Raw genomic sequence first — 57671 nt, forward strand, 5'->3', positions numbered from 1 at the left:
ACCGCCGGCCGTGACGATCTTGCCTTCAGCAGCAATCACTTCGGTACCCGGGCCAACCGGTACAGTGACACCCGGTTGCACATCGGGGTTGCCGGCCTTGCCTATCGCGGCAATACGCCCGTGCTTGACGCCGATGTCGGCCTTGACGATGCCCCAGTGATCGATGATCAACGCGTTGGTCAGCACCAGGTCCATGGCCTCAGCCGCCAGCATCTGGCCCTGCCCCATGCCGTCACGGATGACCTTGCCACCGCCAAACTTGACCTCTTCACCATACACCGTGAAGTCCTTCTCGACCTCGACCCAAAGCGCGGTATCGGCCAGGCGCACGCGGTCGCCGACGGTAGGGCCGAACATGTCGGCATAGGCGCGACGGGAAATACGGCTCATACCCTGCCCTCCAGTGCGCCCATCACCTTGCCCTGGAAACCATACACCTCACGCTTGCCGGCATAGGCCACCAGTTGCACGGTGCGGGCCTGGCCCGGTTCGAAGCGCACGGCGGTGCCGGCCGGGATGTCCAGGCGAAAGCCCAGGGTGGGCGCACGTTCGAACACCAGTGCGTCGTTGACTTCGTAGAAGTGATAGTGCGAGCCGACCTGCACCGGTCGGTCGCCATGGTTGGCCACACGGACGCTCACCGTCGCGCGGCCGCTGTTGAGTTCGATGTCGCCGGCGGCGACCTGGATTTCACCTGGGATCATGCGGGGCTCCTGGCCGGGTTCAGACGATGGGGTCATGCACGGTCACCAGCTTGGTGCCATCCGGGAAGGTCGCCTCGACCTGCACGTCGTGGATCATTTCGGCGATGCCTGGCATGACCTGCTCACGGTTCAGCACTTCGCGGCCCAGGCTCATCAGCTCGGCCACCGTGCGGCCATCACGGGCGCCTTCGAGCACGGCGGCACTGATCAGCGCCACCGCTTCCGGGTAGTTGAGTTTCAGGCCGCGGGCCAGGCGCCGCTCCGCCAGCAGCGCGGCGGTGAACAGCAGCAGTTTGTCTTTCTCTCTCGGGGTCAGCTCCATGGCGCTTCTCTCAGGTAGCCCAGATACGCGGCGGGCAGGCAGGCAGGCCGATAACGGCCGGGCGCAGGACATGCCACAGGCGTTGCAAGGTGTGTTGCAGGTGTTGGTTGTCGTGGTCGAGCAGGCGGATCACCAGCAGCGACCCAAGCAAGGTCGCCCCAGCGGGGTTGTCCAGTTCGTCGAGCAAGGCCCGGACGTGCTCCAGCAGTGCGGGGTCGGCCGGAGTGGCGCAGAAGGTGGCCAGCAGCGGGTGGCCGGCGAGCTTGTCCAGTTGCCCGCCTTCGATGCGCAGCCGTTCGTACAGGCCGGGGTCGTCGGGCATTTCGATGTGCAAGCGGCTGTCGAGGGCGCCGTGATCGAAGCGTTCGTTCATGACCGGGCGGCCCAGGCACAAGGTTTCCCAGGCCAGCAACCGGGCGCCCGGCGCCAGGGTGAAACGGCTGTCGAGGCTGGCGCGGGCACCGGCGAAGAAGATGCTGTCCTGGGGCAACCATTCCAGGGTGCTGTTGGCGCCCAGGTGAAAGCGCTGGGCCAAGCGCGCGGTCGGGCCGATGCTGCGGTAGAACTTGCTGGCGCCAGGCATGGTCAGCAACGCATGGCTGCAAGGCTCAAGGTGGATATCCAACTCCAGCCGGTCGCCGGCGACGATGCCACCAGGCGGGTGCAGCACATACACATGGCACGGCGCCCCCTCAGGATAGAAAGGCCGCTGCACCAAAAGAGGTCCGAAATGCCGCCGCGCACCAAGGCGGGTCACATCGTCGCGTCGGCTAAAACGCAACTGCAGGTAGGCGCTCCAGCCCGCATCGTCTTGCTGTTGTTCGATCTGCTCCGCGAGCGACATCCTGCGGCCCCTGAAATCCGTGACCTGACGGCCGTTTAGAGGGTCAGGCAGGCGGCACTGAAGCGCTGCCAGCCTGACCACTCGATCAAATTCTCAGGCTGGATATAGCAGGTTGCGGGCCAACTACGCAGGTGAACGAAGATGAAACCGTCAGCGCAGCCGCTCTGGCATCGGGCACACGGGGCTACGGCGCACAAAGCGGGGGCGCGCGCAGGCCCTGTTTCGGTGCCGGGCCAGCGGTTTCAGTAGTCGAAGCGGTCTACGGCCCGCCGGCGCTCGTTGTCATCGCGGCGGTCGTAACTGGCGGTGGTCTGGATATTGGCATGGTGCGCGAGCTTCTGGGCAATCGACAGGTCGTGCTCTTCGATCACCCGGGTGATGAACGCACGGCGAAAATCATGAGGCATGATCTTCACGCCAACCTGCGCACCCCGCTGGCGGGCAATGTAATAGATCGCATGCTTGGTGATGCGTGCGCGGGTAATGTGATTGCCGCGGCGAATGCGGTTGAACAGAAATGGGTCGTCGGGTGCGCCCTCCGGCAAGTCGTCGCGGCGCAGGTCCAGCCACGCCTGCAGCTTTTCGAACGCCCAAGGTGGCGCGTACTTGATCAACTGCCGGTTGCCCTTGCCCAGCACCTGCAGGCTGCGGGCTTCGAAGTCTACCTGGCTCAGGTCGATGTCCACCGACTCCGACTTGCGCATACCGGTGCCATACAGCAAGGCGATGATCGCCGCGTCGCGCACGCCTTGCGGCCGGGGATCGGCGGCGCACACCTCCATCAACTCGCGGATCAAGCTTCGGCGCAGGTTGCGCCCCGGTGGCAGGCGGCTGCCGGTGGCGGGCTTGACCTCGCGGATCCTCAGCAACTGTTCGTGGTCGATCAGGCCCTGGCGCCACGCCTCGTTCATCACCCCGCGTATTGCATTCACATACAGCGACGAACTGTTGGGGGCATAGCCATCTTCACGCAACGCAGCCACCAGGGCGATCACGTGGCCAGGGTCGAGCCGGTGCCACGGCACATCGACGATATTGCAGTCGGCAAAGCCCAGCCGGTCAGCGGCGTCCTGAAGGATGTAGCGCATGGTTTGCTGGCTGGAGGGGGCCAGGCGGGCCATGTACTGCAGCAGGGGGTTTTTCGAGAAATCGGTCACAACGTGAATCCTGTAGCGACGCTTGGACCGGTACGGGGACAGGCACAGCGCTAAGCGAGTCGGTGCATGGCCATCACCTTGATATTCAAGGAGATGTGCGAAGGTTCGGGGCGTGATCTTACCCCAATTGACAGCCGCTGAATGAAAGAAGGACTGCCGGCAAGTGTGGTGTTTCATTGGTACTTCTGAAACACCACACTAGTTAATAGCCGTCTGCCACCATCCGGGAAACATCTGCTGCACCCGCGCCTCGGCAAAGCGTTCGTCGATCAGCACCAGCACGCCTTGGTCCTGATCCCCGCGTATGACCCTGCCCGCCGCCTGAATGACCTTGCGCACGCCTGGGTACAGATAGGCATAGTCAAAACCGGCGCCAAACTGGCGCCCCAGGCGCTGCTTGAACTGCTCGTTGACGGGGTTGACCTGGGGCAGGCCGAGTGTGGCGACAAACGCCCCGATCAACCGTGTGCCGGGTAAATCCACACCTTCCCCAAACGCCCCGCCCAGCACCGCAAAGCCAACGCCGCAGCCGTCCAGCACAAAACGATCGAGAAATGCCTGACGCGCCGCTTCGTCCATGCCCGCCGCTTGGGCCCAGTGGGGGATGTGGCCGTAACGCTCAGCCAACAAAGCGACCACTTGTTGCAAGTACTCGAAGCTGCTGAAAAACGCCAGGTAGTTGCCGGGCTTGCGCTGATACTGCTCGGCGATCAGTTCGACAATCGGTGCCAGCGAGGCGTGGCGCTCACGATAACGGGTCGACACCTGGCTGGCGATGCGCACTTCGAGCTGCTCGGCGCGGAACGGCGCCGCCACTTCCAGCCAGGCCGTGTCGGCCGGCATGCCGAGCAGGTCACTGTAGAAATGCCGTGGACTCAGCGTGGCGGAAAACAGCGTTACGCTGCGCGCCGCCTGCATGCGAGGCGCCAACAGCCGCGCCGGGGTGATATTGCGCAGACACAGGGTCGCCAGCCGCCGCTTGCGCAGGCTGTCGCGCACGGTGATGTCGAAGATGAAATGCTCGTCGAACAGTTCAGCGACACGACTGAATTGCAGCGCCTGGTAGAAAAACTGCAGCACCTGCGCATCCACCTCGCCAGGTGCCTGATTCAAGCGCTCCTGAATCAGCCCGATGCATTGCTGCAAGGCACGCAAGAAGGCATCCGGCAACTGCTCGCTGGCCTGATACGGCGCCCGCTGCTCTTTGTACAACGCGTTCCACTGCCGGTTGAGGCGGTCCAGCGCACTGCTCAACCCTTGTGGCTTGCTCTGGCGCAAGGCAAGCAACTGGCCTTGATCCAGGCTGGCGCTGTACATGCCGCGACCGCGCTCGACCAGGTTGTGCGCTTCGTCCACCAGCACCGCCACCCGCCATTGGTTGGCCTGGGCCAGACTGAACAGCAAGGCATGGGCATCGAAGTAATAGTTGTAATCGGCCACCACCAGGTCCACCCAGCGGGCCATTTCCTGGCCTAAGTAGTACGGGCATACCTGATGCGCCAAGGCCACTTCGCGCAGCTGGGCACGGTCCAGCAAGGGTAACCCTGCCGCCGCCTCGCGGGCAGCGGGCAGGCGGTCGTAGAAACCCTGCGCCAAGGGGCAGGACTCGCCATGGCAGGCCTTGTCGGGGTGCTCGCAGGCCTTGTCACGGGCAATCAGCTCCAGGGTGCGCAAGGCCGGTTGCGGTGTGGCATCGGTAATCTGGCGCATGGCATCGAGGGCCAGCGCCCGGCCCGGTGTCTTGGCGGTGAGGAAGAACACTTTGTCGAGTTGCTGCGGCACCATCGCCTTGAGCAACGGGAACAAGGTACCCAGCGTCTTGCCGATGCCGGTACTGGCCTGCGCCATCAGGCAGCGGCCTGTGCTCACCGCCTTGTACAGGGTCTCGGCCAACTGGCGCTGGCCCTGGCGGAACTGTGTATAGGGGAAGCCCAGGGCCTGCAGACCGCGGTCGCGCTCGGCCAGGCGCTGTTGCTGATGCTCGGCCCAGCGCAGAAAGCGCCGGCACTGGGTCTCGAAGAAGGCTTGCAGCTCGGCAGCACTGTGGTGCTCGCTGATCAGCGTCTGGCCGTCACTGTCCACGTCCAGGTACACCAAAGCCACATCGATTTCCGGCAATTGCCGCGCCTGGCACATCAGCCAGGCATAGACCTTGGCCTGCGCCCAGTGCAGCTGACGATGGTTGGCCGGCTGGCGCGCGAGGTCGCCGCGGTAGGTCTTGATCTCTTCCAGGCGATTGCAGCTGGGGTCGTAACCGTCGGCGCGGCCTCGCACCCTGAGGCTTTCGAACTGGCCTTCGAGGGCAACTTCCGACTCATAGTCGGCGGCGCGCCGCGCCACCACCCGCCGATGCCCTTCCATACCCTCCTGGGCGGTGGGCGATGGGGTAAAGCGCAGGTCCAGGTCGCCGACCTTGGCACTGAACTCGCACAAGGCGCGCACGGCTACGCTGTAGCTCACGCCGCCTCGCTCCAGCGCACATGGCACACCGCAACGGGCAGGCCCTGCGCACGGCAGAACTCCAGCCAGCGTAACTGGTTGTCTTGCAGGCGGTCGCCCGGCCCCTTGACCTCGACCATGCGATAACCACCCTGGTCGGGCCAGAACTGGATCAGGTCGGGCATGCCGGCGCGGTTGTTGCGGATGTCCTGCAACAGCCGCAGGAAGCATTGCTTCAGATGGGCGGGCGGCAGGCAGGCCAGCGCCTGTTCAAGCAAGGTTTCGCTGAGCATGGGCCAGAACACGAACGGCGACTGCAGGCCTTGCTTGGCGGCATAGCAGTCGAGAATGGCCTGGCGATGGCTGCCATCGTCCAACCGCCCCAGGCAACGCTCGAACTGGGCACTGCGCCGTTGCTGGAAGTCGCTGTCGTGCAAGTCCTGGGGGGCGGCCTGAAACGGGTTGAAGAACGCGCCCGGTACCGGCGCGAAAATCGCTTCCCAGCACAACAGGCCGAACAGGCTGTTGAACAACGTGTTTTCCACGTAATGAACCTGCCCTCCGGCCTCGGCCAAGTGTTGGCGCACGGCCTCCTCGACGCCCAAGGCGGCGTGCTCGCGGGGCAGCTCCAGTTCGATCAGTTGCAGTTGCGCTGCGCGCTGGCGCCGTTGCGGCGGCCCGCCGAGCTTGCGCGCCAGGCGCGGCAGCATGCGTTCGAGCGCCTGCACCTCCAGCGCGTTGGCCGGGGCCGCAGCCAGTTGCAGGGCAAGCGCATGTGCCTGTGGCCACTGTTCGCTGCGCTCCAGCACGCGTACCTGGCGGATACGCGCCTGGGCATGGCTGCACTGGCCATACACGGCCATGGCTTGGTCCCAGTCACCCTGCCGTTCGCATTGCTGGCCCAGGGCGAACAGCAGGCGGGCATGGCGCCGGGCCAACCACGGGTTGTCACTGTGCAGCCCTGTCATCGCGCCGAGGATCGACAGCGGCTCGTCACCTTGCTCCAGCCGCTCGGCGCACTGGTGCAAAGCCATGGCCAGGTCGACCTCGGCGCGATGGCGCAGGGCCCGCGAATCGCTGCTGAAAGGCACGCGCTCGTAGCGCAACAGGCCAAGGTCGGCGAGCACGAAGTCCGACCAGTCCTGGTACAGGTTGCCGAAGAACAACAGGCGCATGCGGTCACACAACGGTTGCAGGCACCACTGGAAGATGCGCACGTCGCTGTCGGCAAACCACTGCGTCAACGGCCGGGGCGCGAGCCCCAGGGGTTGCAGCTGTGCGAGCAGGTCGTGCTTGGCGGCCCGTGGGCGGCTCAACTGCCCGGCGAAGCACTGCGCCAGCTCGTCCTTGCGCAGCATGGTGAACAGCTGTTCCAGCGCCAATTGTGCAGGCTCCCGCACCCATCCCAAGGCCTGCAGCGGCTGCAAGGCCTGCTCGGTATCGCCGACTTCGGCGTACACAAGCTTGTCACTGCGAAACAGCTCGCCCTTGCGCATAACCATACGCACCATCAGGGCCTGGGCGCGGCTGTCCAATTGGGCAAAGGCCTGGATGAACGCCAGCTCCTGCTCGTCGAGCAGGTCGTCATAGCGCTGTTCGACCCATGACAGCACCTGGCGGAAGTTGTGCAGGTAATAGAACGGGTCGTCGACGGAATGGGCAATCACGGGGCGAGGTCGGGCAGTGGAGAAAGGATACTGGTTATACATACAGATAGACGGACCTGGCAATAGCCGTAGGTCCGTTCTGTTGTATGGGGGGCGGGCTTGCGTCGCGAAAGGCCGCCCCACAGGGATCTGCGCGCGCCGGATCGATTACTCGGTCACACCTGCTAGTGTCCCCGACTCGACCTTGGCACTGCCGATCGGCGCCTTCAGCAGCAGGAAGTAAGCCACCGCCGAGCACAGCGCCACGATCGCGCTGATCATGAACGCCGTGTTGAACGAGCCCGAGTACTGAATGCTGAAGCCGGTGACGATCGGTGCCACGGAGCCTGCAATGTAGCCGCCGAAGTTCTGGATCGAGCCGAAGGACGCCACCCGCGGGCTGTCGACGATGGTGTTGACGATCATCCAGGCGGTGGCACTGGCCATGTTGATGCTGAACAGCGCCAGGCACAGCAGGATCACGCAGCCGGTCAGGCCGCTGACGTAGGACAACGGCAGGGTGAACAGCGCGGCCAGCACCAGGCCGGTGATGACGCTGAACTTGCGGCTGCCAAGGATGCTCATGCCCCGCTTGACCAGCAGGTCGCAGAAGCGCCCGGCTACGATCGTGCCCGCCGCACCGAAGCCATAGGCCAGCGACACCACCCAGGCAGTCTTGTACAGGTCCAGCCCGTGCTCACGTTCGAAGTAACCGGGCAACCAGGTCAGGTGCAGCCAGAGCATGTAGATCACGCCCATGAAGCCCAGTACCGCCCCCCAGGTGCTGCGGTGCTTGAACAGGTCGAGCCAGCCCGCGAAGTACGAAGGCTTCGCCGCCTGCGGGATGGCCGTGGCTGGCGATTGCTTGTGCGCGCTCGGCAGCGGTTTGCCTTCGGCGGCGAGCTCGGCCAGGTACTGCGCCTTGCTCTTGTAGAAGGTCAGCCAGCACAGCGCCAGCACCACGCCGATCAGGCCGGTAATGATGAACATGCCACGCCAGCCGAAATTGACCATGAACAGGGTCAGCAAGGGCGGCGCCAGGCATGGGCCCAGGCAGGTCGAGGACCAGACGATGCCAGTCGGGGTACCGCGTTCATTGGCATCGAACCATTCGGACAAGGCCTTGGCCGCCGACGGGAACATCGGCGCCTCGCCAATCCCCAGCAACACACGCAGGCCCATGAAGCCGGCAAAGCTGTTGACCATGCCGAAAGTGGCCTGGGCCACCGACCAGGCCAGCAACGAGGCGCCCAGGGCGATCTTGCTGCCCAGGCGGTCGATGATCATGCCCATCGGCAACTGGGCAAAGGCGTAGGCGATGGAGAACGCCGACAACAGAATGCCCATCTGCGAGGGGCTGATCATCATGTCTTTCTGGATCGAGGTGTTGGCGATCGACAGCGCGCTGCGGTCCAGGTAGTTGACGATGCCGATCAACAGCAGGAACACGACGGTGAGGCGCTGATACTTCTTCATAGGGTTCATTGGGTGGCCTTTATTATTATTGTTGCAGCGCCTTCAGCGCCTTGGCGGTCCATCTATCCTGTTACGTTCATCCCTGGGGCACGGCAGCCGTCAAGGTTGGCGTGCCGTCACCGCTGCTTCGAGCAGGCCGCGCCGGCTCAGGCTGTCGATCAGCGCGCGCAGGCCGAAGCCCCATTGCGGCGCCTGGTCGCTGGTGGTCACACGGTTGCACAAGGTACCCAGTTGCGCGTTGCTGATGGCGACCAGGTCGCCTGGCTTGTGGGTGAAGCCGTTGCCGGGCTGGTCGCGGTCCTGCTTGGGGGCGAACAGAGTACCGAGAAACAGCACCAGCCCGTCGGGGTACTGGTGGTTTTCGTTGAGGGTTTGCTGCACCAGGTCTTGCGGGTCACGGCTGATCTGGCGCATGGAGCTGCGGCCAGCAAGAATGAAGCCGTCCTGGCCTTCGACACGCAAGTCCACTTCGGCGTTACGCACATCGTCCAGGCCAAAGCTTTCATCGAACAGGCGCAGCAATGGCCCCAGCGCGGTGGAGGCGTTGTTGTCCTTGGCCTTGGACAGCAGCAAGGCACTGCGCCCCTCGAAGTCGCGCAGGTTGACATCGTTACCCAGCATGGCGCCCTTGATGCTGCCGTCGCTCGATACCGCCAGCACCACTTCCGGCTCCGGGTTGTTCCAGCTGGACTTGGGATGGATGCCGATGTCGGCGCCATGCCCGACCGCCGACAGCGGCTGCGCCTTGGTGAACACTTCGGCGTCCGGGCCAATGCCCACTTCCAGGTATTGCGACCACAGGCCCTGCTCCACCAGCACCTTGCGCAGCGCTTCGGCCTGGGCAGAACCCGGGATGATCTGCGAGAGGTCCGCACCGATGCGGCTGGCCAGGGTGTCGCGGATGGCATCGGCCTTGGCCGGGTCGCCCTTGGCCTGCTCTTCCACCACCCGCTCCAGCAGGCTGGCGGCAAAGGTCACACCGGCGGCCTTGACCGCTTGCAGGTCGATCGGCGCCAGCAGCCAGGGCAAACGTGCGTCACGCTGGCTGGGGTCGCTGTTGCGCAGCAACGCCGGCAGAGCGATCAACGCCTCGGGCAACGGCAGCGCGCGCAGATAAGCAACCGGGTCGGCCACTTCGAGCAAGGCCGAAACGGTCGCTACATGGGCGCTGATATCGTGCACGGCGCCCGCTTTGACCAGCACCACGGCGGGGCCCTGATCGGGCAGCCAGACCCGGCCGACCCAGGTGCCGCTGTCGAACACGGCGATGTCGTGGCTTAGTTGCAGCGGTGGCGTGGCATTCGATTGGTCGGTCATGTGGGTACCCTTGTTGTCATTGTCATTCATTGAGCCAGCGCCTGCGAAAGTGGCGCCAGTTGCAACTGCCCAGCCAACTGGTCGAGGTCATCGAGCACGTGCGCCGACAGGCTCACCCCCTCCTCCAGCGCGTGTCGGCGCAAGGCCAGGCCGGCCTGGCCTGGCAGGCGTACCGGGCGTTCGGGGTCTACCGGGCGGCTGGCGAGGACCAATTGGCCGAGGAAGCTGGTTTCGTCGGTGAATGCTTGCAGGCCGCCGAAAAAGCGCGGGTCGATGACCACGGCGGTGGCCGACGCGCCCCACTGGTCCGGGGCGTCCTTGCGACCATGGCCAGCCAGCCCCGAGGTCAGCGCCTCGACCAGAATCGCCAAGGCAAAGCCCTTGTGACCAAAGGCCTGGCCGCCCAGCGGCAGGATGCTGCCCTGCGGCTGGCTGAAGAAGTCGCGCGGGTCATCGCTCAGTTGGCCGTCGTTGCTCATCAGCACCGGGTGCGGCAGCTTGCTGCCGGCATCACGGCACTGGCCGACCAGGCCCAGGGTCACGGTGGACATGCTCACATCCAGCAGGATCGGCTCGCCCTGGGTCGGTATGCCGGCGGCAATCGGGTTGGGCGTGAACACCGGGTCGACCCCGCCATGGGCACAGACCAGCCCCACCGACGGGTCCGACGAATACACCAGGGCCACCAGGCCACGGTCGGTGTAGGGTTTCAGGTACGCTGCCAGGCAGCCGATGTGCGCGGCCCGGCGCACCACAGCAATGCCGATGCCCTGTGCACTGGCCCCTGTGGCCGCGCAGTCGAGGGCGCGGCTGACGCAGTAAGGGCCGAGCAGGTAATGGCCGTCGAACAGGCTGGAGACCCCGCTGTCCGACACCTGCTCCAGCGCCTGGGCTTGCGCCTTGACCTGCCCGCTGAGCATACCGCCGATATAGCGGCTGACCAGGTTCAGGCCATGGGTGCGATGGCCCAGCACTTCGCCTTCGAGCAGCACCTGGGTCACCACTTGGGCGACCTCGGCATCGGCACCTGCTTTTTCGAACAGTTGCTCGACGAAAGCAGTGATTACCTGCACGTCGTAGCGTCTGGTTTGAGTCATGCCTGGCACTCCACGATCAGTTCAGGGCCGCGCGGCTTGGCTTGCCATCGACCAGGCGCTGTATGCCCAGCGGGTTGGCGTTCTGCAAGGCGGCGGGCAGCAAGGCATCCGGCACGTTCTGGTAGCACACCGGGCGCAGAAAGCGGTCGATGGCCAGGGTGCCGACCGAGGTGCCACGGGCGTCCGAAGTGGCCGGATACGGGCCACCGTGCACCATCGCATCGCACACCTCGACCCCGGTGGGGTAGCCGTTGAGCAGAACGCGACCGACTTTCTCTTCCAACGCACCGAGCAGATGGCCGTAGCCCGCGAGGTCCGCATCGTCCGCCAGCAGCGTGGCGGTCAATTGCCCGCGCAAGGCCGCGACCGCACGCAGCAGCTCGGCGTCGTCGGCTACCTGAACCACTACCGTGCAAGGGCCGAACACTTCTTCCTGAAGCAGCTCGTCCTGCTCCAGCAGCAGGCTGACATCGGCCTCGAACAGGTGCGGCTGGGCCTGATTACCCTGTTGCGCCAGGCCACTCAACCGCTTCACCCCCGGGTGGGCAGCCAAGGCCTGCAGGCCTTTGCCGTAGCTGTTCAAGGTGCCGGCGTTGAGCATGGTCTGTGGCGCTTGGTCAGCCATGTGCCCGGCCAACTGCTCGATGAAAGCATTGAACGCCGGTGAGCGAATGCCCAGGACCAAGCCCGGGTTGGTGCAGAACTGGCCACAGCCCTGCACCACCGAAGCGGTGAGTTCCTTGGCCAGTTGCGCGCCGCGGTTGGCCAAGGCCTGAGGCAGTACCAGCACCGGGTTGATACTCGACATTTCGGCGAATACCGGTATCGGCTGTGGCCTTGCCGCCGCCATGTCGCACAGCGCACGCCCGCCCTTGAGCGAACCGGTGAAGCCCACTGCCTGGATGCCAGGGTGCTTGACCAGTGCCTCGCCAACGCCGCCACCGAAGATCATGTTGAACACACCGGCCGGCATGCCGGTGCGTTCAGCGGCCCGGATCACGGCCTCGGCGACCCGCTCGGCGGTGGCCATATGGCCGCTGTGGGCCTTGAAAACGACCGGGCAACCGGCCGCCAGGGCCGCTGCGGTGTCACCCCCCGCCGTGGAGAACGCCAGGGGGAAGTTGCTAGCCCCAAATACCGCCACCGGGCCTACGCCAATGCGGTACTGGCGCAAATCAGGCCGTGGCAGAGGCGTACGGGCAGGCAGTGCCTGGTCGATGCGGGCGCCATAGAAGTCACCCCGGCGCAGCACCTGGGCGAACAGGCGCATCTGCCCGCTGGTACGGCCGCGCTCGCCGAGGATACGGGCCGTTGGCAGAGCCGTTTCCTGGCAGGTCAAAGCGATGAAGTCTTCGCCGAGGGCGTCGAGCTCGTCGGCAATGGCCTCCAGGAACTCGGCGCGGCGCACGGATGCCAGGTTGCGAAACAGCGGGAAGGCCGCAGAGGCAGCATTCACGGCGTTGTCGACCTCGGCCAGGGTAGCCTGGTGGAAAGCGACCGGCAGGCGTTCACCGGTGTGGGCATCGACGCTGTAGACCAGGGTCTGGCCCTGAGCGCTGCGCTGGCCGGCAATGAAGTTGTATCCGCTAACGTGCATAGGGGTTGCCTCAAAAATCAGGAATGGGCTGTCGATCAGGTCACGGCGCCGATCTGCCAGGGCACGAACTCGTTCTGCCCGTAGCCGTGCTGTTCGCTTTTGCTGCGCGCGCCGGACGCGATGCGCAGCATCTGTTCGAAGATGTACGCGCCGCGCTCTTCGATGCTGGTGGAACCATCGGCGATGCCACCGCAGTTGACGTCCATGTCTTCTTCCTGGTGCTCGAACACCCGGTTGTTGGTCGCCAGCTTGATGGACGGTGCCGGCGCGCAGCCGTAGGCCGAGCCGCGGCCGGTGGTGAAGGCGATCAGGTTGGCGCCGCCGGCGACTTGGCCAGTGGCCGAGACCGGGTCGTAGCCCGGCGTGTCCATGAACACCAGGCCCTGGGCCCGCACCGCTTCTGCGTACTGGTAGACATCGACCAGGTTGCTGGAACCGGCCTTGGCCACCGCGCCCAGCGACTTCTCGAGGATGGTGGTGAGGCCACCGGCCTTGTTGCCGGCCGAAGGGTTGTTGTTCAGTTCGGCATTCATGCGCTGGCAGTAGTCTTCCCACCAGTGGATACGGGCGACCAGCTTCTCGCCCACCTCACGGCTGACCGCGCGACGGGTCAGCAGGTGCTCGGCGCCATAGATTTCAGGTGTTTCGGAAAGGATCGCCGTACCACCGGCGGCCACCAGGCGGTCGACGGCATTGCCCAACGCCGGGTTGGCGGTGATCCCCGAGTAGCCATCGGACCCACCACATTGCAGGCCGACGATCAGGTGGCGCGCACTGACCGGCTCGCGCTGCACCTGGTTGGCCTCGGCCAGCAGCCCCTTGACCTGCTCGATGCCGGCGGCGATGGTCTTCGAGGTGCCACCGATGCCTTGGATGGTAAAGGCGCGCAGCTGGGTGCTGGTGGTCAGCCCCTGGGTTTCGAGCAGGCTTTCGATCTGGTTGGTTTCACAGCCAAGGCCGATGATCAGCACGGCAGCGAAATTGGCGTGTACGGCGTAACCCGCCAGGGTGCGACGCAACAAGCCCAGCGCCTCGCCAGAGGGGTCGACCGCGCAGCCGGCGCCGTGGGTCAATGCCACCACGCCATCGATATTGGGGTAGTCGGCCAAGGCTGCGGGGTGAATGTCGCGGCGAAAGTGGTCGGCCACGGCCCGTGCCACGGTCGCCGAGCAGTTCACCGAGGTGAGAATGCCAATGTAGTTGCGGGTGGCCACCCGCCCATCGGCACGCACGATGCCCTGGAACACCGCCTCGCGGCTCGGCGTGCTGCGGGCATCGACGCCAAAGGCGTAGTCACGGGCGAAATCGCCCATCTGCACGTTGTGGACGTGTACATGGTCGCCAGCGTCGATGGGCTGGGACGCAAAACCGATGATCTGGCCATAGCGGCGCAGGGGCTGGCCCTGCTCCACACGCTGCGTGGCCACTTTGTGCCCCGAGGGGATCGCCTGGCGCACGGTGATCGCCTCGGCGTCCAGGTGCAGGCCTTCAGGCAAGGCCTGGCGGGCGATTAGGACGTTGTCCAGCGGGTTGAGGCGGATGACGGCAAGGTCACCGGATCGGGCAATCAGTTGCATGGGACCTCTCAGGGCGGTGCGGCTGACTTCTTGTTATGGCGACGCCCGTTCGATGCCGGGCGAATCTGCGACCACTGTAAGAAGCCTTGCGCAACATTCCCAATGAGATGATCCGATCACGCGATAACTCTGGGTTATCGATACCGCCTGTCAGCGGTGATTTATCAATCGCTTGGCGCCCCTGGCGCGTCACGCCGTTGCTGCGCAAAGTCGAGCAGAATGTCGACGAACTCCCGGGCCGACGGGGTCAGCGGCTCGTCCTTGCGGGTGACGATGCCGTATTCCAGTGCCGGCAAGTGCAAGGGGCTTTGCAACTCCTTGAACTGGCCGCTGTTCAGTTGCGCGGCGACCATCGACCTGGGCAGCATGGCGATCATCGGGCCGGACTGCAGCAACTGCAGGAACATCGGCATCGAAATGGTCTCGACGCTGTCCGCCGGCGTGGCAATGCCGGCATCCCTGAACGCCTGCTCCAGGCGGTTGCGGATCGGCGTACCCACGGGGTACAGCACCCATGGCCAGTTACCCAGGGCCTCCAACGGGGTGCTGGCAAGGGCATTGAGCGGGTGGCGGCTGTTGACCACCAGGCTGAAGGGCTCGGGCTCCAGGGGCTGATAATCGAACAACTGGCTGAAGCGCTCTTCGGTGAAGCGGCCGATCATGATATCGAGCTTGTTCTGCTCCAGCATGGCCAGCAGATGGTCACTGGAGTGCTCCACCACCTCGATCGACAGCAACGGGCTGCGCGCCTTGATGGCGGCAATCGCCTGGGGCAGCACCACGGGGGTAGCCGCGAAAATACCGCCAACCCGGATAAACCCATGCCCGCCTTTGCGCAGCCGGTTGACCTGGTCGACGAACTGCTGCGAGTCGGCCAGCACCCCCTGGGCGTAGCGCACCACGTACTCGCCAAGCTCGGTAGGCGGCATGCTGCGTGGCAGGCGCTCGAACAAAGCAAAGCCGAACTGCTCTTCCAGGTCCCGCAGCATCTTGCTCAGGGCAGGTTGGCTGAGGTTCATGCGGGTGGCGGTGGCGTGCATGTTGCGAGTACGTGCCAGGGTGTCGATCAGCACCAGGTGCTTGAAGCGGACCCAGTTGCAGAAGCTGGAATGGGTAATGTCCGACGGCATCAGAGGGCAACCTCGAAAAGGTGTGAAGGCATGGCTATTGCGCCCGCAGGTACTGCAGCAAGCGGCCCAGGGCCACGGAATTGGGCCGCGAGCGCAGGGTCAGCAAGCCCAGGTTGGCCATGGTGATCGGCAGCTCCACCGGCAGGATGGCGACCATGCCGTAGCGCGCATAGTGCTGGGCCACATCGTTGGGCACCACGGCAATCATTTCGGAGGCTTCGAGCATGGCGGTGGTGGCCAGGATCGAGGCGGTTTCGACGATGTCCAGCGACTGCACCATGCCGCCCGCCTGCAAGGCGCTCTCGACCCGCCGGCGCATGGGGCTGCCGATGGGGTGCAGGATCCAGGTCAGGGCCACCAGGTCTGCCAGCTGCAATGCCTTGGCGTTGGCCAACGGGTGCCCGGCGCGGGCGATCACGCGCATCTGCTCACCCCCTTCGAACAGTTCGATGTTCAGGTCCTGGCTGTCGCTCTGGTCTGGCAGGCGCCCGACCACCATGTCGAAATCACCGCGCAACAGCGCCGGCAGCAAGGTGTCGCTGGTCCCGACTTCAAGGGAGATCCGCACCTTGGGGTGGTCGCGCTTGTAGGCCAGCACCGCCTTGGTCAGCAGGCCGGGCACCGGCCCCATGACACTGCCCACCCGGACCAGGCCCGAGGCACCGCGAGCCAGCTCGGCGATCTGTGCCTGGGCATGCTCGAACTCGTGCAGCGCGTTCTGCGCATAGCGAATCATCACCTCGCCATACAGCGTCGGCTGCATGCCGCGCGGCAGGCGCTCGAACAGGCGCACGCCCAGGCGTTCTTCCAGTTGCTGCAACAGCAGGCTGGCCGCCGGTTGCGTGGTGTGCATGGCCGCAGCGGCGCGGCGCAGGTTGCCAAATTCGCCCAGCGCGTTGAGCAAGGTGATCTGGCGGCTGGAAATCTTCAATGTGCCGAGCGATGGCGTCAGCGGCGGCGTGTCCGGGGGCATCTGAGACATATCAATTTCGATATCCCTACTTAGGAATTGGCGATTATGCCTGTATCGCTCGACAACCTACAGTCAGGTCTCCCACTGCCCGACCAGAACAAGAGTCCGCCATGAGCATACGCATTACCCACCTGAGCGTTCGTGACATCCGCTTCCCGACGTCGCTGTCGCTGGACGGCTCCGACGCCATGAACAGCGCCCCTGACTACTCGGCCGCCTACGTCGTGCTGCACACCGACGCCGCTGCCCTGGAAGGCCACGGCCTGACCTTCACCATCGGCCGTGGCAACGAGATCTGCGCGGCGGCGGTGCAGTCGCTGGCACCGATGATCGTTGGCCAGACCCTGGAAGACATCACCGCCGACATGGGCGCGTTCTGGCACCGCTTCACCGTCGGCGACAGCCAGCTGCGCTGGCTGGGCCCGGAAAAAGGCGTGATCCACCTGGCCACGGCGGCCATCATCAACGCCATTTGGGACCTGTGGGCCAAGCGCGAAGGCAAACCGGTGTGGAAGCTGCTGGCCGACATGACCCCTGAGCAACTGGTACGTTGCCTGGACTTCAGCTACGTGACCGACGTGCTGACCCCCGAAGAGGCCATCGCCCTGCTCCGCCGCCAGGCGCCAGGCAAGGCCCAGCGCGAAGCGCAAATGCTGCGCGAAGGCTACCCCGGCTACACCACCGCACCCGGCTGGCTCGGCTACAGCGAAGAGAAGATGCGCCAACTGGCACGTGAGGCGGTGGCAGAGGGCTGGACCCACATCAAGCAAAAAATCGGCGCTGACCTTGAGGAAGACATCCGCCGCGCCAGCATCCTGCGCGACGAAATTGGCTGGGAACGCACCCTGATGATGGACGCCAACCAGGTCTGGAGCGTCGATGAGTCGGTGGCCAACATGCGCCGTCTGGCGGCGTTCGAGCCACTGTGGATCGAAGAACCCACCAGCCCGGATGACATCCTCGGGCACGCCGCCATCCGCGAGCGCATCGCACCCATTGGCGTGGCCACCGGTGAGCACTGCCACAACCGGGTGATGTTCAAGCAGATGTTCCAGGCCGGCGCGCTGGACTTCTGCCAGCTGGACGCAGCCCGCCTGGGTGGCCTCAACGAGGTGCTGATCGTGCTGCTGATGGCCGCCAAGTACGATGTGCCGGTCTGCCCGCATGGCGGCGGGGTCGGGCTGTGCGAATATGTGCAGAACATTGCCTTGTTCGACTACATCGCCGTGTCGGCCTCGCTGCACAATCGGGTGCTGGAATACGTCGATCACCTGCACGAACACTTCCTCGACCCGGTGGTGATCCGCCGCGGTCGCTACATGCCACCGCAGCGCCCGGGCTACAGCATAGAAATGCACGCTGACACCCTGGAGCGCTACCAGTACCCCAATGGCGCGGTGTGGCTCGACATCAACCGTTCCTGACCTACCCACCTCGGTGTGCCGCCATTGGCGCGGCACACCACCAGCACTTTTCACGGGGAAAAAACAATGACAATCCTCACTGGCACGACAGCGGCCGCCGCGCCTGCCGTCGCTACCGAACAGCGCCTTAACGGCCTGTTGCTGCGCAAATTGATGCCGCTGCTTATCGTCGTCTACGTGATGAGCTTTCTCGACCGCACCAACATCGCCCTGGCCAAGGCCAGCATGGGCATCGACCTGGGCCTGTCGGCGGCGGCCTATGGGCTGGGCGCGGGCTTGTTCTTCCTGACCTATGCCTTGGCCGAAGTGCCGAGCAACCTGATCATGCACCGGGTCGGCGCGCGCTTCTGGATCACCCGCATCATGATCACTTGGGGCCTGCTCTCGGCGGGCATGGCGTTCGTCCAGGGCGAAACCTCGTTCTACATCATGCGCCTGCTCTTGGGGGTGGCCGAAGCCGGCCTGTTCCCTGGCGTCATGCTGTACCTGACGTACTGGTTTGACCGCGAACAGCGTGCCCGTGCCACCGGCTACTTCCTGCTGGGGGTATGCGTGGCCAACATCCTCAGCGGGCCGCTGGGCGGCGCCCTGCTGGAAATGGACGGCGTGCTGGGCTGGCACGGCTGGCAATGGCTGTTCGTGCTCGAAGGCCTGCCTGCGGTGGCCCTGGCCTACGTGGTGTGGAAAAAACTGCCCGATGGCCCGGCATCGGCGCCCTGGCTGTCAGCCGCCGATGCCCAGGACATCGAGCGCCGCCTGAACGCCGAACGGGCTGCGGCGCCGCAACAAAGCAAGCTGGGGCAGATGTTTCGCGACAAGCAGATCTGGTTGGCGATCGCGGTGTACTTCGTGCACCAGATCACCATCTACACGGTGATCTTCTTCTTGCCTGGCATCATCGGCACCTATGCCGCGCTGTCGCCCTTCCAGGTCGGATTGCTGACCTCGGTGCCGTGGATTGCCGCCGCCATTGGCGCTGCGACATTGCCCCGCCTGGCGACTTCGCCCAATCGTTGCCGCACCTTGCTGTTCTTCGGGTTGCTGACCATGTCGGCCGGGCTGCTGCTCGCCTCGCTGTCCAGTTCGTTCATCGGCCTGATCGGGTTTTCGCTGACCGCGCTGATGCTGTTCGTGGTGCAGTCGATCATCTTCGTCTTCCCCTCCAGCCGCTTGAGCGGCAACGCGCTGGCGGCGGGCCTGGCCTTCGTCACCACGTGCGGCCTGTTTGGCGGCTTCGTCGGGCCGTCGGTGATGGGCCTGATCGAGCAGGCAACCGGCAGCACCCGCAACGGCTTGTGGATCATCGCCTCGATGCTGGTACTGGCGGCATTGATCAGCACCCGCTTGCGCCAGGGGCAGGAACAGTAGGCAGACGGGCACCCGCAACAGGGGCCGTAAAGTGGCCCCTGTTACCATTCACCCTCGACTGCTACCCCACTGGCCGGCCGCAACGCAGCTCCAGCGCCTGCGCCAGCTTCTCCAGAGCCTGTTGCAGCGCATCGAGCCCTTCCCCCACCCACCGCAGCGCCAGGTATTGCTGATGACGCACCTGCAGGCTGTGCTGCCCGCCCGGGACCACACGCAAGGCGGTGCCTGACAGCGCCGCCACGATGCCATCCAACGGCACTGGCCGGCGTAACCGCAGCCACAGGGTCCAGCCACCCTCGGGCATCTGGAAGGAGACCTGCTCACCCAGTTGCAACCTGAGTTGTTGGCCTAGGCACTCCATGCGCCATTGCAGTTCTGCGCGCAGCTTTTCTGACTGGCGTTCGATTTCGCCTTTGCCGAGCATCAGCGCCAGCGCCTGCAGCCGCAAGGGCGCAAGCTGAAACGCACGCTGGGCGAAGGCCTCGGTCAGCGTTGCATGCCGCCCCAGCACATAGGCGTAGGGCGCTTCGCCGCCCACCGCAGCTTCGAACGAGCCCATCATCAACAGCCAGCGCGGGTCGACCCAATCGCGCAAGCGCGCAGCCGGCGGCCCGCTGAAGCACAACTCGCTGTCCAGGTCATTCTCCAGCAACCACACCGGGTACTCGCCCAGCAGTTGGCCTATCTGCTGCTGGTCGTGCTGCGACATCAGCCGGCCCTGGGGCATGCTCAGGCAGGACGGCATGATCAGCATGCCCACCGGCTCCGCGCTGAGCAAACCCGCCAACGCCTGCAGGTCTGCAGCGCCGTATGCGTTCAGTGGCACCTCAAGCACGCGCATGCCGCAACGCTGCAACGCGCGCAGCACTTGCCAGCAGCACGGCGAGCACACCAGCACGGTGCCCCCGCGCAGGGCCAGCGCCGCCAGCACAACCTCAAGCAACGCCTGTACGTCGGGGGCAAGATGCACCTCTTCGGCACGCCAGTAATGGCTGGATGAGCGGGTATAGCGTTCGGCCAGCGCATTACGCAGCCGCGCGCTGCCGACCTCCTCCAGCGGGGCAGCCGCCCAAGCCCGCTGGCGTGCCAGGCGCCGCTCGTGGGTAAACAATGAACGTTCCAGCATGGGCTGCGTCGGTACGTTGCTTAGCCCGCTCGGTGCTGGCAACGGCGGGCCACCCGGCTGCACATCCACGCGCACGAAGTAGCCCGACCTCGGCACGCAATGCACACGGCCCTCCTCTTCAAGCAGGCTGTAGGCGCTCTGCACAGTGGCCAGCGATACGCGCAAGCGCCGGGACAGCGTGCGCAACGAGGGCAGGCGCCATGGCTCAAGCCCCTGGGCCTCGTCGATCAGCGATTCGAGGTAGTGATACACCTTGCGATAGGCGTAGTCGCCCGGCAGCGATCGCCCCATCAGGGCAAGCCCTCTAGGCCAGGTCGTCCCGCTACGAACGGCGCCGGCAACAATTTCAGGTGCACATCACGCCGGGCCAGGTTCGCCATCAAGCGCCTGGACGCGGGTTGCAGACGCCCCTCATAAATCGCCCGCAGTTGCACAAGTGCCAAGCCACTGGTATTCACCAGCCAGTCCTTCACCGCATCGGGGCACGGTTTACCTTGCAAGGCCCGATGCAGGTAGGGCAACGCCACCTGCATGTCGGGATGACGGCATTGCAGAAAACGCTCAAGGCCCTTGCCTTGCCTGGCAAAGGGGCTGAACAACAGGCATACCAGCTGGGTCTGGCTGATGCCGTAGGCTTTGCCCGGATGCCCCGAAGCTGGCTCGCGCTGCCCATCGAAAGCGCAAGGGCCGGCCAGCCGCAACGCCTGTCGATGGCCCATTGGCTCGCTGCAACGAGCGCGCAGTTCGTGCAGCTGTGCCAGGGCCTTAGGGTCGATGAAGGCCGCCAGCGGCCAGGCGTCCTGGTCAGGGTCAAGGCGGCAGCCGAGCATGAGGTCGAGCTGCTCTTGTTCAAGCAGATGGGGCAGCAAGTCATCGATAGCGATCACCCGCAACGTGGCATCCTCCGCGACTACGCGGCAGGGGTCGCCTACAGGCTCCAGGGGTGACCCGGCAACCCCCTGCAACCTGCCCAGCCCGCTGGCCAATGTCGCCAGGCACTGATGCAGCAGATGGGGCCCGCGCTCCCCTGCCTGGCACAGGCTACGCCGGGCCCAGGCCAGGTAACGGCGTCGCTGCCGGGCAGGTACGGCGGTAATCAGCACATCCGCACGCGACTGCGCCTGCAGCGCAACACCCACGGCACCCGCCAGCTCCAGATGCAGCCGGCTGCCCAGCAGGGCTTCGGGCCGGGCATCGACCCCGTGCCCGAACATCAGCATGGCATTGCGTGCCTGGGCCCAGCGCTCGGTCGACGCCGAGGGCCGACGATTGAACGGCACCACCTCGCAGCCTTCGGTCATCTGCAGTTGTACCCGCGGGTCATCCTGCATGAACAAGGCGTTGAAGCTGCGTTCATGGTTGTCCAGCGCGGCATTGCCGGCAGTCGGCAGGTTGACCACTAGTACCCGCAACTGGAAGGTCACCGGGGCGCGCAAGGCAATACTCAACTGGGCGGCGCGCAGAATGGCCAACAGGTGGGCACTTCGGCGGTCATTGCCCTGCAGTACCAGCAAACGGAATGTGCCGATGTATTCGGGGCCACCGGCAGCCACCAGCAGCCGCTGTATCAGCAACTGCACAGACGCGCGCTGCGCCTGGGACATATGGCTCAACAAGCGTTCCAACACTTGCTGGTAGATATAGTGCATCGCCTGTTCGTGGATAGCGCTCACGTAATCACCTCATCAACTTCATGCATTCATTACAGGGTCAACTGCACACCGTGTAGTGCATCGATCCTGAAGAATTTCCCTACAAGTCTTGGGAAGTAACGATGTGACATGCTCTGTCGCCAAGCCATCGAAAAAAATGCCCCACACTGATGACAGGCTGCCGCCATACACTGCCCTGGCTCGGGCATAGCCATGCTCATTCCACGCTCCTTGCGCAAACTATCACTAGGCCATTATCGAGAGTTGCACATCGAATAGAAGATACAGATGAGGGTAAAAAAACCATTCAGCCAGTGCGCCAACACACAATGAATGGAACACTGCAAGCGTTCAACTTCAAATCTCTTCCAGGATATTACCGCAATAAACGGTAACCCCTTGAAGTATGTAGTCCACGTATTATTAATTTGTAGGATGCATCTGATTATCTACAAGTATCACGCTGAAAATGTGCAGCCGCAAAACACAAAAACCCGGGACTGTGCCCGGGTTCCTGTTGTCGTCAATGTCAGATCACGCAGGCTGCGCCATATCCAGCACCACCCGCCCCCCGCAAGGGCATTCATCCATATACCGATGTGCCTCGACCACCTGATCGAACGGATACACCTTGATGATCTGCGGCGTCAGCAGTTGGTCGGCGGTGAACTGGTTGATATCGCGCAAGGCACGCTGCAGCGCAACCTGGTCCTGGCTGATGCCCAGTTCCGGTTTGCCGGTAAAGTTACCGATGCAGTGCACATAGAACTGGATGTTCTTCTGGAACGCCGCACAAGCCGGGAATGGCGTCTGGTTGCCACCTTGCAGGCCATACAACACCAGGCTGCCTCGGGGTGCCAGGACATCGCCGAGCAGCGACATCTGCGGCCCACCCATGCCATCGAGGACCATGTCCACGCCGCGACCGTCGGTGTACTTGCCGATCTGCAGCAGCAGGTCCTGCTCCTCGGTGACGATCACTTTGTCCGCCCCCAGCCCCAGCAAGTACTCGCGTTGCTCGGGCGCCTTGGTGGCGGCAAACACTTTCAGCCCCAGGGCCTTGCCCAGTTGCACGAACGCAGGCCCTGCGCAGTGGCTGGCATCGGTGACCAGCGCCGTTTGCCCGGCCTTGGCGCGGGCCAGGTCGACATAGGCAAAGTAGGCGATCAGCAGCGGCGTGTAGTGCACGCTGGCTTCGATCGGCGTGAGGATATCCGGATACCGGGTGATTGCCGTGCGTGGCAGCACGATCACGTCGCCGTATACCGGGTGATCATTGGCGCTGGTGGCCGGGAAGCTGGCGACCCGGTCGCCCACCGCAATGTCCTCGACCCCTTCGCCTACAGCTGTCACCACCCCGGCCATTTCATGACCGATCCCCGCCGGCAGGCGGGCCTGGGAGGGGGCCAGGTTCTGACGCCAGAGCACGTCATACCAGCTGACGCCGATTGCCTCGACGCGGATCTGCACCTCGTCGGCGGCGGGCGACGGTTCGGCCTGCTCCTCGCAACGGAGCACATCGGCAGCGCCGAACTTGTGGAATCGGATCATGCGGGACATCGCATACCTCGCCTTGTGAACCTCTAATACCACGGACTTTATCCGGGCTTTGGCCGTTAGACCATCAGTGGTCATTAATAGTCGACATGCTTGTCATCGATTGGGCACCTGACATTCCTATGAATTGGCACCCGGAAATCGGTGCAGGGTAACAGCCTTTGGCCTTAAGATTCACCCCTGCCCCACTTTAGGCGAAGCGCACCGATGAATCGAAACGACCTGCGTCGTGTAGACCTCAACCTGCTGATCGTGTTCGAAACGCTGATGCACGAGCGCAGCGTGACCCGTGCTGCCGAGAAGCTATTCCTCGGCCAGCCGGCCATCAGCGCGGCCCTGTCGCGTCTGCGCAACCTGTTCGACGACCCGTTGTTCGTGCGCACTGGCCGCAGCATGGAGCCTTCGGCACGGGCGCATGAGATCTTTGCCCTGCTCTCTCCGGCGCTGGACTCCATCTCCACCGCCGTCAGCCGCGCCGCCGAGTTCAACCCGGCCACCAGCAATGCGGTGTTCCGCATCGGCCTGTCGGACGACGCCGAATTCGCCCTGCTGCCGCAACTGCTCAAGCGTATCCGCGCCGAAGCGCCGGGTATCGTGTTGGTGGTGCGCCGGGTCAATTACCTGCTGATGCCTACCTTGCTGGCCTCGGGCGAAATCTCAGTGGGGGTCAGCTACACCAGCGAGCTGCCCGCCAACGCCAAGCGCAAGGTGCTGCGCCGCAGCAAGCCGAAACTGCTGCGTGCCGACAGCGTGCCGGGCAGCATCACCCTGGATGACTTCTGCGCCCGGCCGCATGCGTTGGTGTCGTTCGCCGGCGACCTGTCCGGGTTCATCGATGAAGCGCTCGAAGAAATTGACCGCAAGCGCCACGTGGTGCTTGCGGTGCCGCAGTTCAACGGGCTGGGGAGTTTGCTGGCGGGGACCGATATCGTTGCCACGGTACCGGACTACACGGCGGATGCACTGACGGCTGCGGGGGGCTTGCGGGCGGAAGATCTGCCGATTGAAGTGCGCAGTTTCGAGCTGCACATGGCTTGGCGCGGGGCGCAGGATAACGACCCGGCTGAGCGATGGTTGCGGTCGCGGATACAGATGTTCTTTGGGGACCCTGAGAGTCTTTAGGGGCTTGGCGCATACTTTTTAGCTGATAACTTCTGCCTTTTTCTAGGCTCGAATAGCCATTTTCTTCCAGCTAATTGCTAAATTTGGGGCATATTTGAGGGCATGCTTTGGGTGTTTTGAAAAGGATGCCCCCAACCGAAAATGCTCAGCGCTTTCGGTAAACGGCCGACCACGCTGTTCCTTTTGTGTGCCTATGACAAGCGCCCCCGTATCCCTCCCTGCCTCGAGTACGTGACGCAAAGCGTCCTTCTGGGTAAGGATGAGCAGCCGTCCATAGCGCGCTACCGAAGCCTGTCCCTCTGTCTACGTCGCTTGAGGGCTTACCGCCATAAGCAACAGACTGCAACTCGAAAACCATCAAGACATGACTGGTTTCCCGGCACCGCCTGGTAATTGAAGTATGCCGTGACCACCCTTCAAGAATCACAGGCCAGCCCCAGTGTTGTCGGAATCAGTTTCGCTAGTGGACCGTCGCCGTGAGCCAGGCACGGCTCTCCCATCGAGCGTGGTAAGCGCAAGACGGGTCTAGTGGGCAACTTCGCAGTCGAACGAGGTTTCCCCCACTCCGGTCGGGCCGCCAATTATCGGACTCAGCCCATCGCGGAGCCACTGCTTCCTGTCCAGTCGCAGGATCAAGGCCTTTGCCAGCCCGCGAGCGCTGCGGTGGTCGATGTCTTCCAGGCAGCCGCTGTGGTGCAGGCGATCGGCTTTGAGTCGGGTCACCAAACACCCTCTGGTCATTGCTGTCCAGTAGAAGCGGCCCGCGAACTACCAAACATCTGGGCAATATCCTGACCATCACGTCGTCGCGATGACAGTCTGCATTTATCGCCGTAACGGAGAGAAACAAGGTGCGCTAGCCTGCAAATTCGCCAACACTTTCTCATACTCCAAATCTCCCTCAGCCTTTCGGGCAGGGATCACCTCGCCATGTAACTGAGCACGCAGGTCATCCCAACGCTCCAATAAAACCTGCCAGTTATGTTCATCGTAAGTCCCTCGGAAGATCACCGGATGCACATCAATACGTGGTAGCTCCGCTGCTGGAACATCCCGCTCCAACGCTTCTCCCAGCTGGCGACTCCAGTGACTGCCCACCCGATCGACCCGGCCGATCTGCTGCTCGACCACGCCGGGGTTCCATTCCGGGTGCATGAGAATCACGGTGCGGCAAGCTAGGGGGAGGTTGAGGCCTTCGCGACCGACGGCGGACTGGGCCACCAGCACCCGGGGGAAGCTGTCGGAAGGATTGAAGGCCATCTGCAACAGGCGGCGGGTGGACTGCTCGGTGCCGCCATACATCAAGCGGGCGAAGCCACCCTCCTGGAGGGCGTATTCATACTGCAGGCGGGCCAGGAGCGGTTACCATTGCAAGGCCACTTCGTCCAGGGCGATGTCGCTGTCGTCCGCATACCGGTCACTGGCGGCCTCCAGTAAATGGCGGAAGGCTGCGCAGACATGCTCGGGGGTCGGTGATCCGGCCTGATCGCCAGTCAGGCCGAGGATCGCCCGGGTGAACAGCGCCACGGGATGCTTCTCGGCTGCATCAGCCAGGTCCTTGTTGAGTTCGGCGTCCCTGAGGCATCAAAACATGGCCCGGGGCAGTTGCTCTTGTTGGTCCAGCCCCGCATCCAGCCACCCCAGCAGACGCCGGCGCAGTTGCTCGCGGCGCGCGCCCTGGCTATTGGACTGGCGGGCCACCAGGTCGGGGATCACGGCAAGGTCCAGCGGGGACTGCAACTGGCGATGGGCAACCTGTACCGCGGCCCACTCGGAATGATCGTCCGTGTCATCGGCGCGGATAACGCTCTGCGGCCAGTACACACCAGCGTCCAACCTGCGCAGCATTTCCCGGGCGTTGAGCAAGCGTACCAGGGCGCGCATGGGCGCGGTGAAGCGACCGAACACCAGGACCTTCTCATTGCGCTCATGCACCGCTTCGATGGCGCTGATCGTGGCCTCGATCACCAGATGCTCGAACAGGTGATGAGGTCGCTGGAACGCCTGTGCAGCGCTCTTCAACCACCATTGCACGCGCTGCTGGCGCTTTTCATCGAGCGGATTGAGTGGCTGGTCCTGCATCGATGCGGACGGTTCCTCGGGTTCGTTGATCTGCCCGAGCAGGTCGGCGATCCCGTGACCGTTGGCCAGGGTCAGGCGCAGGCGCTTGGCCGTGGCGTTTTTCTTCAGCCGCGACGCCACCGAGAGCGCCTCGGTCGCACACACCGCCTGACGCCAGGGTAGCGCCAGGCGCTGAACATTCACGCTGACTGGCTCGCGGGTATTGCGATGGCTCTCCCCACGGGTGCGCTCGGTGAAGCGCAGGACGTCGGCGTCTTCGCGCTTGTCCCGGCCGCAGTAGATAGGGGCGGAGCATGGTCTGGAAGGCGCTGGCCGCATCCTCATAACGATGCCGTGAGGCGTCACTAGAACGCCAATGGATGCGCAGGTGACGGATAGCCTGGTCAAAGTCGTCGATCACCGGCTGAAGCCGGTCGCGCACGGCTTCGTCCAGCCCCAACCGCTGGAAGGTCTGCCGCCATTGCTGGACGTTCAATTCCACGGGGGCGCGGTCAGGCACAGGCGTCGGCATTCCGGCGCGCCGCAGAGCATGCCGAGCAAGCGGCTGAGGCCGCCGTCGCTGCCACGGCCTTTATGGGTTTCATCAATCCCCCCAGGTCGAAAGCGCCCAGGCCAATCCCGACGGTTGACCGCAATAACCCTAACCCATCCTGATTTTTGCTATCAACCGAACTTCAGGACCATGGTCGAGGCAGGATGATTCGGCTAGATTGCACCACCGCACTGCAGATCGATGAGGAACTGGATGTCTATCGAAATCATTGGCCCCAAAAAATACAAATTCCAGGATCGTGTATGTCTGCTTTTGGCACTGCAGCACGCACAGAGCGCACACGCGCAATTGGAAATCGAACCGCGCGGTGGCGAAGATGCGCAATTGGTTTTTGACGATGGCTTGAGTCGCAATGTCGTTGAAATTCAGGTCAAAGGAGCGAAAGCAAAAGTCACTGTTGATGACCTCGCGGATTGGCTTGCCCATTTCCCGGCACACGAGGCCGAGGATCCTTTGATTGCACGTCTGGTCAACATCCCTACCCAAAACGTCATGATGATAGCTTCTGGCCGCTGTGATGATGCCACATCTACTTATGTGGCCGATCTTGGCGATCCGATTGCCCCTTGGCCAGCGACTCGAATCAAGAAGCCAGACCTTGCAAATATCCGAAAAGGTTTAGCGTCTTATGAAGTGCCCCTCGATGGGGATAGTCCTCTGCAACAACAGCGCAGAAAGGCCATCGGCACCCTCTTCTCTCTGCTGAAGGATCCAGCGCTGCGTCAAGCCGTACGACGTGTACGCATAATCGAGCGGCTGGACGAAAGCACGGTGCAGCAAATGTCTGAAAGTCTTCTCCAGTCTGTTCACGGAGTCGTTCCTGACCTTATCGCCAGGACGTTGACAGCCCTGGAGACCATCATCTTCGACGCGAAAGGCACCGGCGCCGATGTGCTGCCAGCGATCCGGACGCAAATACGGGCAGCCAGACCCGACGAACGCCTGGCTCCCGCTGGCTACATAGCCCGAGGAGATGAGGAAGACCTAAAACTCAAACTAACCACGCAAAAAGTACTGCTCCTCGCGGGTCGGCCACGCATCGGTAAGACCATGACATCGCGGCAACTTGCGGGTGACTTTGAACAAATGGGGTTCATCGTCAAAGTTGCCGAAAGCGTCCAATCGGCTCAACGGTACTTGATGGATCCGGTGAACGAGAATCGCCTTGCCGTTGTGGATGATCCTTTTGGCGGTGCGCACGCCACTGACGATGCCGCCCGAGAGCTCGCTCTCCTTGAGCAATTGCTAGGGTCGATCGGCGCAGACCGAAGGCTTATCGTAGTCCAAGCGCAGGACCGGTTGCTAGAGGTCACGCGCAAGAAGTCCGTCGATGAGATGGAAACACGCGGCGTGAAGTGGATAGAGCTTGGCCATCTGGACTGCGCTTTTTTATCAAATGTCTGGATGCAGGCCTGCACAACCTACTCCGTCCCAAAATGGCTGAGTGACTGTGTCCAATCCGCGCTCTCCACTTCGACACTCGATCTCGAACCCGGCTGCCTGCTTTATCTTGCTACAAACCACCATAAATTGTCGGCGGGTGCAACGCTGCCTGAGATAACTCGGCTCGCGCGAGAAGATGCTCAGACGCTCGGCCGAGCCTTAAAGGCGGAGGGGCTTGCCCCTCTTATCACCGCCTTGGCCATCTCGACCACACCCGACCTGCCGGTTTCCCCTACAGAGCTGGCATTCGCGATGGGTGCTGGCGGGCCTGATCGTCCTGGCAAAAGTACCGTCATTGGCAAGTCAATTTCCATGGGGGCCCAGACGACACGGGGCAGGCGTCCTGAGCCCCATTACGATCCATTACCGGAACTCGCTTCTGGCACGGATATATTGGTCGAAATTCTGGAGTCGCGCCGGATTGTGGAAATTCGAGCAGGCGGCTTGTATGCGTTTACCCATCCATTCTACCGAGCGGGTTCTGAGTCTCTGATTGACGGTGCTACTGCGCGCGCAGAAAAAAGTGCTCTCGATACAGTGGGCCGCACCCTGCTGAGCCTATCACCGGAAAGCTCCGATGCGGCCGCTAGGAATCTTTCATGGCTCTACGATCGACTTGATACCCCGGATGGTCGCGCGGCGGTGATTGAAATCGCAATCGATGGCCTAAGCTCGATCTTCCCAAGAACACGCGATGACTGTTTTGGCTTCTTGGTGAAGCGACTTACGCAGTTGCCTTCCGAAACGCAAAGTCACATCTCCAAATGGGTTTCAGCTGTCACCTATTTTGATATTGACGATGTGGAATGGTTTAACGGGCAGCCCCGCATCCCAGCTGGGAGCATGGGGGGGACCATAGAAGTCGACATGTTCGCCAAAGAAAGGCCCTGGAAGGAGATCAAGGATGTTGTTCAAGCGCTCGACAACGCCGAAGCCACTGTCATTTCGCCGGAGCAAGCCGCAGCTGCGCTTACACACTTAAGGCGTCATCCGAAAAAAATGACGCCCAGCTCTGCAGGACGCCTCCTCAGCTATGACGTCGCGTTGATCCGAGCGCCAGCTGCCGCTGCGTGGATTTCTGTACCCCGTGCGGATGACGATGATCTGCTGGATCGTATATTCGGAGAAGAACACCCAGCTGTCGCGACTGAGGTGCTCAAGTCGGCCTTGGATGTTTGGGGTGACTGCGAGCCAGAAAGGCGCCGCAAGCTCCAAAGTGGTCTGGTAGCGATGGCAGGCTCTCCAATTGCTGCTTTAGCGTTCATCGAGCGCCTTGTGCTTTTCGACCGTATCGAGGAAACCGGCGACACCCCCCCTTGGGAACTGTTCAGCGAGTTGATGAGCCAGGTCATGAAAGCGCTACCTACCGGCGCCGTCTTTCGCGAAGCCCGCCTTTACAACGTGCTGTCTGAAGGACTGGGGCATATACCAAATGAAGCGCTCATGCGAATCGCGGATCACTGGATTGATTTGCTGCACAACAGTGTCAAAAATCGCCGACTCAGCGACTACATGCTAGGTGTGACAGATATCCTGATTAAAGGTACAGCTTCCGAACTCTCATCACGTTCAGGCCGCGTGCAAAGGCTGTTGGAATTACCGGGTACCAGCGCTCGTATCCGTGTTGTCGCCGACCTGGTTCAGCGGTGGGACTTGTTGGCACCTGCAGAACAAAATGCGCTGCTGCAGCAACTAGAAACCCCGGCCGAAGACCGTGACTGGCTCCGAGCGACCGCGATCACGCGAAAGTCAGTTCCTCCTGAAATACTGACACTCATCCTCCCAGGGGAAGGATTGGTTGCGCTGAGTTCACTGCCGGCAATCCTGAATACCCCAACGGCGCTGCTGAATGCCGCTGTGCACGTGTACACAGGGTGGCATCCAGAGGTTCAGTATATTGGAGTCTACGGTGGGCCGGATAAGATCTGGCGTCCTGTCGTAGCGCATTTCGCTCAACAAGCCAACCATCCGCTGTTTGAGGTTTGCTGGGGAACTATGCTTTCGTCAGATGACACTGTTGAGCTCTCGGAGGCGATCAAAGCCCTGGGTGCTAAACATGCTCCGCGCCTATTTGACATCATGCTGGCTCGGAATATAAAGACCACGGGCGACTTTCTGCCGAAGGCATGGCAATCGCTCTTTGAGGTCGCAGCAGATGAACAACTCACCGCACAGTGGATCGGCCTAATGGCCAATGCTGCTCCTTGGGTCCTGGACGAACTTACAGAGGTCGATGAGTGGATCCCCAGAGCATTCATAAAGCAGTTTCTGAAGCATATGGAACCAGATATGGGGCTCATGCGGCTCACGCATATGCTGTCTACACTGTCAAACGGGGCCGAGGACTCTGATGACGTCGCCCCCGTTTATGCATCAACATTGGTCGATATGTTGAGGATGCTTCTTGAGGCACAGCCACCTCGGCACTGGGGCACCTGCGGATACATCGACCGGAGGGTCAGGAAGTTACACTTAGGCAGCGGAGAGCTGCTGACGGAGATTGAAGCCTTGCGGCGCAAACTGCTCAATGAGCGCGAGCCCCGTAGCTACCCAACATACCCGCCGCTCGATGGATGGGTTGCGGCATCGGTGACCGGATAAATCTGAAGCTGAATGATCAAGCTGCCCCTAAGCCATCACGGCCTAGGGCTAACGTTCCCAAAGATCAAGGCAGACCTCTTGCAAATCACATCGCTCAGTCCACAGGCTCGCGAATAGTTTCGGTGGACACATTTTTGATTGTGTCTGCCACTTGCACGGCCTCAAGCATCGTCTGACCAAGGTCTACGACCCCGGGACCAATGGCCAGGTCGAGCGCATGAACCTTACGATCTAAGAAGCAACGATCAACGCCTTCCGCTATCCCGACTCCGCTGCGCTGAAGGTGCACGTGCTGGCATTCATGATGGCCTACAACTTCGCCAGGCACCTCAATGCATTGCGATGGTGCACTCCCTTCAAGGTGACCTGTGAGGCCTGGACGAAAAACCCAGAGCGATTGATTACCAATTCGCACCATCTAATTCCGGCACAGTACAGTCGACCGGGGAGTGAATATCGTGATCACCTACCCGGAACCGGTCAAAACTGACTTGGACCTGTTGAAGTTCCCCACAATCATCTTCATGCAGTCGGGATGGAGCGTGTACACGCTGCAACAGGCCGCCCGTCGTACGGGGCGATTTGGTCAAACGCAAGCGACTCGCATCATCTTCTTGGGCTACGCTGGCACATCGCAGATAATCTGCATGCAGTTGATGGCTAGAAGATCATGGTGTCCGAGAGTACGTCGGGAGAAATGCCAGACTCTGGCTTGGACGTGCCGCATCAGGACGGCAACTCGGTTGAGTTGGCATTGGCCCGGCAATTGGGTTCGGTCTGAATCTGACGTTTCCTCTCCCCCGAACTAAGACCTGCAACGCCCCTCGGGACAATCTTGTTTGCCCAGGCGCAGCGTCGAACCCTGAAAACCCCGGAGGGATCACAGTTAGCTGCACTGGCCAGAGACTTCGCTCCTACGACGCGATACTATTTGGGGCAAAGAACTTGCGTTTAATAGGGAGGTTGATAGTGACCAAAAGGGACGATTTCAAAGCAGCCACAAAAACAGCCCTTGCCCGTCGGGCTGCACATTTTTGCTCCAATCCGCGTTGCCTCAAGCTCACCATCGGACCGCACTCTGACCCAACTAAAGCTCTAACTTCTGGACACGCCGCACATATTCATGCGGCCTCCGAACTGGGCCCCCGCTACAAGGCCTCGCAGACTGTCGTAGAGCGGACGTCCATCGAAAACGGCCTGTGGCTTTGCAGGGAGTGTGGAGTCATCGTCGATGGCGACGAGGATGCTTACGAAGCTGACCTGCTCCGAAAATGGAAGATTGACCACGAAGCCATGGTGTCGGAGGTGCGCACCGAAGGGTACTCTCGCAGCCTGGCATTGCTTCAATCTGGACGCATGGAACCGCAGATTGCGAAGGAAATCGTCTCCGCCATGACGGATCGGCGGTCGTTGTGGGCCACATTCGATGCCGAATGTCCCGACCACGTCCGAGAATCACTTGATGAACTGCGCAGGCGATTTGTCGCCATTCGGGGAAAGCTCGTTGACGGAACAGCACTCGACGGCATTCTGCTATCGCTTACTAAGACGATTCTGGTTTTCTTCAATGCGATGAAGTCTGTTGACCTCAGAACGCTACGATGCAGTTCGGCTGACCCCGAGTGGCAGCATTTTAGTGACGCCCTGGCAGCACTCAGGAAATCCATCGGACTGCAGATAGCTAACCTAGCAGAAGCCTATGACATTGCTTTGTGCGAGGACCTCAGGAGTTTTGCACCAGCCAGAAGCTAGTTGTTCTGCAGAGCAGCGACACTCTGATACAGGCGCGCGACTCACACCCAGATTGCGCCAAGCCGGTGGCTTATAGGCATGGATTAAGGAGGATGCAGTTCAGAAACACATACGCCCCCTTAAAGCCCACCCGGGAGATCTCGTGGACACCAGGTAAACCGGCAAAGTGCTATCTTGCACAATTGTCATGGAGTGAGTGCCAGAGTGAACGACTACGATTTTTCGCGACTCAACGACAAAGAATTCGAGGTGCTGTGCACCGACCTCATCGGTGCCTCTGAGGGTGTTCGATTTGAGCGCTTTAAGCCTGGTCGTGACCAAGGCGTGGATGGGCGTTACTTCAGCCCGAATGGCGGCGAATGGATCCTCCAGGCCAAGCACTGGGCTGCTACGCCCTTTTCGAAACTGGTTGCCCATTTGCGCACATCGGAGGCGCCCAAGGTCGCCGCGCTTAAGCCCGATCACTACATTCTCGTGGTATCCCATCCGCTGTCGAGGTCGACCAAGGATGAGCTGACGGAGGCTCTTGGCGCCTCCTGCCCTGTAAGCGTCTATGGCAAAGAGGATCTGAATGATTTGCTTGCCCGCCATCCAAGAGTTGAGCAAAGGCACTTCAAGCTCTGGATTAGCAGCGCTACGGTGCTTGTTCACTTGCTGAACAATGCCATCATGGGTCGTAGCGATGCGATGTTGAGCGAAATCGTTGAGAAGTCGAGAATTTTCGTCCAGACCCGAAATTTCAAATGGGCTGTAGATAAGCTGAATCAGCTTGGAACAGTCATTATCACTGGTCAAGCGGGGATCGGAAAAACTACGCTCGCCGAGCAGCTTATCTTGTTCTACGCCAAAAATGGCTTCGAATTCCTCTGCGTCAGCCATGATACTCATGAGGCCGAGCAAGCCTACGTGCCTGATAGGCCGCAGCTGTTCTATTTCGACGATTTCCTAGGAAAAAACTACCTAGAAGCATTGTCCGGGCACGAGGGGAGCCAAATCGTCAATTTCATCAAGCGGATTCATCGTGATCGGGCGACAAAGAAATTTGTACTGACTTCACGATCTACTATTCTAAATCAGGGGCGAATCCTGAACGATGCCTTTGAGAATGGCAACGTTAACCGCAACGAAATGGAGATCAAGCTACAATCACTCTCAAGCCTCGATAAAGCCCACATCCTGTACAACCATATATGGCATTCGGGGCTGAGCCCTGAGCATGTAGAATCATTTTACGTAGATAAGCGTTACCACAGGGTTATTGGACACCGCAATTTTAACCCACGCATCATACAGTTCATCACCGACCCGCAGCGTTTGATCGACATCTCCGCTGAAGCATACTGGAATCACATTGCTAACCTCCTGGATAACCCAACGAGAATTTGGGAGCATCCGTTTGACGCTCAGCTCGACGACTTTGGTCGATTCTTGGTGCTTTTGGTCGCATTTAACGGGAGCGAAATTCTTGAGCAGGATCTTGCTAGAGCCTATGCCGTGGGTCTGCGCATGCCTGAGCATGCGAGCTTTAAGGGCAATCGCGAGTTCGGCTTCGTAATTCGGCATCTCTCAAATTCACTGCTGACGCGCGTGATGGCAGGCGAGAAGCGCTCCTACAAACTCTTTAACCCTTCCCTTGGTGACTTTTTGTTGCACCGATACGCAAAGGATCCGGCGCTGCTCGAAACTTTATTTAAGTGCTTACGCAGCCTAAACACCATCAAAATACTCCAGGACATGACAAGAAACGAAGACATTTCTGGAGAAACGGCGATGGGAATGCGCAGATCACTTTTCGACCATGAGGAAAGTCTTGGCTTTGAGGGCAGTCATCCGGAATACTTGGCGAAGCTTTATATAAGTACCCAAAGAGGCCTTAGCGAATCCGAATTAATCAGGCGCATTGGAAGTGTCACCGCCGTCATCTTGAATAATCCAGTCACTAGGAATTGCGAGAGCTGCCTGGTAACTCTGGTAGATGCGCTGAATGAAGAACTAGCCACACCCGCTACTGTCGAGAGATATGTGCTGGACATCCTCAACTTCGGAGTAGACGAAAAAGATCTGCCGGCCCTGGGCGACTTGATAGGATTACTTGAGCTGAATGACGCAGATGAAGCAACAGAACCATTCACAAGACTGGCTCATCAGTTTATGAGCGACTCACTCGATGAGATGTTCGAAGAGAGCATTGTATTCAGCAAGGGTGAGGACGTAGATGCGGCCAACAAAACCCTTCTCGACATGATTGATGAAAAGTTCACGAGTTGGCAGGTCTCCGCTACCAACTCGATGAGGGATGAGATTGTTGACGCCTACGACATTTCCTACCGCATGGAAAATTACTTCAAAGAAGAAGAGAATTACGTATCGCCCCGCGCTGAACAGAGCAGGCTCGAAGCGCTAGATATCGATGATCTGTTCAGCAGAGAGCGGTAGCTTTCGGAAGCATGGTTGATTGGGGCTTTAAGGTAGTTCTCAGGATTTTCTGGGGTAGGTTCAGCGGTGAGGTCTCTCGGAAGTCTGATCGCGGATCGGGTCGAGGTAACGGGACACGAGTGCGATCCATGAACCCCACCTACCGCCAGATGGAGCTTCGATTTACCGTTGCATCTCCGGTGAGCAGTTCCACGGCAGCAGCGCTTCGTAGTCCTCTACCGACGAGGCATGCGGCAACCGCTCCAGTACGTGGCGCAGCCACGTATAGGGCTCTTGGCCGTTGGCCTTCGCGGTCTCGACCAAGCTGTAGATCTGTGCACTAGCCGCAGCACCCTTGGGCGTGTCGCTGAACAACCAGGCCTTGCGCCCGATGACAAACGGCTTTATCGCACGCTCTGCCAGGTTATTGTCGATCGGCAAATGGCCGGCCTCGACATAGCGTTCCAGCCGGCTCCAGTTGTTCGCCAGATACTGCACCGCCTTACCCAGCACGCTTTGCGGTGTGACTTGGGACTGCGTCTTGTCCAGCCAGCTTTTCAACTGGCCGAGGATCGGCAGGCTTCGTTCCTGGCGACCGATGAACCGCTGGTCATCGCTGACATCCTTGAGTTCACGCTCGATGCCATACAGCTTGTTGATCATCGCCAGCGCCACATCGGCACGTCCCGTCTTGCCTTTGGGCTGCACCTTTTGCGCCTCGACAAACTTGCGTCGTGCATGAACCATGCACGCCAACCGTTCGACACCGGGCTGTAATGCCAACGCGTTGTAACCGGCGTAATCATCGGTCATGACATAACCGCGATAGCCCTCCAGCAGGCGCAACGGTACCTCCTGCGCACGGCTGGTGGTGTAGTCGAACAATACGACTTGTCGATCAGGTAAGCCGCTGGCCTGTACCCACATCCAGGACTGGCTGGTCGGGTCGCGATCCGGTTCCTTGAGCACCTGCACCCGCGTTTCATCGCAGTGAATCACCGGGCTTTCCAACAACCGCTCACGCATCAGGTTCAGCAGCGGCTGGAAGTGTTCGCTGCACTGGATTACCCAGCGGGCCAAGGTTTGCCGGGGGATTTCGATGCCATGCCGGGACAGTACGCTTTCAAAACGGTGTAGCGGCAGACCATCGACATACTTGGTGGTCAACAGCATGGCCAGCACGCTGGGGCTGGCCATGCTCTTTTCGATCAGCTGTGCCGGTTTGTCGGCGGTGACCGGCGCCGCTTCACAACCACGGCAGCCGTAGACCTTGCGCACATGTTTGAGCACGCGGATCTGCATCGGCACGATATCGAGCTGCTCGCTGGTTTCCTCGCCAACCACATGTTTGCGGCAACCGCAGGCGCAGGTCAGCTCGTGCTCGGGCAAGTCGTGGATGACTTCGACACGTGGCAGCTCAGCCGACAACGGTTTGCGCTTGCCACGACGTTTGACTGGGGCAACGACTTCTTCGTCCGCATCCTCAACCACGGCCAGCAACGGCTCGCTTTCCGGCTCGTTGAACATTGCCAGTTGCGGCGTATTGGGATCGACCGTCTGCTCGGATTTGCGGTTGAACAGGCGATCACGCAGCAGCTTGATCTGTTCTTTCAGGTCGACGATGTGGGTGGCATAGGCTTCGTTGACTTCCTGCTCGCGCAAGCGTGCTTCGTAGGCCTCAAGCAACATCTGCTTGAGTAGTACGGGATCGTCTGGAAGGTTGTCGGGCAAGGAAATCATGCCCCGGATTATACCGGGTCAGGCAACGAAACGGGGTGTCAGAACCTGATGTGGACGGTTGCGCCAGAGGTCGAAGCCGTCGAGTAACCAGTTAAGTTCCTGGACGGTCAGGACGATGGCTTCGTCGGTGGCGTCGGGGGAAGTTTTGAAACGTTCGGCTTCGAGGCGCTTGAGCCAAAGGCAGAAGCCGTTGCGCTCCCAGTACAACACCTTGATGCGGTTACGGGCTTTATTGAGGAAGACGAAAAGTACGTGTCCGCTCCATGAAGCCCACATTCCAAGCGACTACCTGAAGCCCGATGCTGCGCTCCCGATTTCTTTCTGGAGCCAGTCCGCCATGATGCGTCCCGACAGCAAAGTCGAAAAAGTTTACCTCTACCCCAAGCCTGTGGATTTTCGAAAATCCATCGACGGCCTCACCGCCCTGGTCGAGCTGGACATCAAAGTCGCCGTGTTCGACCCCGTACTTTTCGTCTTCCTCAATAAAGCCCGTAACCGCATCAAGGTGTTGTACTGGGAGCGCAACGGCTTCTGCCTTTGGCTCAAGCGCCTCGAAGCCGAACGTTTCAAAACTTCCCCCGACGCCACCGACGAAGCCATCGTCCTGACCGTCCAGGAACTTAACTGGTTACTCGACGGCTTCGACCTCTGGCGCAACCGTCCACATCAGGTTCTGACACCCCGTTTCGTTGCCTGACCCGGTATAATCCGGGGCATGATTTCCTTGCCCGACAACCTTCCAGACGATCCCGTACTACTCAAGCAGATGTTGCTTGAGGCCTACGAAGCACGCTTGCGCGAGCAGGAAGTCAACGAAGCCTATGCCACCCACATCGTCGACCTGAAAGAACAGATCAAGCTGCTGCGTGATCGCCTGTTCAACCGCAAATCCGAGCAGACGGTCGATCCCAATACGCCGCAACTGGCAATGTTCAACGAGCCGGAAAGCGAGCCGTTGCTGGCCGTGGTTGAGGATGCGGACGAAGAAGTCGTTGCCCCAGTCAAACGTCGTGGCAAGCGCAAACCGTTGTCGGCTGAGCTGCCACGTGTCGAAGTCATCCACGACTTGCCCGAGCACGAGCTGACCTGCGCCTGCGGTTGCCGCAAACATGTGGTTGGCGAGGAAACCAGCGAGCAGCTCGATATCGTGCCGATGCAGATCCGCGTGCTCAAACATGTGCGCAAGGTCTACGGCTGCCGTGGTTGTGAAGCGGCGCCGGTCACCGCCGACAAACCGGCACAGCTGATCGAAAAGAGCATGGCCAGCCCCAGCGTGCTGGCCATGCTGTTGACCACCAAGTATGTCGATGGTCTGCCGCTACACCGTTTTGAAAGCGTACTGTCCCGGCATGGCATCGAAATCCCCCGGCAAACCTTGGCCCGCTGGGTAATCCAGTGCAGCGAACACTTCCAGCCGCTGCTGAACCTGATGCGTGAGCGGTTGTTGGAAAGCCCGGTGATTCACTGCGATGAAACGCGGGTGCAGGTGCTCAAGGAACCGGATCGCGACCCGACCAGCCAGTCCTGGATGTGGGTACAGGCCAGCGGCTTACCTGATCGACAAGTCGTATTGTTCGACTACACCACCAGCCGTGCGCAGGAGGTACCGTTGCGCCTGCTGGAGGGCTATCGCGGTTATGTCATGACCGATGATTACGCCGGTTACAACGCGTTGGCATTACAGCCCGGTGTCGAACGGTTGGCGTGCATGGTTCATGCACGACGCAAGTTTGTCGAGGCGCAAAAGGTGCAGCCCAAAGGCAAGACGGGACGTGCCGATGTGGCGCTGGCGATGATCAACAAGCTGTATGGCATCGAGCGTGAACTCAAGGATGTCAGCGATGACCAGCGGTTCATCGGTCGCCAGGAACGAAGCCTGCCGATCCTCGGCCAGTTGAAAAGCTGGCTGGACAAGACGCAGTCCCAAGTCACACCGCAAAGCGTGCTGGGCAAGGCGGTGCACTATCTAGCGAACAACTGGAGTCGGTTGGAGCGCTACGTCGAGGCCGGCCATTTGCCGATCGACAATAACCTGGCAGAGCGTGCGATAAAGCCGTTTGTCATCGGGCGCAAGGCCTGGTTGTTCAGCGACACGCCCAAGGGTGCTGCGGCCAGTGCACAGATCTACAGCCTGGTCGAGACCGCGAAGGCCAACGGCCAAGAGCCCTATACGTGGCTGCGCCACGTACTGGAGCGGTTGCCGCATGCCTCGTCGGTAGAGGACTACGAAGCGCTGCTGCCGTGGAACTGCTCACCGGAGATGCAACGGTAAATCGAAGCTCCATCTGGCGGTAGGTGGGGTTCATGGATCGCACTCAAAAGTACGGGGTCGAACACGGCGACTTTGATGTCCAGCTCGACCAGGGCGGTGAGGCCGTCGATGGATTTTCGAAAATCCACAGGCTTGGGGTAGAGGTAAACTTTTTCGACTTTGCTGTCGGGACGCATCATGGCGGACTGGCTCCAGAAAGAAATCGGGAGCGCAGCATCGGGCTTCAGGTAGTCGCTTGGAATGTGGGCTTCATGGAGCGGACACAACGGGACAAGCCCGTTACCCTCCCACACCGTCGGACGTGCGGTTTTCCACATCCGGCGGTTGGATATCTCAGCGCTGCACTGAGGCGAAATCCTGCACAGTCAGCCGAGGAATCAGGCCGAAAAGTATGAGTGTTACTTACGAAACACTACACTAGATCGGAATGCCATACTCGCGGAAAATCGCCTCGCTTGCTGCCCTATATGGTTGTCGCTTGTCTAAGTGAGCCCGAGCGTCCATTAGAAGATTTGCAGAAAGGTTTAGCCATTTCTCTCTACGTGTGATGTCGTCCGTATCCTCGGCTATCTCGGCGGCCTCAAGGGCGCGTTCGATGGCGGCTCTGATCATGAGTTGCTTGACAGCCCGTTGTTCGACAAGGTCATGGCGTAAGAGACCGAAGACCTCTATCGAGGTTTCGCCTTTGGGGCTGGGGTTTCCTGCTGCATCGGCTACTGCCCGTACCAACCCGTCATTTAGAAACTCGAGGTGTTGGTCGGGATAGTCATCACAGGGGTTGAGTAACAACGGTTGCTCGTTCACGTTGAGAGCGGTATGGCTACGCCATCGGTGTGCTTCGTCCACTACGGGAAATAGATTGGCTTTTCCTGAGAACGCTTGATTGGGTACCGCAAACTCCTTGGAACGTTTGCGATTACAATCGATGCAGGATGGCAACAGATTGCTCCACTCTGCGGCTAACCAATAATACCCTGGCTTGGTAAGTTGGCCGTTGATGACTACGGCACCTTTGGGACGAAAATGCTCAATATCCTCGGGGGAGCCTGCTGCGTAGTTGAACTCGCAGTAAGCGCATTTCTTATTGAACATCTCGCGTAGAGTGAGAACGACATCAGGCTCTCTATACGCTTTAAACTTTGTTTTTCTACCTGCCGCTTGCGCGACAAGTGCGGCTGCTCGCTCTCGGCTGCCTTTTGAATCAGGACCATTCAAGCTGGGTGGGCATTCCGCCCTTTCTACCCTGATCATAAGGGTGACTCCCTGTCCGTTCCCAGCTGTGGGGGAGGTACCGTGTCAGGCTCATCCAGGGTTGCCCATAGCTGTTGCAGACGATGTTTGGCTCCCAACTTTATTTGTTCCGGTAACGCCTGCCGTCTGGCCCTTCGTTCAGCAATATATGCATCGGCTGCTTCGAAAACCAGCCGTTCACGTTCTGTCAAACCTAACTGGCGGCCTGATTCAAGCTCTTCACGGAGTTCCTCAAGGCGCAATTCATCTGCGACAGTTCGCTCCCTTGAGGCAAGCAGTTGATAGTACTCCTCAAACAGGGTATCGATTTCGAGATCTTCGGCCGAGTTCAGGCCAAAGAAGTCAGAGGTCAGCAATTGGCCCACTGTCATATTTCGAGGGGACGGCAGATCGTCGGTTTCTGCGGTTATGACCTTCACTGCGCCACTCAGTGTTCGTTTCAACACTGCTACTTCATCTCGTTCTATACCCCGTAGTGTCAGTGGCTCGTGGCTTGTGGCGATGAATTGCAGGCGAGGGAAGACTTCCCGTAGACGTTGGATAATGCGCATTTTCCACCGCGGATGGAGATGGGCATCAATCTCATCGATCAACACGATCCCTTCAGCGGAGGCCGCATCTTGCCAGCCCCGTCGCAGCACGCTCATGATGTCTAATGCCAACGCAAGTACAGCCTGGTAGCCGCTACTAAGTGCCTCCAGGGTATCGATCACTCCGGCGGACTTTACAACGATTTCGTTATTGTAACGAAAGAACTGAGCACCATCCGGACGAGGTAGGAGGGCGGACAGTGCACGTGCTATCCGGTCGAATTCTTGATCATCCGTGTCGTAAAGCCAAGGGCGACCGTTACTTAGACGTTCGAGCGGGTTGAAGAGATTGGCAATGTGAACGGATGCGCGAGGCAGGTCCTTGTTTTTATGCGGTGTCAATAACCGAGTTGCGCCATATGCCAAGACCATCACTTTGGGCTCAGGCGGATCAATGGTGATGCTGTTATTTGCTGCGTTAAGCGTCATGACGATGGGTCTGGAGAAGCTAGACAATTGCACGCTGACTGTACCGGTTTCGCAGCCGCTGCGTAGCAGGTCAGACGCTTTGATATCGAGATCGTCAACGGCATCCTGTCCCGCCAGTGCGCAAGCAAGGGCTTGAAGGGTTGTGCTCTTACCAGTGCCATTTTCGCCCAGCAACACTAACCACGTCCCTGATCCTCCTGCTCCCAGTGAGGTCTGTAGGCTTACGTTTTCGCATGACCGGATATTGGTCAACTGGAAGTGTTCGATAAAACGGCTTTTACGGTAGAAGTCATTCGATATTCGCTCTTCCAATACAGAAAAAGACTCCATCCCCACAGTTGCATTAGTAAGACGCTCTGCCGCTAGCTTCAAGTCATCCAGACTTGCAACAAGACTCCCAGTCACTGCGCCCCGGTGGTGCTGCAGTTGTTGTAGTAGCTTGCTCGTTTGCGGACCAGCAGGAGCCTCCTCAGCGGCCCATGTAGCTACGAACTGTCTGCGCATGGCGGCATACGGACTGTCATCCGTAATCATTGCGCTCAGTAGGTCATCCACCAAATAGGGCGAATCGAAGGCTATCTTTTGTACCGATAAAATCCGTTTCAGGTTTTCTAGATCACGACGGCGTGCGTGCACCAACGCCTCTCGATTGAGCCCGAGTACATCGATCGTCGCCGAGCCCTGAAAGTCGTCACTTGTGACACGACCATCCTCTAGAAAAAGTAGGAACGAAGACGGTTCATCTTCGCAAGGGTCGAACAGTAGCCTTTCTTCTTCAGTCAAGCCTAGGCTGGTCGGATATGGCCCAGCACGCAGTCCTTCGACGGGGAAGCGCGACCCTTTTAAGGTGTTGCAGGGAGAGCAGGCGAGCAGGTAATTCGACCAGTCATACGCTAGCCACCAATAGCAGTCGTCGTCTACAGAACCGTCCAGATTGCTGGCACTCTGTCGGGGGCGAAACAGCTCTATTTCAGGTTTCTCGACCGGGGTCTCACAGTAGGCGCACTTGCTAGGGAAGCATTCGGCCAGCGCCTTTCGTATGCCACTGTTTAACTGCGCTGCGTACTTCTGAAACTCAAAGCGTTTCTGCCTCCGTTGTTCTCGGGGTTGGGAGAAAAAATCGGCAGCTTCCTTTCGCAGCATGTTAGCGCGTTCGGAATTTAGGATATCCGGGACGGGACCCCGCTTTAATCGGATCATTTTTCTTCCTTTATCTTGGGGGCACAACACCAAATTTTGCGGAGTTTGTGTTGTGCCCGCGCCGTTGTACGAGAACAGTGGCTCGTTAATTGTGTCATTTTGCCACTAAAAGAAGCGTTTAGGGGGGCAGCGCAGATTCGATGCAATGCATCACGCTGAACCGTTAGAGCGTCATGCACTCCGCCATGAGATCGTGTCTCAGGAAGTGGTGTAACTCATCTTGCCGCGCTATTGAGCGCCTTCCCCCGCCTATGCTTGATCAGCAGAAAGCCAAGACTGACAGAGTAAGGACTTTCCTTACCATTCAATCAATACATCCAAGAGAACGCTCTTGCCTGCCATCCATGAAATCGTCACCCTGACCTCAAAAGGATAGATAACCCTAACCAAATCCCTTCGCCAGTTGCTAGGCCTTGATACAGGCGGCAAGATCGTATTCGACTTGCGTGGCGGTGAATTCGTGGTCAGCCGCTTAGAAGCCATCCACGAAGACCCTGCCATCGGTGCATTCCTGGGTTTGCTGGAGGCAGATATCCGAAGCGGACGCAACCCCACCACCCTGCCGGAAGACTTGGCGCAAACCATGCTCGCCAACGCAGACCATCCTGTAAACCTGGACGAAGAGATCGACGGTGAGGTCGCGATCTGATGGTGCGACATGGCTGGACACTGCTGTTCCACGAAGGTGTGACGTTACAGCTACGCAAATTGCAAGAAGCCGCCGTCCGGGCCGAGCAGAACGACCCGCAGGTTTTTGAAAGCAACGCCAACGTCAAGCTGTTTAGGGCATTGAGCCACCTGATCTTGGAGGCTGTGCCTACCGACCCGGGCCGTGATGAGTTCCGCCAAGGCAACACGCTGGGCACCGCCTACCGACATTGGCGCCGCGCAAAAATCGGCAGGCGCTTTCGGCTGTTCTTTCGCTACGACTCAAGGTCCAAGGTCATCGTCTACGGATGGGTCAACGACGAAAATACCCTACGGTCCGCAGGCAGCAAATCCAATCCCTACGCCGTATTCGAGAAGATGCTGGGTCGCGGCAACCCTCCTGATGACTGGGATGCGCTAATTGCTGCGACGCTTAGCGACTGGGACAAGCCAGAAGCATAAGCGGCACGCTTTGGCGAGTGATAGCACGTTCAACACCGCCCCTCGGCGCATCCACTATCGTCCACTCGTAACCACTGCCCAAAGGGGTACTTCTGGGGGTACAAATTGAATTTCTCACTCATAACTTGTTGATTAGCATGGATGTTCAAATGTTCTTTGGCGATCCGGACAGTCTTTGATCAGAACGCCATGAAGGCAACAGTCCGGCCGGACAACTGCCATGGCACTCGCCGACGCGATAAGCCGAGACAGCGAACACAGCGAACGGCCGTGACACAGCACCACGCCCTACCACAGCGCATGGAGTGGGACCTTCTTGGTTGGACTGATGTCCATCTCTGCCCATGCTTTCGCCACAACCCTCCCCCCCATATCGTCAGCCAGTGCCCTGACGGTGTCACGGGACACAGTACAAATCATGCCCAGCGACATGCCCGGACAACATTGCGGCGTAGGTGGCCGCTCCAGATCGAAGTTGGAAAGTCAATAACGGCAACCGCAAGACTTGTCATCTCCGACTATGGTACACGCCAATGACACCTATTACTGCGCTATACGCAGAGGCTGACGGGAGTTGTTTTCATGGCTACTCGGAATAATGAGTCCTCTACTTTTGACATCTTGAAGATGTGCGATACAAGGGTGCGGTGCAAAAGGATACTAGAGGAACATTTTGTAACGAAACCCAATGCACTCCGACGATTTTTCCTACAACTCAGTCGCCACCTTTAAACAGATCGATCACCGCCTCCAATGAGCGAAACTATGAATCGGATTTCGGTTCGAGGCGAGACGCTTAGGCGCTGAAGCCGCCAGCACCGCCCCAGGATTAGATAATTCAAGGACAGTTGCCTTTGACGCGACTATTGACAGCTCGATTTACTTATCCGAAATAAATGCTTGACATCAAAATTGGGTTTTGGCCATATTTAATCGCACTGAGCACCGGCTACTGACCTACTACAACTGTGGTCAACGACTGAAACTCAGGTCAGTTTCTTCACTGCGCCCCCATACGGATACCCGAGGCAGCGCTCGACGTATTCGCAAAGACAACTTTTATCGAGCTTGAACCAAGCAAACGGAAGGTTTATGTCTAATTTGAAGAACCAATACATCAATACTGCCAGGACGGTCGAAATTGGTAATCCCTCCTGGCAACTTGCGCAGAACTCAGGGCTCACCGACTTGAGCGTCAGGCATGTCGAGCGCAACCGCATGGTCGATCTGAACGGGCACTCGTTCATGAACATGTGCTCCTGTTCCTATCTCGGGCTGGAGATCGATCCGCGTCTGGCCAGACGCGCGGCAGACTATGTGCTCTACGACGTGGGCGGCAAGCAATCGCTGGAGGATGCCTATAGTGCGTTTTCGCAAGTCAAGGTGATGTACCCGGACATCGTGGGTGATCTGCTTCAACGCTGTACCAGCGTAAAAGCCAAGCGTCTGTTCCTCAAATGGGGACGCGAATGCGGTCAGCTCAACGTCGATACGGTGCTGAGTCAGTACCGTATTCCGGTGGGCAGTAACAGCCGTTGGATCACCCGGCTCAAGGACGGATCGATGTTGTCTTTGAAACCCTACGGATAGGGGTGCCAAGCGCTATGAAGCATATTTTGCTGCTTGATGTGGGTAACCAGTTTTACCGCGAGTTTGCCTTGGCCTCCCTGGCGCGTCAGGCGCCGGTGATCCTGGTGGGCAAGAGCCTGCCCGAATGGGCCGAGCGCTACGTCGCTCACTGGGTAGACATCGATCCGGAACAGATTGACGAGATTGCCACCCAGGTCGAAACACTCGGTATCGACTTGCTCCTGATTGTCACCTACTACGAATTCTACGTCGAGGCGGTGGCCTTGCTGTCCGCTCGCTTCGGGTTGCGCGGCAATACGCTGGATACCGCCCGGGTGAGCCGGGACAAACGCCTGATGCGCGAAGCGTTCGCCCGGCACGGCGTGTCTTCTCCCGCCTCATTGCTCGCCCTGACGGATGCGGAGATTGTCGCGGCCGCACGGGCAATCGGTTTCCCGGTGGTCATCAAGCCAAGAAAACTGGCAGGCAGCATCGGCGTGGTGCTGGCGGACACCGAGCAGGCACTGCTCGCGGCTATCGCGGCCAGGCACGCTAGCGAAAAACAGGTACGTACCAGCAGCGCGATCATGGACGAGACATTGGTGGAAGCCTATGTCGATGGCCCGGAAATCAGTATCGAAAGTGTGGTGGCCCAAGGCCGCGTCAATATTGTTGCCGTGACGCAGAAACGTCTCGGTCCGGCACCTTACTTCGAGGAGGTTGGTCACCTGGTCTCTTTCGAGCCGGGTGGGCAGGATCTGCCGCCGGCGGTTGCGGCCTTGGTGGTTGCCGCCCATCAGGCGCTGGCGGTGCAGTGGGGAATCACCCATACGGAAATCCGCCTGGGCAAGGATGGTGCGAAGGTCATTGAACTTGCGACCCGGGCCGGTGGTGATCAGATCCTGAAGCTGGTAGAGCTGGCCAGCGGCCTGGATCTGTTCAAGCTGCTGGTGGACAGTTTCCGGGATGTACCGCTGGACCTGCGACCGACGCGCCACCGGGTGGCCGCCATCGACTTCATCTACCCGCCCCACGCGGGGGTATTGGTCAAGGTGCATGCCGCACTGCCCGCACTGCCCGCAGGCGTCAGGTCGCAATTGGTCGTCGAGGCCGCCTCCGGCCGCACCTTGAAGCTGCCGCCGGATGCCTTTCTTGATCGAGCTGCGTTCATCATCACCCAGGCAGATACGGCGCACGAATGCCGTGCAGCGAGCACTGCGCGCGTTCGTGACACCGAGGTGATCCTCAAGTGAACAAGCTCTTCAAGGACGCGGGGCTGACGACGGCGATGCGCAACATCATCCTGCTTCGTCTGCTTTTCGTCATGGCGAACGCGTTGGGGCCATTCGCAGCGCTGTTTTTCAACCGTCACTACCATCTCGATGGCTCGGCAGTGGCGCTGGTGATAACGCTGGTATCGGCGTTCTACTTGACGGGCAACTTGTTGGGTGGGGCCTTGGCCAGTCGCTGCTCCTTTCGCTCACTGTTACTGGGCACATCATTGTGCTCGTCGGTCTTTCTGCTGCTCGCGATGGTGTTCAACACGCCGACCACGTCCATTGCCATGGTGCTGATGTTCATGCTATGCGCAGGCGTGATCACGCCAGTGTTCAGCATGCTGACCTCGCTGGCGGCGGACGATGGCAACCGCATTGCATCCTTCGGCTACCTTCACCTGGCCAGCAACCTGGGCGCCGCGCTGCTGTTTGTCATCGGTGGGTATCTGCTCGGCCTGCATAGTCATTACCTGATGGTATTCGCCGCCGGCGTCAGCATTGCGTGTTTCCTTGCGAGTGTTTTCCTGGTGCTGCCTGAGCGACAGGTTCATACGCCACAGGCACGACGCAGAATCTTGCGCAACATGGTCGACATACCGAGGATCGTGATCGTCGCCGGCGCAATGTTTTTCGCTTTGTCGGTGTTGGATGCGCAGCGTGAGTATCAGCTACCGTTGTGGCTCGATGTAATAGCCGTTGACCGTGCCGCGAGCATCTTCGCTGCCGTGGGGATCGTCAACGCGTTGCTGGTCATCCTGATCACGCAGCCTCTGATCGCGCTAACCTCTCGATTCAGCACGCTCGCCAACCTGGCCGCGGCAGGAATCTTCTACGGTATCGGATTTGGCGCCTACGCGTTTTTCGAGCATACCGCGTTGATTCTGACGTTCGTTTTCTTCTGGACGATGGGTGAGATTCTCGGCATCACCCATATCACCACGTTGATTTCCCAAAAGACATCATTGCAAACCCAGGCCAGCCTCTTTTCGCTGATTCCCATCCTGCTCGCGCTCGCCAGAATGGTCTCGGTGGGATTGGGCGCCTCGTTGAACTCCAGCGCTGGGTTCACGCTGAGCTGGAGCCTCTACGGACTGCTGGGTCTGCTGCTCGGAGGCGTCTGCTGGTTGTGGGGCCGGGAAGCCAAGGCTCCACAGGTTTCTTCACCACGAAGAAGTTGAGCCAGGAGGCTCGTTTCAGACATCAAAAGGAAGAGGTGCATTCAGCATGAGCGAGACACTGACGCAGGACCTGTACGAGCGTTTGTATCGTGGCAATCCGACCCTGGTCAAAACCCGCGACTTCGACGATATCGATGTCACGACCAACAACTTGATCTTTGTATTTCTTGTACTGGTCAACGGCTACCAGTTTCTCATCGCTCCCCTGTTGATCTCTACAAACCCCTGGTTCATGCTGACCCTGCTACCCACCCTGTTGTTCTCTTCGACCACCGGCGTCATGGTGCATGAGGCGATACACGGATTGCTGCACCCTGCCCCCCGGAGGAACCGGCGTATGGGCCAGGTGATGGCGGTGTTCATGGGCATCGCCTATGACTTGCAACGCTTCGATCATCTGCGGCATCACCGCGTCAATCGTACCGAGCATGATTGCGACGAGATCTATATCGCCCCGCGCCGATCGACGCGCAAGGTCGTCAATTATTACTATCGCAAATTGTTTGGTGCTTACTGGCACGACTTCGTGCTGACCGCAATCGTCTGCTTCCTGCCGCCCCGTTTTATCTACCCGCTGACGAGCCTCATCTACGGCTCGACAGTAGTGCCGTCGGACCATTGCGCGCTGTCCATCACCCTGCGCAATAAAAAACTGAGCGCACTGCGCACCGAAGGCGCGTGCACCTTGCTGCTGTTAGCTTGCAGTGCTTTTCTGTATGGCGCCAACTGGTGGATATTGGTGATCCTCTACTTACTCAGAGCATTCATTCTCACTGTGCTGGACAGTTTTGCCCACTACCAGACGCCCATCAATGATTCGCTGTTTGCGAGAAACGTGAAAGTGCCACTCTTTTTCGAGCGAGTGTGCCTGATGAACTTCAACTACCATGGCGCCCATCATATTTTTCCTACAGTTCCATGGGATAAGATCCCACAGTATATGCAGCACTTCCAACCCGATTTCTGCTTGATTACTCACGGCAGTCTGTTACGGTCGCTTAAAGCCAAATACAAGCCGCCTCGGGCTTTCAGCGTGTGGCCCCGTGGCTGGTTGGCGGGAGGGCGCAAAGAGGAAAAAACTTTTCAAACCTAATCCCTGCCAGATTACCGTAAGCGCTTACACTTGCGGCAAGCGATGTTCAACAGGCCGAGCGATATCTTACAAGAACATATGAGCCGGGCGATTTATCGTCGTCCAGCTCCAACAATATCGAGGACCCCCTATGCGACAGCAGTATGATCCTGCCTGGGTTGAAAGCACGGCTCAGGCCAAATGGCTTCGCGATGAAGTATTCAAGGCTGTCCAGGACGAAAGCCGGCCAAAGTTCTATGCCTGTTCCATGCTGCCCTACCCTTCCGGAAAGTTGCACATGGGGCATGTGCGCAACTACACGATCAATGACATGTTGGCCCGTCACATGCGGATGAAGGGCTACAACGTCCTGATGCCGATGGGATGGGATGCGTTCGGCCTACCGGCAGAAAACGCCGCGATGCAGTCGGGCGTATCACCCGCTCAATGGACACGGATGAACATCGCCGACATGAAGTCGCAGATGCAGCCGCTAGGAATGGCTTTCGACTGGTCACGAGAAATCGCCACCTGCGATCCCGAATACTACAAATGGAACCAGTGGTTTTTCTTGAAGTTGCTGGAAAAGGGCGTGGCCTACAAGAAGACCCAGATCGTCAACTGGGACCCCGTCGACCAAACCGTGCTGGCCAACGAGCAAGTGGTGGATGGCCGGGGTTGGCGATCCGGAGCGCTCGTCGAGAAACGCGAGATTCCCGGCTACTACCTGCGCATCACGCAGTATGGAGAGGAACTGCTGTCGGCCATCGATACCCTGGAGGGTTGGCCGGACATGGTCCGCAGCATGCAGCGCAACTGGATTGGCAAGGCCAGTGGAGTCCGCCTGGCCTTTGTCCACACTGTCGAAGACGCAAACGGGCAGTTGATCGACGCAGGCAAGCTGTGGGTGTTCACGACGCGCGTCGATACGCTGATGGGTGTGACGTTTTGTGCCGTTTCCCCTGATCATCCGCTGGCCAAGCGTGCCACGGCGCTCGATCCAGGGCTCGAGCCGCAGGTGCAGGCGTGTCGACAGGCGGCACAGACCAGCCCCGCCGCCGGCGCGCAGGCGAAGCTCGGTATCCCGAGCGGCTTGCACGTCGAGCATCCATTGACCGGCGAACCGGTCGCCGTGTGGATCACCAATTATGTGGTTGGTGAGTATGGGGAAGGCGCCTTGATGGGGGTGCCGGCCCATGATGAGCGCGATTTCGATTTTGCCCGTCAGTATGGCTTGCCCGTACACCCCGTCATCGCGCTCGACGGGGCTCCTTATGACCCTGCAGCCTGGTCGGATCGCTACGGCAGCCAGGAAGGTCGCCTGATCAACTCTGGCGCCTATGATGGTCTCACGGTGGAGCAAGCTGCCCTGGCAATCGTCGACGCCCTGGCCGAGCGTGGGCGTGGCGAGCAAGCCACCACGTGGCGCCTGCGTGACTGGGGAATCTCCCGGCAACGATACTGGGGAACTCCGATTCCGATCATTCATTGCGAATACTGTGGCGATGTACCAGTACCTTACGCAGACCTGCCGGTAATATTGCCGACCGATTGCATTCCCGACGGAAGCGGCAATCCGTTGCTGCAGCGTGAATCGTTCCGCCTCGTCGCGTGCCCTCGTTGTGCAGCACCCGCGCAACGGGAAACGGACACAATGGACACCTTCGTCGACTCGAGCTGGTATTTCATGCGCTACTGCGATCCCGACTGCCACACTTCGATGGTAGGGCCTGGCAACCGATACTGGATGCCCATCGACCAGTACATCGGCGGCATCGAGCATGCGGTGCTGCACTTACTCTACGCCAGGTTCTGGACAAGGGCGATGCGCGACGAGGGATTGGTGGACTTCAGTGAACCATTCAAGAATCTGTTCACTCAGGGCATGCTGCTGCGGGAAAGTTATTACCGCAAGGCGCAGGACGGTAGCCGACGATGGTTCTACCCCTGCGAAGTATCGGTTCAATACGATGAAAAAGGCCGTCCGGTCAGCGCGACAGCGATCGAAGATGGCTTGCCTGTCACCCTGGGTGGCGTGGAGAAGATGTCCAAGTCGAAGAACAACGTGGTCGAGCCCAAGGACATCATCGACCGGTTTGGTGCGGACACCGCCCGGTTGTTCACCATCTTCGCCGGCCCCCCTGATCAAAGCACGATCTGGAGCGACACCGGTGTCGAAGGGGCTTATCGCTTCCTGCGCCGTCTCTGGAGCTTTGCCGTTGATGAGCAGGCACGCTGGAGCGAAAGTGACGGCCAGGCGGCAGACGCCACAGAAGCCAGCCGTGTGCGCTTCATGACCCATGACTTGTTGAAGCAAATCAATAACGATTATGAGCGTCTGCAATACAATACCGTCGTATCGGGTGCAATGAAGATGCTCAAGGTACTGGAGAGTGCCCGCAGCGTTGGTCACCAGGTCTGCCGGGAAACCATGTCCATTCTCTTGCAGGTGCTGCAACCTGTGACGCCACATATCTCCCAGGTTCTCTGGGAGGCATTAGGATTCCCCGGCGCGATCTACGACAGTGCCTGGCCGACCCCGGACAGCGACGCCTTAAGGCAGGACGAAGTGAAGTTGATGGTACAGGTCAATGGCAAGCTACGGGGGGAGATTCTGGTCCAGGCCGATGCCGACCATGACACAATCCGTGACCAGGCGCTGTCCGATCCTGGGTTGAGCAAATATCTGGAAAGCGCAGGAAGGATGATCGTAGTGCCTAACCGATTGGTGAACTTCATCGTCTGACCATTCAGGTTGTCCCCTGAAACCAGAAAGCCGGCTTTCTCAGGAAATGTAGGCTTTCTGGTTCAGGCCTCAGTGGAAAACGTGTGCATCCCACCCACTGACTGCTGCGACGCGTAGCGACTGTGACGAGCCCAAAGCATAAGTTGCGCAAATGGGCGAGGGATTGCACATTTGAAACCGATCCCTCCTCGTTGCCTCCACTGGAATCCACTCGTAGCTGCAGTTGAAAGGGGTACATCTGCGGGTACAAATCCAATTTCCCATTCATAACCATTTGATTTATATGAATGTCCAAATGTTCTTTGGCGACCCTGAGAGTCTTTGAATCGCACATCGAGGCCTGAAACTCTTTCCCCTCAAATTAGGCGGCCACCATCACTTCAAGTGGTGATCGTGGTGTTCTTGACGGCTACAGATATTGCGGGAATCACCTTCAGAGGCCGCCAAAACACCATCGCCCGCACTGTAATGTCAGCGATACGTCTACAGTCGACAATACATGGGTTGTCCGGCACTACCGGGAAGCGCGAGACCAGTATGACTGGGGGTACAAAAAACTATGTCCCACCGAAAGCGAGCAGGCCGCCGTGAAGGGCTGGGTTCCGGTACGCGACTTCATGGTGCGCCAGACCCACGAGTCCGACCTGCGCCTGATCCACGAACTGGCCAAGGCACCTCTGCCGGCCACTGTGGATGAACTGACCCCGGTGCACCTGGTGCCGGCGTTCATGCTTAGCGAGCTGAAGATTGCCTTCCAGATCGGCTTCATGATCTTCCTGCCGTTTCTGATCATCGATCTGATCGTCTCCTCGATCCTGATGTCGCTCGGCATGATCATGGTGCCGCCGATCACGCTTTCGCTGCCGCTGAAGATCATGCTGTTTCTGCTGATCGATGGCTGGGGCCTGATAACCCAGACGCTCGTGCGCAGCGTGGTGTGAGCTGTCCATGGACAACCCGCAAGTGCTCAGTGACGAAGAACGCCTGCTCTGGCAGCAGTGGCTGTGTCTGCGCGAGGCAGACACCCGCACACGCCTGTTCTTATTCCATAGCGCCTGGTCGCGCACCGTCGCCGGGTACTACTACAACCGCTATCCGCACACGCTGGTGCAGTGGCACGACTACCTCAGCCTCACCTCCCAAGGGCTGCTGCAGGCCATCGACGGCTTCGACCCACTGCGCCAGGTACGCTTTCGCACCTACGCCGAGCCATTCCTCAAGGGCACAGTACTCAAGGGGCTGTCTGCCTATATCAAGGATCAGCGCTCAATCGCCCGCGAACGCCTGGAAGGCATCGGCAGCGAGCAGCGGTTCGGCGCCACCGACAGCGATTTCGAGCTGGTGGTCAACAACGCCGTCGACCTCGCTTTCGGCTACTTCTTTGAACTGGGGGTGATCGATGAAGAACCGCCAGACAACAACCCTCTCAGCGCGTATGTCTAGGAAGACAAGGATGAAAGCCTCGGCCTGCTGGTAGAGCGCCTGCCGGAGCGAGAACGGCAGATCATCGTTGGGCATTACTACCAGCAGATGAGCTTCGTGGAACTGGCGGGACTGCTCGGGGTGGGCAAGGCACGGGTGTCGCAGTTGCATGGGCAGGCGTTGCGGCGGATCAGGGGGATGTACGAGGAGACAAATGCAATGGAATGGGAGTGGTGAGGATTCTGGCAAGGGGGTGACGCAAAGAGCGCCCCCTGTTGCTGCCCTATGCCCTGAAGTCGAAGCCTGCCGGGGATTGCGTCGTCACGTAGTGCGCCAGGTAGTTATCCAGCACGTTCTCTGCATCTTCGAGCAGTCGGTAATCGGCAAAGTCATTGTTCTTGACGTGATAGACCTTGCCGTCGCACTTGTCCTCGTCAAGAAACAGGGCATCACCCGCGTCCGTCAACAACCAGCAATACAGGGAGTGCACGGAGTTTGCCTGGGTACTGTTGACGAAGTCTTTGATCAACGCTTTTTTAACGCCGCGCAGCACGCGATAGCGCTCGATCGTCAGACGCCCGCTGTAAGAGAACGGCGAGTTGGTCCAATCGGGGGACAGATATGAACGCTCGGTCAGCATGAAAGACCAGAAGTAGCGATACAGTTCCTTCCAGCGACGCGGTAGCATTGCGCAGTTTCTATCAAATGCTGGCCCCTCCGTTTCAAGGAAAACGGGCACGAGGTCGAAGAACAAGTTCAGTTCCCGCCCTTCAGCCGCCAGCGATCCCATCCATGTATCCTCAAGTTGCCTGAACAGCACTATCGGCATCGCATACTCGCGCTCGATAGCCGCCACGCTACGCGGGAAGGCTTCGCTGAAGCCTGGAAACATTTTACTAACGGAGGCACCTAAACCATCAATTACAGTGCTATGCAAGCGCATCCGCTGGGCATCACCAAGATCTACTGGGCTCGTGCAAACCAGATCATATCTATTCTTATCAAGCATCACTGCCCTCCGGCATTGAGTTTTTGGAAAGCCTGTATCTGCCTGTTAATGCGCTCCCGCAACAGGATCTGCTTCTCAGCCAGGTTTGAGATGTAGGTGTCGTTCAACCTCTGCTTACCGATCATCTCCCATTTTATGCTGGCACCTTTCGACGCATTGAGCGACTGCGGCAGCCCCTGCAAATTTCCAAGCCCGACACGGTCCTGAATGATGTCGGTCATCTGCGAACGGGTGAGTCTATCAAAATCCGGCAGCTCAATAATCTTGCTGACCGGGAAAATATGATCAACCGCAATGACTTGGCCAACCCCAGGTGCAGTCATTTTATTGGTCCGCGGATCTAGGTAGTCAACGTGCTGAAACCTGTCGCTCATCGCTTTGGTGACCGTGGTGATCCGCTTGCCAAGGCTTGGGATAAAGATCCCGCCGCCGAGGGTGCCGTATGACAGTGCCGGTGGCACGTACACCGAATTGCGGTAGTAGAATGCCCCCGCCCGCACCGCCGAGCCCGCGGCATCGGTGGTCGCACGCAACGCCACCCCACCAGCAAGCGTACTGGTGAGCAGGCGCAGGCCATCTTCGGCGATCTGCGCCCCCTCTGTTTGCGTCAGGTAGCGATCCGCCGCGCTGACCGTTCTGTCGAAGACGCCCTGTGGGTCATTCCTTACCTCGCTGCTCAGTCGGGACAAGCCTTCCAGCGCCTGGTCGCAAAGTTGTGCATCGGTCACCAGCCCGGCCATGATCGCCGTACTGTCGAGCATGTCCAGCGCCGCATTGGAAACCCCGCGTACGGCACGCCAAGACAGCGCTTCTGCCTGGCTGTCCGGCATCGAAGTCGAACAGAGGTTCCTGCTGGTCCGGTGTGACCAGGCTCGCCGGCAGATCCACCACCAGCCCGTCCGCCAGTGACGCAGCCATTGTGCCGTATCGAGCGGCCTGGGTCCGGAAGCTGTCAGCGGCACCGAAGGCGAAGTTGGCCAGGACGTTGCCAAAGGCATCCGCCGCAACCCTGGAGTAATCCGGTTTGTCGCCACCAAACCACTTGTCGTTCATGAACGCATTGGCGTGAGCGGCGACCTGGCCTCTGACGACCATGCCCCCTACACCCGGCTGCACGATCTGCCCACTGACATTGGCCGCCAGCGCCGAGGCCGCCATGCCCCCCAGCTGAAGGCACTGTCCAGGCCGACGATGCGGTTGGCGACGAGGAAGTCGTTGCGCCGACCAAACGCCGTGGCAAGCGCAAGCCGCTGCCGGCTGATTTGCCGCGTATCGAAGTTGTCCACGAACTGCCCGAGCATGAACTGACCTGCGCTTGTGGCTGCCGTTGAAGAGCCGGGTCGTGAGCCCAGCAGCCAAACCTGGATGTGGGTACAAACCGGCGGCCCACCTGATCGCCCGGTGATCCTTTTCGACTACGCAACCAGCCGAGCGCAGGAGGTGCCCGTGCACCTGCTGAATGGCTATCCCAGTTATGGCTATGAGCGCGTTGTCTCTTGCTAACCTTCTGATCGCGAAGCATGTCGGCTTTCCAGAAAGGAAAAAGCGTACATGCCGGCCACTACCGCTAAAAAGAATATGACGACTTGCCAGTGCCAGGTGAGTAGAAGAGCAACCGCTGGCCCAGGGCAGATTCCCGCAATTCCCCATCCCACACCAAACACTAGACTGCCCCCCATCAAACGGACGTCTAAACTGCTTTTGACTGGTAACTGCATACGGGCATTCAGCAAAGATCGACTATGCCTCCGTGCCCAGTTTAACGGGATAGCCGCTACCGAGATGGCGCCGAGCATCACAAGAGCAAGTGACGGATCCCAGGCTTTGCTAACATCAAGAAAAGCCAGCACCTTGCCAGGGTTTGCCATGCCTGCTAGAAGTAAACCCAAGCCAAACATGAGTCCTGCAATAAATGCGGTCAACTTGAGCATCTTCAGGCTCCTAATATATGACGAGTGACGTACACCGTTGCAAAACCGGAGGTCATAAAACACGCCGTTGCCAAGAGGGAGCGAGGAGAGCGTCGGGAGATCCCACACACGCCATGACCACTCGTACAGCCCGACCCGTAACGGGTTCCAACTCCGACGAGTAAGCCCGCTAGAATCAAGGCGGGCCATTCTGTATCGATTTCAATTTCTGGTAAGACGGTGAAAGCCCCCCAAAGCAGTGGCGAAATCACCAAACCGAGCAGAAACAGAGCCTTCTCGCTCCAACCCTCACTGCCAAATTGCAGCACACCTCCAAGCAAGCCACTGATGCCTGCAATCCTACCATTTGCGAGAACGAACAAGCTGACCGCCAGCCCTATCAAGGCACCTCCACATAATGATGACCATGGTGTGAAATTGGTCCAATCAATGCTCATCTTGCATCTCCTGAGAAAAAAGTCTGGCAAAGGATGACTGTCAGCAAAGCATCATCACCTACATAGCAACCATCTGAGCGCAAGTGGCCCCTGCAGGCTTCAGAGCTTTGCGGTTTACTGCATCTCATTTCAGCACTCACGGCACAGACTTCTCCTTTACGACTTTTTTACTCGACATCTTCTTGGTGAAATTGATACTGCCCGGTACCGCCACATGATGAGTTTGCTCGATGCCTCTCCCTGCATTGCACTTCATTGCATTCATCCTCGGGGTCTTCCTGATTACCCTGGCCGTCAGCATGGTTATTCCGATGGCGACACTGCTATTGTATGACCGTAGCGATGACCTCGAGTCCTTCGTATGGTCGAGCCTCATTGCCCTCTGTGCGGGCACTGCGCTGATCGCTCGCGGGATGCCCGAGGCGCCGCAACTGAGGGCCCGAGATATGTATTTCCTGACCACGGTCAGTTGGGTCATCGTCTGCGCCTTTGCGGCTTTGCCTATGGTGTTCATCAGACATATCAGCTACACGGATGCTTTCTTCGAAACGATGTCGGGAATCACCACTACTGGTTCGACCGTGCTGACCGGACTCGACAGCGCGTCGCCGGGGCTGCTGATCTGGCGATCCTTGTTGCATTGGCTTGGTGGTATAGGCTTCATCGGCATGGCCGTTGCTATTTTACCGCTGCTGCGTGTCGGCGGGATGCGCCTGTTTCAGACGGAGTCTTCGGACTGGTCTGATAAGGTGACGCCTCGTTCCCATGTCGCGGCCAAGATGATCTTGGTGATTTATCTAGGGCTGACAGCTTTGGCCACAGTGGCACTGTGGGCTGCTGGTATGACACCCTTCGAAGCCATCAATCACTCGATGTCACTCATCTCAACCGGTGGCTTTTCAACGTCCGATGCCTCACTCGGCCACTGGCGGCAGCCCGCTGTGCACTGGGTGGCAGTGGTGGTTATGATCTTGGGCAGCCTGCCCTTTACCTTGTACGTGGCGACACTGCGTGGTCACCGGCGAGCACTGCTGAAAGACCACCAGGTACGCGGCTTCCTTGGA

48 protein-coding genes and 3 pseudogenes (2 of these 51 only partly in view) are annotated in these 57671 nt (G+C 59.8%); 21 read left to right on the forward strand and 30 right to left on the reverse strand.

Features of this window, described 5'->3' with window-relative positions; all coding sequences use genetic code 11:
* The 14 genes from ureC to LOY26_RS14470 all read right to left on the reverse strand — a co-directional run.
* Positions 1-390, reverse strand: the 5' portion of a protein-coding gene (gene ureC / locus LOY26_RS14405) for an urease subunit alpha (protein WP_186665088.1). The gene continues 1314 nt to the left of window position 1, outside the view; the window shows 390 of its 1704 coding nt (coding positions 1-390); the start codon lies at positions 388-390; its stop codon lies beyond the left edge, outside the window.
* Positions 387-704, reverse strand: coding sequence for an urease subunit beta (locus LOY26_RS14410; protein WP_186655819.1), 318 nt, complete (start codon positions 702-704; stop codon positions 387-389). The genes ureC and LOY26_RS14410 overlap by 4 nt, the downstream gene beginning before the upstream one ends.
* A 19-nt stretch (positions 705-723) precedes the next feature.
* The gene (locus tag LOY26_RS14415) at positions 724-1026 is read right to left on the reverse strand and encodes an urease subunit gamma (RefSeq protein WP_033698369.1); all 303 of its coding nucleotides are present in this window, start codon (positions 1024-1026) and stop codon (positions 724-726) included.
* Positions 1027-1036: 10 nt separating this feature from the next.
* The gene (locus LOY26_RS14420; protein WP_258713679.1) at positions 1037-1870 is read right to left on the reverse strand and encodes an urease accessory protein UreD; all 834 of its coding nucleotides are present in this window, start codon (positions 1868-1870) and stop codon (positions 1037-1039) included.
* Between the two features lie 242 nt (positions 1871-2112).
* Positions 2113-3027: a tyrosine recombinase XerC gene (gene xerC / locus LOY26_RS14425; protein ID WP_186655832.1), complete on the reverse strand. Its 915-nt coding sequence runs from the start codon at positions 3025-3027 to the stop codon at positions 2113-2115.
* A 198-nt stretch (positions 3028-3225) separates the two neighbouring features.
* Complete coding sequence (locus tag LOY26_RS14430; protein WP_258713680.1) at positions 3226-5487, reverse strand: ATP-dependent DNA helicase; 2262 nt, start codon at positions 5485-5487, stop codon at positions 3226-3228.
* Entirely contained in the window at positions 5484-7133 is a 1650-nt protein-coding gene (locus tag LOY26_RS14435; protein WP_033698377.1) for a VRR-NUC domain-containing protein, read from the reverse strand. The genes LOY26_RS14430 and LOY26_RS14435 overlap by 4 nt, the downstream gene beginning before the upstream one ends.
* Before the next feature lie 147 nt (positions 7134-7280).
* Positions 7281-8588: an MFS transporter gene (locus LOY26_RS14440; RefSeq protein ID WP_238347524.1), complete on the reverse strand. Its 1308-nt coding sequence runs from the start codon at positions 8586-8588 to the stop codon at positions 7281-7283.
* Positions 8589-8687: 99 nt separating this feature from the next.
* Entirely contained in the window at positions 8688-9905 is a 1218-nt protein-coding gene (locus LOY26_RS14445; RefSeq protein ID WP_186665124.1) for a fumarylacetoacetate hydrolase family protein, read from the reverse strand.
* 26 nt (positions 9906-9931) lie between these two features.
* Positions 9932-11002, reverse strand: coding sequence for an Ldh family oxidoreductase (locus tag LOY26_RS14450; RefSeq protein ID WP_047583135.1), 1071 nt, complete (start codon positions 11000-11002; stop codon positions 9932-9934).
* Positions 11003-11018: 16 nt separating this feature from the next.
* Positions 11019-12599 carry an aldehyde dehydrogenase (NADP(+)) gene (locus tag LOY26_RS14455; RefSeq protein WP_033698381.1) on the reverse strand — a complete coding sequence of 527 codons (1581 nt, stop codon included), beginning with the start codon at positions 12597-12599 and terminating at the stop codon, positions 11019-11021.
* A gap of 35 nt (positions 12600-12634) precedes the next feature.
* Positions 12635-14176 carry a UxaA family hydrolase gene (locus tag LOY26_RS14460; protein ID WP_258713681.1) on the reverse strand — a complete coding sequence of 514 codons (1542 nt, stop codon included), beginning with the start codon at positions 14174-14176 and terminating at the stop codon, positions 12635-12637.
* Between the two features lie 164 nt (positions 14177-14340).
* Positions 14341-15306, reverse strand: coding sequence for a LysR family transcriptional regulator (locus LOY26_RS14465; RefSeq protein ID WP_258713682.1), 966 nt, complete (start codon positions 15304-15306; stop codon positions 14341-14343).
* 34 nt (positions 15307-15340) lie between these two features.
* Entirely contained in the window at positions 15341-16288 is a 948-nt protein-coding gene (locus LOY26_RS14470) for a LysR family transcriptional regulator (protein ID WP_258713683.1), read from the reverse strand.
* A 101-nt stretch (positions 16289-16389) separates the two neighbouring features.
* On the opposite strand from LOY26_RS14470, the gene LOY26_RS14475 reads away from it, so the two are divergent.
* Complete coding sequence (locus LOY26_RS14475) at positions 16390-17703, forward strand: L-fuconate dehydratase (RefSeq protein ID WP_258713684.1); 1314 nt, start codon at positions 16390-16392, stop codon at positions 17701-17703.
* A 66-nt stretch (positions 17704-17769) separates the two neighbouring features.
* The gene (locus tag LOY26_RS14480) at positions 17770-19071 is read left to right on the forward strand and encodes an MFS transporter (RefSeq protein ID WP_095064395.1); all 1302 of its coding nucleotides are present in this window, start codon (positions 17770-17772) and stop codon (positions 19069-19071) included.
* 61 nt (positions 19072-19132) lie between these two features.
* On the opposite strand, the gene LOY26_RS14485 is transcribed toward LOY26_RS14480, so the two are convergent.
* The 3 genes from LOY26_RS14485 to LOY26_RS14495 all read right to left on the reverse strand — a co-directional run bounded on the left by LOY26_RS14485 (position 19133) and on the right by LOY26_RS14495 (position 23409).
* Positions 19133-20488, reverse strand: coding sequence for an aminotransferase class I/II-fold pyridoxal phosphate-dependent enzyme (locus LOY26_RS14485; RefSeq protein ID WP_258713685.1), 1356 nt, complete (start codon positions 20486-20488; stop codon positions 19133-19135).
* Positions 20488-21870, reverse strand: coding sequence for a hypothetical protein (locus tag LOY26_RS14490; protein WP_258713686.1), 1383 nt, complete (start codon positions 21868-21870; stop codon positions 20488-20490). The genes LOY26_RS14485 and LOY26_RS14490 overlap by 1 nt, the downstream gene beginning before the upstream one ends.
* A gap of 513 nt (positions 21871-22383) precedes the next feature.
* Positions 22384-23409 (reverse strand): zinc-dependent alcohol dehydrogenase family protein, encoded by a 1026-nt coding sequence (locus LOY26_RS14495; RefSeq protein WP_186655868.1) that lies wholly within the window; start codon positions 23407-23409, stop codon positions 22384-22386.
* Between the two features lie 204 nt (positions 23410-23613).
* Here LOY26_RS14495 and LOY26_RS14500 point away from each other — a divergent pair, with 204 nt between their 5' ends.
* A complete protein-coding gene (locus LOY26_RS14500) occupies positions 23614-24528 on the forward strand; it encodes a LysR family transcriptional regulator (protein ID WP_238338591.1) in 915 nt (304 codons plus the stop codon).
* 449 nt (positions 24529-24977) lie between these two features.
* Here the strand turns inward: LOY26_RS14500 and LOY26_RS14505 are convergent.
* From LOY26_RS14505 to LOY26_RS14520, 4 genes and pseudogenes are all read right to left on the reverse strand, one after another.
* A pseudogene (locus LOY26_RS14505) lies at positions 24978-25254 on the reverse strand (AAA family ATPase); the annotation flags it as partial.
* A gap of 99 nt (positions 25255-25353) precedes the next feature.
* The gene (locus LOY26_RS14510; protein WP_408980736.1) at positions 25354-25830 is read right to left on the reverse strand and encodes a helicase-related protein; all 477 of its coding nucleotides are present in this window, start codon (positions 25828-25830) and stop codon (positions 25354-25356) included.
* 60 nt (positions 25831-25890) lie between these two features.
* Entirely contained in the window at positions 25891-26055 is a 165-nt protein-coding gene (locus LOY26_RS14515) for a hypothetical protein (RefSeq protein WP_258713687.1), read from the reverse strand.
* Positions 26056-26112: 57 nt separating this feature from the next.
* Positions 26113-26928, reverse strand: coding sequence for a hypothetical protein (locus LOY26_RS14520; protein WP_258713688.1), 816 nt, complete (start codon positions 26926-26928; stop codon positions 26113-26115).
* Positions 26929-27355: 427 nt separating this feature from the next.
* On the opposite strand from LOY26_RS14520, the gene LOY26_RS14525 reads away from it, so the two are divergent.
* The 4 genes and pseudogenes from LOY26_RS14525 (at position 27356) to LOY26_RS14545 (ending at position 35395) form a co-directional block, all read left to right on the forward strand.
* Positions 27356-31207 (forward strand): hypothetical protein, encoded by a 3852-nt coding sequence (locus LOY26_RS14525; protein WP_258713689.1) that lies wholly within the window; start codon positions 27356-27358, stop codon positions 31205-31207.
* Between the two features lie 437 nt (positions 31208-31644).
* Positions 31645-31988: pseudogene (locus LOY26_RS14535) on the forward strand (DEAD/DEAH box helicase); the annotation flags it as partial.
* A gap of 188 nt (positions 31989-32176) precedes the next feature.
* Positions 32177-32959, forward strand: a complete 783-nt coding sequence (locus tag LOY26_RS14540; protein WP_258713690.1) for a hypothetical protein — start codon at positions 32177-32179, stop codon at positions 32957-32959.
* A 204-nt stretch (positions 32960-33163) separates the two neighbouring features.
* Entirely contained in the window at positions 33164-35395 is a 2232-nt protein-coding gene (locus LOY26_RS14545) for a restriction endonuclease (protein ID WP_258713691.1), read from the forward strand.
* Between the two features lie 162 nt (positions 35396-35557).
* On the opposite strand, the gene tnpC (LOY26_RS14550) is transcribed toward LOY26_RS14545, so the two are convergent.
* Both tnpC (LOY26_RS14550) and tnpB (LOY26_RS14555) read right to left on the reverse strand, forming a co-directional pair.
* On the reverse strand, positions 35558-37114 hold the full coding sequence (gene tnpC, locus LOY26_RS14550) for an IS66 family transposase (protein ID WP_258713692.1): 1557 nt from the start codon (positions 37112-37114) through the stop codon (positions 35558-35560).
* An 18-nt stretch (positions 37115-37132) separates the two neighbouring features.
* The gene (gene tnpB / locus LOY26_RS14555) at positions 37133-37390 is read right to left on the reverse strand and encodes an IS66 family insertion sequence element accessory protein TnpB (protein WP_258713693.1); all 258 of its coding nucleotides are present in this window, start codon (positions 37388-37390) and stop codon (positions 37133-37135) included.
* 61 nt (positions 37391-37451) lie between these two features.
* On the opposite strand from tnpB (LOY26_RS14555), the gene tnpB (LOY26_RS14560) reads away from it, so the two are divergent.
* Both tnpB (LOY26_RS14560) and tnpC (LOY26_RS14565) read left to right on the forward strand, forming a co-directional pair.
* Positions 37452-37811, forward strand: a complete 360-nt coding sequence (gene tnpB / locus LOY26_RS14560; RefSeq protein ID WP_009687920.1) for an IS66 family insertion sequence element accessory protein TnpB — start codon at positions 37452-37454, stop codon at positions 37809-37811.
* A gap of 18 nt (positions 37812-37829) precedes the next feature.
* Positions 37830-39386: an IS66 family transposase gene (gene tnpC / locus LOY26_RS14565; protein ID WP_258713694.1), complete on the forward strand. Its 1557-nt coding sequence runs from the start codon at positions 37830-37832 to the stop codon at positions 39384-39386.
* Here tnpC (LOY26_RS14565) and LOY26_RS14570 read toward each other — a convergent pair.
* The 3 genes from LOY26_RS14570 to LOY26_RS14580 form a co-directional block, all read right to left on the reverse strand.
* The gene (locus LOY26_RS14570) at positions 39338-39565 is read right to left on the reverse strand and encodes a hypothetical protein (RefSeq protein WP_258713695.1); all 228 of its coding nucleotides are present in this window, start codon (positions 39563-39565) and stop codon (positions 39338-39340) included. The two genes, tnpC (LOY26_RS14565) and LOY26_RS14570, sit on opposite strands and share 49 nt — an antisense overlap.
* Before the next feature lie 238 nt (positions 39566-39803).
* Complete coding sequence (locus LOY26_RS14575) at positions 39804-40637, reverse strand: hypothetical protein (protein ID WP_258713696.1); 834 nt, start codon at positions 40635-40637, stop codon at positions 39804-39806.
* The gene (locus LOY26_RS14580; protein WP_258713697.1) at positions 40634-42799 is read right to left on the reverse strand and encodes an AAA family ATPase; all 2166 of its coding nucleotides are present in this window, start codon (positions 42797-42799) and stop codon (positions 40634-40636) included. Before LOY26_RS14580 ends, LOY26_RS14575 begins: the two co-directional genes overlap by 4 nt.
* 433 nt (positions 42800-43232) lie before the next feature.
* On the opposite strand from LOY26_RS14580, the gene LOY26_RS14585 reads away from it, so the two are divergent.
* The 10 genes from LOY26_RS14585 to LOY26_RS14630 all read left to right on the forward strand — a co-directional run bounded on the left by LOY26_RS14585 (position 43233) and on the right by LOY26_RS14630 (position 53467).
* A complete protein-coding gene (locus LOY26_RS14585; RefSeq protein WP_258714910.1) occupies positions 43233-43505 on the forward strand; it encodes a type II toxin-antitoxin system PrlF family antitoxin in 273 nt (90 codons plus the stop codon).
* A complete protein-coding gene (locus LOY26_RS14590) occupies positions 43505-43966 on the forward strand; it encodes a type II toxin-antitoxin system YhaV family toxin (RefSeq protein WP_258713698.1) in 462 nt (153 codons plus the stop codon). Before LOY26_RS14585 ends, LOY26_RS14590 begins: the two co-directional genes overlap by 1 nt.
* Before the next feature lie 1092 nt (positions 43967-45058).
* Complete coding sequence (locus LOY26_RS14595) at positions 45059-45556, forward strand: type IV toxin-antitoxin system AbiEi family antitoxin domain-containing protein (protein WP_050506071.1); 498 nt, start codon at positions 45059-45061, stop codon at positions 45554-45556.
* 14 nt (positions 45557-45570) lie between these two features.
* A complete protein-coding gene (locus LOY26_RS14600; protein ID WP_258713699.1) occupies positions 45571-46788 on the forward strand; it encodes an ATP-grasp domain-containing protein in 1218 nt (405 codons plus the stop codon).
* Entirely contained in the window at positions 46785-47990 is a 1206-nt protein-coding gene (locus LOY26_RS14605) for an MFS transporter (protein WP_258713700.1), read from the forward strand. The genes LOY26_RS14600 and LOY26_RS14605 overlap by 4 nt, the downstream gene beginning before the upstream one ends.
* A gap of 46 nt (positions 47991-48036) precedes the next feature.
* The gene (locus tag LOY26_RS14610) at positions 48037-49083 is read left to right on the forward strand and encodes a fatty acid desaturase (RefSeq protein ID WP_033698410.1); all 1047 of its coding nucleotides are present in this window, start codon (positions 48037-48039) and stop codon (positions 49081-49083) included.
* 130 nt (positions 49084-49213) lie between these two features.
* Entirely contained in the window at positions 49214-51808 is a 2595-nt protein-coding gene (gene leuS / locus LOY26_RS14615; protein WP_258713701.1) for a leucine--tRNA ligase, read from the forward strand.
* Positions 51809-52182: 374 nt separating this feature from the next.
* Positions 52183-52749 carry a hypothetical protein gene (locus LOY26_RS26890; RefSeq protein ID WP_309475617.1) on the forward strand — a complete coding sequence of 189 codons (567 nt, stop codon included), beginning with the start codon at positions 52183-52185 and terminating at the stop codon, positions 52747-52749.
* A 7-nt stretch (positions 52750-52756) separates the two neighbouring features.
* Positions 52757-53251: a hypothetical protein gene (locus LOY26_RS14625; RefSeq protein ID WP_258713702.1), complete on the forward strand. Its 495-nt coding sequence runs from the start codon at positions 52757-52759 to the stop codon at positions 53249-53251.
* A 27-nt stretch (positions 53252-53278) separates the two neighbouring features.
* Positions 53279-53467: a sigma factor-like helix-turn-helix DNA-binding protein gene (locus LOY26_RS14630; RefSeq protein WP_258714911.1), complete on the forward strand. Its 189-nt coding sequence runs from the start codon at positions 53279-53281 to the stop codon at positions 53465-53467.
* Positions 53468-53513: 46 nt separating this feature from the next.
* Here the strand turns inward: LOY26_RS14630 and LOY26_RS14635 are convergent, their stop codons facing one another.
* Positions 53514-54239, reverse strand: a complete 726-nt coding sequence (locus tag LOY26_RS14635) for a hypothetical protein (RefSeq protein WP_186664183.1) — start codon at positions 54237-54239, stop codon at positions 53514-53516.
* The gene (locus LOY26_RS14640; RefSeq protein ID WP_258713703.1) at positions 54239-55000 is read right to left on the reverse strand and encodes a hypothetical protein; all 762 of its coding nucleotides are present in this window, start codon (positions 54998-55000) and stop codon (positions 54239-54241) included. Before LOY26_RS14640 ends, LOY26_RS14635 begins: the two co-directional genes overlap by 1 nt.
* A 399-nt stretch (positions 55001-55399) precedes the next feature.
* On the opposite strand from LOY26_RS14640, the pseudogene LOY26_RS14645 reads away from it, so the two are divergent.
* Positions 55400-55715: pseudogene (locus LOY26_RS14645) on the forward strand (transposase); the annotation flags it as partial.
* 23 nt (positions 55716-55738) lie between these two features.
* On the opposite strand, the gene LOY26_RS14650 reads toward LOY26_RS14645, so the two are convergent.
* Both LOY26_RS14650 and LOY26_RS14655 read right to left on the reverse strand, forming a co-directional pair.
* A complete protein-coding gene (locus tag LOY26_RS14650; protein ID WP_186655876.1) occupies positions 55739-56170 on the reverse strand; it encodes a DUF6691 family protein in 432 nt (143 codons plus the stop codon).
* 2 nt (positions 56171-56172) lie between these two features.
* The gene (locus LOY26_RS14655; RefSeq protein ID WP_186664189.1) at positions 56173-56607 is read right to left on the reverse strand and encodes a YeeE/YedE family protein; all 435 of its coding nucleotides are present in this window, start codon (positions 56605-56607) and stop codon (positions 56173-56175) included.
* Between the two features lie 230 nt (positions 56608-56837).
* Here LOY26_RS14655 and LOY26_RS14660 point away from each other — a divergent pair, with 230 nt between their 5' ends.
* A protein-coding gene (locus LOY26_RS14660; RefSeq protein ID WP_186655880.1) for a TrkH family potassium uptake protein crosses the window boundary here: on the forward strand, positions 56838-57671 show its 5' portion. The gene runs 621 nt beyond the window's last position; 834 of the gene's 1455 nt are visible here — the first part of the coding sequence; its start codon is at positions 56838-56840; its stop codon lies beyond the right edge, outside the window.

Source organism: Pseudomonas sp. B21-047 (assembly GCF_024748775.1).
GTDB lineage: Bacteria > Pseudomonadota > Gammaproteobacteria > Pseudomonadales > Pseudomonadaceae > Aquipseudomonas > Aquipseudomonas capeferrum.

Bases quoted from the DNA above. Each gene is read 5' to 3' on its own strand.
- LOY26_RS14410 (WP_186655819.1), bottom strand. From the start codon at position 704: ATGATCCCAGGTGAAATCCAGGTCGCCGCCGGCGACATCGAACTCAAC.
- LOY26_RS14415 (WP_033698369.1), bottom strand. From the start codon at position 1,026: ATGGAGCTGACCCCGAGAGAGAAAGACAAACTGCTGCTGTTCACCGCC.
- LOY26_RS14420 (WP_258713679.1), bottom strand. From the start codon at position 1,870: ATGTCGCTCGCGGAGCAGATCGAACAACAGCAAGACGATGCGGGCTGG.
- LOY26_RS14440 (WP_238347524.1), bottom strand. From the start codon at position 8,588: ATGAAGAAGTATCAGCGCCTCACCGTCGTGTTCCTGCTGTTGATCGGC.
- LOY26_RS14445 (WP_186665124.1), bottom strand. From the start codon at position 9,905: ATGACCGACCAATCGAATGCCACGCCACCGCTGCAACTAAGCCACGAC.
- LOY26_RS14450 (WP_047583135.1), bottom strand. From the start codon at position 11,002: ATGACTCAAACCAGACGCTACGACGTGCAGGTAATCACTGCTTTCGTC.
- LOY26_RS14455 (WP_033698381.1), bottom strand. From the start codon at position 12,599: ATGCACGTTAGCGGATACAACTTCATTGCCGGCCAGCGCAGCGCTCAG.
- LOY26_RS14460 (WP_258713681.1), bottom strand. From the start codon at position 14,176: ATGCAACTGATTGCCCGATCCGGTGACCTTGCCGTCATCCGCCTCAAC.
- LOY26_RS14465 (WP_258713682.1), bottom strand. From the start codon at position 15,306: ATGCCGTCGGACATTACCCATTCCAGCTTCTGCAACTGGGTCCGCTTC.
- LOY26_RS14470 (WP_258713683.1), bottom strand. From the start codon at position 16,288: ATGTCTCAGATGCCCCCGGACACGCCGCCGCTGACGCCATCGCTCGGC.
- LOY26_RS14475 (WP_258713684.1), top strand. From the start codon at position 16,390: ATGAGCATACGCATTACCCACCTGAGCGTTCGTGACATCCGCTTCCCG.
- LOY26_RS14480 (WP_095064395.1), top strand. From the start codon at position 17,770: ATGACAATCCTCACTGGCACGACAGCGGCCGCCGCGCCTGCCGTCGCT.
- LOY26_RS14485 (WP_258713685.1), bottom strand. From the start codon at position 20,488: ATGGGGCGATCGCTGCCGGGCGACTACGCCTATCGCAAGGTGTATCAC.
- LOY26_RS14495 (WP_186655868.1), bottom strand. From the start codon at position 23,409: ATGTCCCGCATGATCCGATTCCACAAGTTCGGCGCTGCCGATGTGCTC.
- LOY26_RS14500 (WP_238338591.1), top strand. From the start codon at position 23,614: ATGAATCGAAACGACCTGCGTCGTGTAGACCTCAACCTGCTGATCGTG.
- LOY26_RS14510 (WP_408980736.1), bottom strand. From the start codon at position 25,830: ATGTATGGCGGCACCGAGCAGTCCACCCGCCGCCTGTTGCAGATGGCC.
- LOY26_RS14520 (WP_258713688.1), bottom strand. From the start codon at position 26,928: ATGCGGCCAGCGCCTTCCAGACCATGCTCCGCCCCTATCTACTGCGGC.
- LOY26_RS14525 (WP_258713689.1), top strand. From the start codon at position 27,356: ATGTCTATCGAAATCATTGGCCCCAAAAAATACAAATTCCAGGATCGT.
- tnpC (WP_258713692.1), bottom strand. From the start codon at position 37,114: ATGATTTCCTTGCCCGACAACCTTCCAGACGATCCCGTACTACTCAAG.
- tnpB (WP_258713693.1), bottom strand. From the start codon at position 37,390: ATGTGGGCTTCATGGAGCGGACACGTACTTTTCGTCTTCCTCAATAAA.
- tnpB (WP_009687920.1), top strand. From the start codon at position 37,452: ATGATGCGTCCCGACAGCAAAGTCGAAAAAGTTTACCTCTACCCCAAG.
- tnpC (WP_258713694.1), top strand. From the start codon at position 37,830: ATGATTTCCTTGCCCGACAACCTTCCAGACGATCCCGTACTACTCAAG.
- LOY26_RS14570 (WP_258713695.1), bottom strand. From the start codon at position 39,565: ATGATGCGTCCCGACAGCAAAGTCGAAAAAGTTTACCTCTACCCCAAG.
- LOY26_RS14575 (WP_258713696.1), bottom strand. From the start codon at position 40,637: ATGATCAGGGTAGAAAGGGCGGAATGCCCACCCAGCTTGAATGGTCCT.
- LOY26_RS14580 (WP_258713697.1), bottom strand. From the start codon at position 42,799: ATGCTGCGAAAGGAAGCTGCCGATTTTTTCTCCCAACCCCGAGAACAA.
- LOY26_RS14590 (WP_258713698.1), top strand. From the start codon at position 43,505: ATGGTGCGACATGGCTGGACACTGCTGTTCCACGAAGGTGTGACGTTA.
- LOY26_RS14595 (WP_050506071.1), top strand. From the start codon at position 45,059: ATGTCTAATTTGAAGAACCAATACATCAATACTGCCAGGACGGTCGAA.
- LOY26_RS14600 (WP_258713699.1), top strand. From the start codon at position 45,571: ATGAAGCATATTTTGCTGCTTGATGTGGGTAACCAGTTTTACCGCGAG.
- LOY26_RS14610 (WP_033698410.1), top strand. From the start codon at position 48,037: ATGAGCGAGACACTGACGCAGGACCTGTACGAGCGTTTGTATCGTGGC.
- leuS (WP_258713701.1), top strand. From the start codon at position 49,214: ATGCGACAGCAGTATGATCCTGCCTGGGTTGAAAGCACGGCTCAGGCC.
- LOY26_RS14625 (WP_258713702.1), top strand. From the start codon at position 52,757: ATGGACAACCCGCAAGTGCTCAGTGACGAAGAACGCCTGCTCTGGCAG.
- LOY26_RS14635 (WP_186664183.1), bottom strand. From the start codon at position 54,239: ATGCTTGATAAGAATAGATATGATCTGGTTTGCACGAGCCCAGTAGAT.
- LOY26_RS14640 (WP_258713703.1), bottom strand. From the start codon at position 55,000: ATGCTCGACAGTACGGCGATCATGGCCGGGCTGGTGACCGATGCACAA.
- LOY26_RS14650 (WP_186655876.1), bottom strand. From the start codon at position 56,170: ATGCTCAAGTTGACCGCATTTATTGCAGGACTCATGTTTGGCTTGGGT.
- LOY26_RS14655 (WP_186664189.1), bottom strand. From the start codon at position 56,607: ATGAGCATTGATTGGACCAATTTCACACCATGGTCATCATTATGTGGA.